The 57,671-nt window shown below is 52.1% G+C and carries 48 protein-coding genes and 1 pseudogene (2 of these 49 cut by a window edge); 29 read left to right on the forward strand and 20 right to left on the reverse strand.

What is annotated here, in order from left to right; translation table 11 throughout:
* From AB6731_RS08320 to AB6731_RS08380, 13 genes are all read left to right on the forward strand, one after another.
* Window positions 1-574, forward strand: partial view of a portal protein gene (locus tag AB6731_RS08320; RefSeq protein ID WP_371006159.1) — the 3' portion only. It extends 1,052 nt beyond the left edge of the window; only the last 574 of its 1,626 coding nucleotides appear in the window; the start codon falls outside the window, past its left edge; the stop codon is at window positions 572-574.
* Window positions 571-804, forward strand: coding sequence for a hypothetical protein (locus tag AB6731_RS08325; protein WP_001619031.1), 234 nt, complete (start codon window positions 571-573; stop codon window positions 802-804). Before AB6731_RS08320 ends, AB6731_RS08325 begins: the two co-directional genes overlap by 4 nt.
* Window positions 791-1,627 carry a hypothetical protein gene (locus tag AB6731_RS08330; RefSeq protein WP_371006160.1) on the forward strand — a complete coding sequence of 279 codons (837 nt, stop codon included), beginning with the start codon at window positions 791-793 and terminating at the stop codon, window positions 1,625-1,627. Before AB6731_RS08325 ends, AB6731_RS08330 begins: the two co-directional genes overlap by 14 nt.
* Window positions 1,628-1,884: 257 nt before the next feature.
* The gene (locus AB6731_RS08335; protein ID WP_371006161.1) at window positions 1,885-2,796 is read left to right on the forward strand and encodes a phage capsid protein; all 912 of its coding nucleotides are present in this window, start codon (window positions 1,885-1,887) and stop codon (window positions 2,794-2,796) included.
* A 56-nt stretch (window positions 2,797-2,852) separates the two neighbouring features.
* The gene (locus AB6731_RS08340) at window positions 2,853-3,416 is read left to right on the forward strand and encodes a hypothetical protein (RefSeq protein ID WP_015571346.1); all 564 of its coding nucleotides are present in this window, start codon (window positions 2,853-2,855) and stop codon (window positions 3,414-3,416) included.
* 1 nt (window position 3,417) lies between these two features.
* The gene (locus AB6731_RS08345; protein WP_371006162.1) at window positions 3,418-5,409 is read left to right on the forward strand and encodes a hypothetical protein; all 1,992 of its coding nucleotides are present in this window, start codon (window positions 3,418-3,420) and stop codon (window positions 5,407-5,409) included.
* A 1-nt stretch (window position 5,410) separates the two neighbouring features.
* Window positions 5,411-5,860, forward strand: coding sequence for an N-acetyltransferase family protein (locus AB6731_RS08350; protein ID WP_371006163.1), 450 nt, complete (start codon window positions 5,411-5,413; stop codon window positions 5,858-5,860).
* 2 nt (window positions 5,861-5,862) lie between these two features.
* Window positions 5,863-6,330: a hypothetical protein gene (locus AB6731_RS08355; protein WP_332951449.1), complete on the forward strand. Its 468-nt coding sequence runs from the start codon at window positions 5,863-5,865 to the stop codon at window positions 6,328-6,330.
* Window positions 6,331-6,332: 2 nt separating this feature from the next.
* Window positions 6,333-9,041, forward strand: coding sequence for a transglycosylase SLT domain-containing protein (locus AB6731_RS08360; protein WP_371006164.1), 2,709 nt, complete (start codon window positions 6,333-6,335; stop codon window positions 9,039-9,041).
* A complete protein-coding gene (locus AB6731_RS08365; protein ID WP_371006165.1) occupies window positions 9,041-11,932 on the forward strand; it encodes a hypothetical protein in 2,892 nt (963 codons plus the stop codon). The genes AB6731_RS08360 and AB6731_RS08365 overlap by 1 nt, the downstream gene beginning before the upstream one ends.
* Before the next feature lie 65 nt (window positions 11,933-11,997).
* Window positions 11,998-12,339 carry a hypothetical protein gene (locus AB6731_RS08370; RefSeq protein WP_371006166.1) on the forward strand — a complete coding sequence of 114 codons (342 nt, stop codon included), beginning with the start codon at window positions 11,998-12,000 and terminating at the stop codon, window positions 12,337-12,339.
* On the forward strand, window positions 12,336-13,946 hold the full coding sequence (terL, locus tag AB6731_RS08375) for a phage terminase large subunit (protein WP_371006167.1): 1,611 nt from the start codon (window positions 12,336-12,338) through the stop codon (window positions 13,944-13,946). Before AB6731_RS08370 ends, terL begins: the two co-directional genes overlap by 4 nt.
* A gap of 20 nt (window positions 13,947-13,966) precedes the next feature.
* A complete protein-coding gene (locus AB6731_RS08380; protein ID WP_371006168.1) occupies window positions 13,967-16,396 on the forward strand; it encodes a phage tail fiber protein in 2,430 nt (809 codons plus the stop codon).
* A 32-nt stretch (window positions 16,397-16,428) separates the two neighbouring features.
* Here AB6731_RS08380 and AB6731_RS08385 read toward each other — a convergent pair whose 3' ends face one another.
* Window positions 16,429-18,273 carry an acyltransferase family protein gene (locus AB6731_RS08385; protein WP_371006169.1) on the reverse strand — a complete coding sequence of 615 codons (1,845 nt, stop codon included), beginning with the start codon at window positions 18,271-18,273 and terminating at the stop codon, window positions 16,429-16,431.
* A gap of 134 nt (window positions 18,274-18,407) precedes the next feature.
* On the opposite strand from AB6731_RS08385, the gene AB6731_RS08390 reads away from it, so the two are divergent.
* From AB6731_RS08390 to AB6731_RS08405, 4 genes and pseudogenes are all read left to right on the forward strand, one after another.
* Complete coding sequence (locus AB6731_RS08390) at window positions 18,408-18,638, forward strand: phage holin (RefSeq protein WP_059312318.1); 231 nt, start codon at window positions 18,408-18,410, stop codon at window positions 18,636-18,638.
* Window positions 18,619-19,158: a lysozyme gene (locus AB6731_RS08395; RefSeq protein ID WP_371006170.1), complete on the forward strand. Its 540-nt coding sequence runs from the start codon at window positions 18,619-18,621 to the stop codon at window positions 19,156-19,158. The genes AB6731_RS08390 and AB6731_RS08395 overlap by 20 nt, the downstream gene beginning before the upstream one ends.
* On the forward strand, window positions 19,155-19,517 hold the full coding sequence (locus tag AB6731_RS08400) for a hypothetical protein (RefSeq protein ID WP_371006171.1): 363 nt from the start codon (window positions 19,155-19,157) through the stop codon (window positions 19,515-19,517). Before AB6731_RS08395 ends, AB6731_RS08400 begins: the two co-directional genes overlap by 4 nt.
* 470 nt (window positions 19,518-19,987) lie before the next feature.
* A pseudogene (locus AB6731_RS08405) lies at window positions 19,988-20,737 on the forward strand (DUF927 domain-containing protein); the annotation flags it as partial.
* Window positions 20,738-20,998: 261 nt separating this feature from the next.
* Here AB6731_RS08405 and AB6731_RS08410 read toward each other — a convergent pair.
* Entirely contained in the window at window positions 20,999-21,721 is a 723-nt protein-coding gene (locus tag AB6731_RS08410; RefSeq protein ID WP_126547853.1) for a hypothetical protein, read from the reverse strand.
* Between the two features lie 285 nt (window positions 21,722-22,006).
* Between AB6731_RS08410 and AB6731_RS08415 the strand changes: the two genes are divergently transcribed.
* Window positions 22,007-23,149, forward strand: coding sequence for a hypothetical protein (locus tag AB6731_RS08415; RefSeq protein WP_182268241.1), 1,143 nt, complete (start codon window positions 22,007-22,009; stop codon window positions 23,147-23,149).
* 203 nt (window positions 23,150-23,352) lie between these two features.
* Here AB6731_RS08415 and AB6731_RS08420 read toward each other — a convergent pair whose 3' ends face one another.
* Window positions 23,353-23,994, reverse strand: a complete 642-nt coding sequence (locus AB6731_RS08420) for a TetR/AcrR family transcriptional regulator (protein ID WP_371006172.1) — start codon at window positions 23,992-23,994, stop codon at window positions 23,353-23,355.
* Between the two features lie 108 nt (window positions 23,995-24,102).
* Between AB6731_RS08420 and AB6731_RS08425 the strand changes: the two genes are divergently transcribed.
* The gene (locus AB6731_RS08425; protein ID WP_020885264.1) at window positions 24,103-24,795 is read left to right on the forward strand and encodes a DAPG hydrolase family protein; all 693 of its coding nucleotides are present in this window, start codon (window positions 24,103-24,105) and stop codon (window positions 24,793-24,795) included.
* A 184-nt stretch (window positions 24,796-24,979) separates the two neighbouring features.
* On the opposite strand, the gene AB6731_RS08430 is transcribed toward AB6731_RS08425, so the two are convergent.
* Window positions 24,980-26,368, reverse strand: a complete 1,389-nt coding sequence (locus AB6731_RS08430; protein WP_371006173.1) for a carbohydrate binding domain-containing protein — start codon at window positions 26,366-26,368, stop codon at window positions 24,980-24,982.
* Between the two features lie 87 nt (window positions 26,369-26,455).
* Window positions 26,456-27,220, reverse strand: a complete 765-nt coding sequence (locus tag AB6731_RS08435; protein WP_063156359.1) for a LecA/PA-IL family lectin — start codon at window positions 27,218-27,220, stop codon at window positions 26,456-26,458.
* 785 nt (window positions 27,221-28,005) lie between these two features.
* Between AB6731_RS08435 and AB6731_RS08440 the strand changes: the two genes are divergently transcribed.
* Window positions 28,006-28,365, forward strand: coding sequence for a LecA/PA-IL family lectin (locus AB6731_RS08440; RefSeq protein ID WP_284942198.1), 360 nt, complete (start codon window positions 28,006-28,008; stop codon window positions 28,363-28,365).
* 404 nt (window positions 28,366-28,769) lie between these two features.
* Here the strand turns inward: AB6731_RS08440 and AB6731_RS08445 are convergent, their stop codons facing one another.
* Both AB6731_RS08445 and AB6731_RS08450 read right to left on the reverse strand, forming a co-directional pair.
* Window positions 28,770-29,984, reverse strand: a complete 1,215-nt coding sequence (locus AB6731_RS08445) for an L-dopachrome tautomerase-related protein (protein WP_371006174.1) — start codon at window positions 29,982-29,984, stop codon at window positions 28,770-28,772.
* A 68-nt stretch (window positions 29,985-30,052) separates the two neighbouring features.
* On the reverse strand, window positions 30,053-30,847 hold the full coding sequence (locus AB6731_RS08450) for an SDR family NAD(P)-dependent oxidoreductase (RefSeq protein ID WP_371006176.1): 795 nt from the start codon (window positions 30,845-30,847) through the stop codon (window positions 30,053-30,055).
* Between the two features lie 97 nt (window positions 30,848-30,944).
* Between AB6731_RS08450 and AB6731_RS08455 the strand changes: the two genes are divergently transcribed.
* Window positions 30,945-31,841 (forward strand): LysR family transcriptional regulator, encoded by an 897-nt coding sequence (locus tag AB6731_RS08455; RefSeq protein WP_047355621.1) that lies wholly within the window; start codon window positions 30,945-30,947, stop codon window positions 31,839-31,841.
* Window positions 31,842-31,946: 105 nt separating this feature from the next.
* Here AB6731_RS08455 and AB6731_RS08460 read toward each other — a convergent pair whose 3' ends face one another.
* Window positions 31,947-32,783, reverse strand: a complete 837-nt coding sequence (locus AB6731_RS08460) for an alpha/beta fold hydrolase (protein ID WP_371006177.1) — start codon at window positions 32,781-32,783, stop codon at window positions 31,947-31,949.
* A 262-nt stretch (window positions 32,784-33,045) separates the two neighbouring features.
* Between AB6731_RS08460 and AB6731_RS08465 the strand changes: the two genes are divergently transcribed.
* Window positions 33,046-33,666 (forward strand): LysE family translocator, encoded by a 621-nt coding sequence (locus tag AB6731_RS08465; RefSeq protein ID WP_371006179.1) that lies wholly within the window; start codon window positions 33,046-33,048, stop codon window positions 33,664-33,666.
* A 53-nt stretch (window positions 33,667-33,719) separates the two neighbouring features.
* Here the strand turns inward: AB6731_RS08465 and AB6731_RS08470 are convergent, their stop codons facing one another.
* The 10 genes from AB6731_RS08470 to AB6731_RS08515 form a co-directional block, all read right to left on the reverse strand.
* Window positions 33,720-34,394, reverse strand: a complete 675-nt coding sequence (locus tag AB6731_RS08470) for a Crp/Fnr family transcriptional regulator (protein WP_309217816.1) — start codon at window positions 34,392-34,394, stop codon at window positions 33,720-33,722.
* Window positions 34,395-34,424: 30 nt separating this feature from the next.
* The gene (locus AB6731_RS08475) at window positions 34,425-34,904 is read right to left on the reverse strand and encodes a hypothetical protein (RefSeq protein WP_044857551.1); all 480 of its coding nucleotides are present in this window, start codon (window positions 34,902-34,904) and stop codon (window positions 34,425-34,427) included.
* Window positions 34,901-35,680 (reverse strand): winged helix-turn-helix domain-containing protein, encoded by a 780-nt coding sequence (locus AB6731_RS08480; RefSeq protein WP_181240774.1) that lies wholly within the window; start codon window positions 35,678-35,680, stop codon window positions 34,901-34,903. Before AB6731_RS08480 ends, AB6731_RS08475 begins: the two co-directional genes overlap by 4 nt.
* A 17-nt stretch (window positions 35,681-35,697) precedes the next feature.
* Window positions 35,698-36,885: an HD domain-containing phosphohydrolase gene (locus AB6731_RS08485; protein WP_371006181.1), complete on the reverse strand. Its 1,188-nt coding sequence runs from the start codon at window positions 36,883-36,885 to the stop codon at window positions 35,698-35,700.
* Between the two features lie 28 nt (window positions 36,886-36,913).
* Window positions 36,914-38,086 carry a fimbrial protein gene (locus AB6731_RS08490; protein ID WP_371006183.1) on the reverse strand — a complete coding sequence of 391 codons (1,173 nt, stop codon included), beginning with the start codon at window positions 38,084-38,086 and terminating at the stop codon, window positions 36,914-36,916.
* A 24-nt stretch (window positions 38,087-38,110) separates the two neighbouring features.
* Window positions 38,111-40,615, reverse strand: a complete 2,505-nt coding sequence (locus tag AB6731_RS08495; protein ID WP_371006185.1) for a fimbria/pilus outer membrane usher protein — start codon at window positions 40,613-40,615, stop codon at window positions 38,111-38,113.
* A gap of 33 nt (window positions 40,616-40,648) precedes the next feature.
* Window positions 40,649-41,356, reverse strand: a complete 708-nt coding sequence (locus tag AB6731_RS08500; protein WP_047744190.1) for a molecular chaperone — start codon at window positions 41,354-41,356, stop codon at window positions 40,649-40,651.
* Window positions 41,357-41,393: 37 nt separating this feature from the next.
* On the reverse strand, window positions 41,394-41,954 hold the full coding sequence (locus tag AB6731_RS08505) for a fimbrial protein (protein ID WP_014168795.1): 561 nt from the start codon (window positions 41,952-41,954) through the stop codon (window positions 41,394-41,396).
* Window positions 41,955-42,403: 449 nt separating this feature from the next.
* Window positions 42,404-44,188, reverse strand: coding sequence for a diguanylate cyclase (locus AB6731_RS08510; RefSeq protein ID WP_371006186.1), 1,785 nt, complete (start codon window positions 44,186-44,188; stop codon window positions 42,404-42,406).
* Window positions 44,189-44,308: 120 nt separating this feature from the next.
* Complete coding sequence (locus AB6731_RS08515) at window positions 44,309-45,418, reverse strand: AI-2E family transporter (protein WP_020885256.1); 1,110 nt, start codon at window positions 45,416-45,418, stop codon at window positions 44,309-44,311.
* A 336-nt stretch (window positions 45,419-45,754) separates the two neighbouring features.
* On the opposite strand from AB6731_RS08515, the gene mmuP reads away from it, so the two are divergent.
* From mmuP to tauD, 6 genes are all read left to right on the forward strand, one after another.
* Entirely contained in the window at window positions 45,755-47,155 is a 1,401-nt protein-coding gene (mmuP, locus tag AB6731_RS08520; protein WP_025205021.1) for an S-methylmethionine permease, read from the forward strand.
* Window positions 47,142-48,074, forward strand: a complete 933-nt coding sequence (mmuM, locus tag AB6731_RS08525) for a homocysteine S-methyltransferase (protein WP_371006189.1) — start codon at window positions 47,142-47,144, stop codon at window positions 48,072-48,074. The genes mmuP and mmuM overlap by 14 nt, the downstream gene beginning before the upstream one ends.
* Before the next feature lie 196 nt (window positions 48,075-48,270).
* Window positions 48,271-49,233 carry a taurine ABC transporter substrate-binding protein gene (gene tauA, locus AB6731_RS08530; RefSeq protein WP_014168800.1) on the forward strand — a complete coding sequence of 321 codons (963 nt, stop codon included), beginning with the start codon at window positions 48,271-48,273 and terminating at the stop codon, window positions 49,231-49,233.
* 10 nt (window positions 49,234-49,243) lie between these two features.
* Window positions 49,244-50,011, forward strand: a complete 768-nt coding sequence (gene tauB / locus AB6731_RS08535; RefSeq protein ID WP_047355624.1) for a taurine ABC transporter ATP-binding subunit — start codon at window positions 49,244-49,246, stop codon at window positions 50,009-50,011.
* On the forward strand, window positions 50,008-50,835 hold the full coding sequence (gene tauC / locus AB6731_RS08540) for a taurine ABC transporter permease TauC (protein WP_014168802.1): 828 nt from the start codon (window positions 50,008-50,010) through the stop codon (window positions 50,833-50,835). The genes tauB and tauC overlap by 4 nt, the downstream gene beginning before the upstream one ends.
* Complete coding sequence (gene tauD, locus AB6731_RS08545; protein WP_014168804.1) at window positions 50,832-51,683, forward strand: taurine dioxygenase; 852 nt, start codon at window positions 50,832-50,834, stop codon at window positions 51,681-51,683. Before tauC ends, tauD begins: the two co-directional genes overlap by 4 nt.
* 44 nt (window positions 51,684-51,727) lie before the next feature.
* Here the strand turns inward: tauD and AB6731_RS08550 are convergent, their stop codons facing one another.
* Window positions 51,728-53,428, reverse strand: coding sequence for a lysophospholipid acyltransferase family protein (locus AB6731_RS08550; RefSeq protein ID WP_020885252.1), 1,701 nt, complete (start codon window positions 53,426-53,428; stop codon window positions 51,728-51,730).
* 132 nt (window positions 53,429-53,560) lie between these two features.
* A complete protein-coding gene (gene hemB, locus AB6731_RS08555) occupies window positions 53,561-54,535 on the reverse strand; it encodes a porphobilinogen synthase (RefSeq protein WP_047744181.1) in 975 nt (324 codons plus the stop codon).
* A 450-nt stretch (window positions 54,536-54,985) separates the two neighbouring features.
* Between hemB and AB6731_RS08560 the strand changes: the two genes are divergently transcribed.
* On the forward strand, window positions 54,986-57,671 hold the 5' portion of the coding sequence (locus AB6731_RS08560; protein WP_371006190.1) for an autotransporter outer membrane beta-barrel domain-containing protein. 89 nt of this gene lie beyond the right edge of the window; only the first 2,686 of its 2,775 coding nucleotides appear in the window; its start codon is at window positions 54,986-54,988; its stop codon lies off the right edge, out of view.

Raw genomic sequence — 57,671 nt, forward strand, 5'->3', positions numbered from 1 at the left:
GTCAATCCGCAAAATCATGATGGCGGACCAGCTGCAGCCGCAGGACGGTCCAGCCATGACCGCGACCGAAGTGCACGTGCGCGTCGCACTGATTCGCCAGCTGCTCGGCCCGGTGTATGGCCGGTTCCAGGCTGAATATCTTCAGCTGCTGGTGGTGCGCTGCTTCGGCATAGCTTTCCGCGCTGGCATCTTCTCCCCGCCGCCTGAGAGCCTTCAGAACGCCAATTTCAACGTGCGCTACATCTCACCGCTGGCACGCGCCCAGAAGCTGGAAGACGTGACGGCAATCGAACGCCTTGGCGCTAACGTGGCAAACCTCGCGGGCATCAGCCAGGACGTTGTTGATCTCATCGATACCGACGAGGCCACGCGCGTTGTGGCTGAGGCGCTTGGCGTCCCGGCGAAGGTTATTCGCTCCTCCGATGCTGTGGCAGATCTCCGCGACCAGCGCCAGAAAGCGCAGCAGCAGGCCGCACAGCAGCAACTCATGATGCAGGCGGGCACTGAGGCGGCCGGGGCTGCAGGGCAGACAGCTGGCGCGGCAATAGGGCAACGACTGGCAGGTAACCAATGAGAATAAAACAGGCTACACCTCAGGACTTTAAGCGCATTTTCGAGGAAATGCCTGGTGGTTCTCAGGTGCTGGAAGAATTAACGCGCCGCTTCGGGCGCGCTGCGTATGTCCCCGGCGGTACCGAGGGCGACCGTGAAACGTGTTACAGGGCAGGGCAGCGATCCGTACTGGATTACATCCTGCGCGAAATCAACAAGGCCGATGGAGTAGAAGACGATGTGGAAGCTTAAACACTTATTCATGAACGCCGAGCAGGGTGCAGAACAGCCGGGCGGCGGTAACGGAGGTGGTGAAGATGGCGGCAATAATCCGGGTGCTGGTGAACCTTCTGGCAATTCTCTGCTCAGCACCGGCGCGGGCGAGCAGGGTGCGAATGACTGGATACCTGAGAAATTCCGCGTTATGGGCGAAGACGGAAAACTCAGTATTGAAAGCTCTGCCCGCAAACTGGCGGAAAATTACACTCACCTTGAAAAACGCATGGGCAGCGGCGACGCACCGCCGAAAACGTCAGATGAGTATGCGCCTAAGGTAGAGGTCGAGGGGTTTAACTGGGAAGAGTTCAAAGCCGATCCGCGCATGCAGAGCTTTATGAAAACTGCGCACGCCAAAGGCATCACCAACGACCAGATGAGTTTCATCCTGGGTGAATACGCGCAGCGTGCTCCTGAGCTGGTAGGCGGTGCCGCTGAGCTGGATTCACAGTCTGCCACCACGCAGCTGCGCGAGGTTTGGAAGACTGACGCAGAGTTTAAGCAAAACATCGGTCTGGCTTTCCGCGCGTTTAATTCGCTGGCTGACGACGCCGACAAAGGCCGTATTGACGAGATCGGCAATAACCCGATGGTTATCCGCATGCTGGCTAAAGTCGGTGCCGAAATGCAGGAAGATGCGCCAGCGGGCGGCGATGTGAACCTCGAAGAGCAACAGACTATTCGCGACCTGATGAAATCCCCGGCGTACATGGACCCCAAAAACCCAGACCACGAACGCGTATCTGCACAGGTCAAAGCGTATTACCAGAAACGTTACGGCGATCAAACCGTAGCGTGACATGTCACGAAGATATCCTCGCTAAGGGATAATCAAATCGATATCCGCATTAGCGGATAAAAGAGCCTCGCTGATGCGGGGCTTTTTCATTTGGTCGGGATTCCGACCGCACACCTCGCTAACAATCTCTCCACTACCAGCCCGGCGGGGACGCCGGATAACTGAATTTTCCCGCAGTGCGTAAGCGCCACGCGCATTGTGTTAATCGGGCCGGGCAACCGACAACCCAGCAGGCGATATTTTCTGGAGTGATTGTTATGTCATTTGATGCCAATAAGAACATGATCACCGCTGCGTTTATCACGCAGTTTCATGATTCTTTCGAAATCGCCGCGCAGCAGAAGGATTCCCGCCTGCAGGCAGCGGTAAACGACCGTGGGATGATCACCGGCGAAGCTTTTACTATCAACGATATGGGCACCATCGAAATGACGCAGATCACCACGCGTTTCGGTGACACCGTATGGGACCTGCCAGAAGCCGGCACCCGTAACGCGTTGATGGCGGACTACGGTGTATTCGTTCCTGTTGAAAAACGTGACCTGCGTAAACTGCTTGCAGACCCGCAGGGGCCATATCTGCAGCTCACCCTGGCGGCCGCCAACCGCAAAAAAGACGACGTTGTATATCGTGCGCTGCTCGATACCGTGCTGCGTAAAACGTCCAGCGGCGGGGCATATGCGCCAGTGGCGCTGCCTGCGTCGCAAAAAATCGTTGCTGGTGGTACAGGGATGACCAAAGCCAAGCTGATCGCTGCAAAAGCGATGTTCCGCCGTAACGAGTGTGACGAGCAGAACGGGGAAGAGCTGTATATCACCTACAACGCCGACATGCTGACGCAGATCCTCAGCGATACCACGCTGACTTCTGCCGACTTTATGGCGGTGAAAATGCTGCAGGAAGGTGCTGTGTCTGGCAACTGGCTCGGCTTTAAGTGGCTGGCTTACGAAAAACTGGATTCTGTGACTGATGGCGATCCGGCCGTGACCACCAAAACAGCCGTCGCATGGTGTAAATCCGCTGTGCATTTCGGTACCGGCGCTGAGTACAACGTCGATATCGGTCCACGTCGCGATAAAAACAACACCATTCAGATCTCTGTTGATGCGTCTTATGGCGCTGGCCGTGCCAACGAGAAAAAAGTCGTCGCCATCGATTTTGTTGTTTAAGCCGCTGGTGTGTTTGCCGGGGACAACCCCGGCCTTTTTTCATCTGAGGTTCTGCCATGACTTCGAGTGTATCAATCTGCTCAAATGCACTTCTGGCGCTGGGTGCTCACCCGATAAATGATTTCGACGAAGACACGGATCATGCCCGTCTTTGCGCCAACCTTTACCCAACAGTCCGCAATAAATTACTTCGTGCTCACCCGTGGAACTGCGCAATTAAACGAGTTGTGCTTTCCCCTGTCAGCGCTGCGCCTGTCTTTGGCTACGGGTATCAGTTTTCCCTACCCGGTGACCTGATCCGCGTTCTGTCGGTCGGAGAACCACGGGACGATATTGATTACCGGATTGAGGGCACCCGGTTGCTGTCCAACGTCGATGTGATTCGCCTGCGTTATATCTACCGCAATGAGGACGAATCCACATGGGATGCCGCGCTGGTGGACGTTGCCGAAATGATGATGCAGTCCAAACTGGCATACGCGGTGACGGGATCCGCCAGTCTGCGCGATAGTCTGGCGCAGGAGGCCGCATTCCTCCTTAAACAGGCTAAAGCCGTTGATGGTCAGGAAGAACCGCCGGAAGAGCTTGGCGGCTATCCTACTTATGAGTCGAGGTTCTGACATGCGCGCGAACCTCATTAAAACCAATTTCACCGCGGGCGAAGTCTCCCCTCGTCTTATGGGGCGTGTTGATATTGCCCGCTACGCCAACGGCGCGAAGATTATTGAAAACGCGGTAGTGGTTGTGCAGGGTGGCGTTGTCCGCAGACCTGGTACCCGCTTTGCGGCGGCCACGAAATTCGGCAATAAAAAATCCCGCCTTATTCCCTACGTGTTCAACCGTTCTCAGGCCTACATGCTTGAATTCGGCGACGGCTACATGCGCATTTATCAGAACGGTAAGCAGCTGGTTCACGGCGACAATACGCCTTATGAAATCGCCAGCCCATACACCGCCGATATGTTAGCTGCCGTGAACTATGTGCAGGGTGCTGACACGATGTTCCTGGTGCATCAGTCCGTCAAACCTCACCGGCTCCAGCGCCGTGGTCAAACAGACTGGGTGCTTGAACCTGCACCGTTCATTGTTGAGCCATTCGACGAGGTGCGCGATACACCGCAAAAATGGTGTAAGCCATCCGTCAAAGAGTTCGTGGGCTCAGAAATTACGCTCACCCTGAGCGATGCGGATCCGGGTGATAATCCAAGCCCACCATTCACCGGCGTGGGCTGGGTTACTCAGGACATTGGTTCTTACGTCCGGATTAACAGTGGTCTGGTTCTCATCAAAAGCGTTACCAGTGCTCAGGTTGCAGTTGGCACAATTCGTACCAACTTAAGCGCTACACAGGCTGCATCACCTGGAGCATGGACTCGCGAAGATACTGTATGGACAGATGAATTTGGCTATCCGGGGGCAGTAACTCTTTATCAGCAACGACTTGTCCTGGCTGGTTCACCAAAATATCCGCAAACAATCTGGTGGAGTGAGGGGGAAGGTGCGTATTTGTCCTTTGAGCTCGGTACTGATGACGATAAAGCGATTAGCTTCACGCTATCTTCTGACCAGCTTAACCCAATTGTGCATCTGGCGCAGATGAATACCTTGATCGCGCTGACCTATGGCGGAGAGTTTACAATAACTGGTGGTAATGATATTGCCATTACACCAACCAGTATTTCGGTGAAAAACCCAAGTCCGTACGGCTGCAACGGGATCCGCCCTGTGCGCGTTGGTACCGAAATCATGTTTGTGCAGCGCGCTGGCCGCAAACTCTACGCGGTAGCGTACGACCCGGACAGCTTTGTTTCCTATTCCGCCAACGATATGACGGTGCTGGCCGAACACATCACCGCTGGCGGTGTGCTGGATATGGCGTATCAGCAACAGCCGGATGCGTTTATCTGGATGGTCCGGGCTGATGGCGCCGCGGTCACGATGGCTATCGACCGTGGTCAGGATGTAATTGCATGGTCACGTCAGGTCACAGATGGCGCGTTTGAGTCGGTGGCGACAATTCCATCGGACACCGACGATGTGGTTTATGTGATCGTCCGTCGTGAGGTAAACGGCCAGACCGTTCGTTATGTCGAGGTGTTCGACAGCAAACTTTATACCGATGCTGCAGTAACCGGCACCGCTAGCGAAGGTTCTGCTACGTGGTCGGGGCTTTCGCATCTTGAGGGGCAGACGGTTGATGTAGTGGCCGACGGTGCGGTTATGCCGCAGTACACCGTATCCTCTGGTCAAATCACCCTGTCACGCCCGGCGAAAAGCGTGGAGATCGGCCTGCACTTCGAAAGCACGATCGAAACGCTTTCGCCAGAGGTTCAGACAACTGAGGGTACTACGCAGAACGCGAAGAAGCGCACCAGCGAAGTGACAATGCGTTTTCTCGAAACCACTGGCGCAGAGTGCAACGGCCAGGTCATTCCGTTCCGCCGGTTCGGTCCAAAAATCCTTAACCAGCCAGCACCGCTTTTCACCGGTGATCACTACTGGGGAAAACTCGGCTGGGAGCGCGGGGAAGATACCCTGCTTATCCAGCAGCGCCAGCCGCTGCCATTCCACCTTCTCGCAATTATTTTCACGTTCACCAGTAACGGGGGCTGACATGGTACGTAACGCAAAAACCGGGGATATCCCGGCGCTGATCGAGCTGGGGGCGCGGATGTATATCGAGTCCCGCTATTCGCAGAATTCACCCTTTGATGAAGAAAAATGCGCAGAGCTCGCCCGCAACCTTATTTCGTCCCCCGCCGGTTGCCTGCTGGTGGCTGAAAAAGACGGTGCTGTAATCGGCTGGCTGGCCGGGGGGATTGCTGAGCAATGGTTCAGCCGTCAGCACATGGCCTTTGAATACGGGTTGTTTATTTCCCCTGAGCATCGCGGCGGTTCTGCGGGCCCACGCCTTGCGAAGGCATTTATCACCTGGGCGGAAGAGCACGGCGCCGCGATCATAAATATGGGTATCACCACGGGCGTACATGAAGAGCGCACCGGTGATTTGTATTCACGTCTCGGCCTGTCGCGTACCGGTCTGCTTTATTCAAAAGAGGTGTAACGATGTGTACCGGGTTAGAGGTGGCGGCAATTGGCGCATCCGTTCTTGCGGCGGGTGGTGCTGTCTATAGCGGTCAGCAGCAAAAGAAAATGTCCAACTACCAGGCGGCGCAGGCGGAAGCAGATGCAGAAGCTGCGCAGGCAGCTGCACGCGTAGAAGCTGATCGCATCCGTAAGGCGGGCAGGGCACAGGCAGCACAGGCAAATGCAGCGCTGGCAGCGTCAGGTGTAGACACCGGGGAAGGTACCGCATTGCGGATTCAGTCCGGCATCGTGGGCGATGCGGAGCAAGATGCGTACCAGACCATTCTGAACGGCGCGAACCAGAGCGCACGGCTCAACGCTCAGGCGTCTGCCGACCGTATCAGCGGCCGTAATGCGTCAACAGCTGGCTACATCAGCGCGGGCAGTTCACTGCTGAGTGCTGGCGGCACAGCTTATAACGGCTGGAAAAAAGCAGGGAGTAAATAACCGTGAGAATACCAACGGGTAATTTTGGCAATGTTACGCCTCAGGCTAACCCGACCCGGATCGGTGTCAGTAATGTTGGTCAGCCAGGTAATGCTGTAGCTGGGCTGGGAGCTGCTCTGGGGCAGACTGTGGATGATTTGCAGCGTACGCAGGATAAAGCAGACGTGGCTGCTACCCAGGCGATACTTACCGATCTCGATGCGAAATCCAGCAACCGCTGGGAAAACCCAGAGACGGGAGCGCTGGTAACCCGACAGGGGTTCAAATCTTCCGGTGTCGGTCTGGATATGGATAAGCAGGATTCTTCCGACTATGAAGAGGCCAGAAAACGCGTACCGCAGAGCCAACTGCAGTATTTTGACGCGCAATGGAAATCGGGCCAGATCCGCCGCGCCAGCACTTACAACAGCTTTGAACGTAGCCAGACTGAACAGGCACAGCGTCAGCAGCTCGATGCGACGGTAAAATCCTCCGTTGAGCAGGAAGCGGGGGCGTTTGACGATCCGCAGGCCGCTGCGCTGATTCGCGGTGCGCGTCAGCACTCCATTTCATTGTATGGCCAGGCGCAAGGCTGGTCGCAGGAGCAAATTGACCAGGCTGTTTCAGAGGCCAATTTGCGGGCTATGGACCAGCGAGCCCAGAATTATGCGGTAACCAATCCTCAGGGCTGGTTAAATGGCGACTTCCCGGTAAAAGATACCGGTGCGCTGGATATGCGAGCCATCGGGATTGTTGAATCCGGCGGTAAGCATTTTAACGCTGACGGCAGCATAATGACTTCGCCAGCCGGTGCGCAGGGTAAATACCAGCTTATGCCGGACACAGGCAAAGAGCTGGCGGCTAAGCGCGGTGTTGAATATAACCCGGCTGACGAAGAGCAAAACGCTCTGCTGGCGAGTGATTACGCAAATCAGCTGTACGGTAAATACGGCTCTGAAACGCTGGCTGGTGCTGCGTATAACTGGGGTATGGGTAACGTTGACAAGCTGATCGCGAAAGCTGGAGACCCACGTAAAGGCGAAATATCTGAGGCTGATTTTATTCGGCAGCTACCTGCTGAAACTCGCGGGTGGCTGGCCCGGTACCGTAAAAACAAAACCGGTCTCGATCCTGTGTCGGTTAACAAAATCGATAACATTGCCGAGTCGAAAATCCGTGAGCAGCGCACAGCCCTGCGCGAGCAAATCGATCCTATTTTGAATAATACGATGGCGCAGCTGTATAACGGCGAAGTTCCTGACGCCATGCCGGATAAAGCATCCATCATGTTTGCGTACGGCGAGCAGGGGGCAAAAGCCGTCAAGCAGCTCGACATCGCGATCAACAATGCCAAAACCTTCCAGGCAATACAGTACGTTTCCCCAGAACAGCAGCAGACGGAAATTGCGAAGTTAAAGCCGCAGGCAAACGACCCGGATTACGCGCTGAAACTCGATGCTTATGGCAAGCTTGGCGCGCTGGTGCAGAAAAGTAACGAGGCGATACAGGCGCAGCGTGATACCCGTCGTTTTAACGAAGCGCTGTCTATGGGCGAGAAACTAGACCCTACCAATAAATCCATGCAAAAAGCCGCCGACGCCACGCCAACAGCGCAAAACTTCCGGATTAACGACGCCACCACTCATGACGGGATCGTGCAGCAGGTGGCCCAGACCGGGATCATTCCTTCGCAGGTAACCACCCAGTTATCGGCTATTTCCCGCGCTCGCAGTCCTGAGGCGGTCCGTCAGGGGGCCGAGTTATTTAATCGTCTCTACGACACTGACCCCGCCTCTGTTGGCGATATGCCAAAGGATATGCAGGGATTCTATCTCACCGTTAAGCAGCTTACCGATTCTGGCATGGCGTCCGAAACCGCTATTGAGCAGGCGCAGAATCTGACCTACAACCAGACCGATGCGCTCAAAGCGCAGCTGGCATCAAACCAGAGCACTAAGGAGTACAAAAAAGATCGCGGCAAAGCGATGGATTCCGCTGTGAGCAGCATGTCGGGCTTCTTTAGCTGGGGTAATCCATCCGCCGATGACGAGACCCCGGAGGCCGCACGTTTCCGCAACGATTACCAGTCGCTGTACGACATCAACTACCGTACCACAGGCGGCAATGCTGATGCGGCGAAGAAAATGACCAACCAGCAGATCGCCCGCACCTGGAGTATCAGCGAGGTAAACGGCGACGCAAAACTTATGAAATACGCGCCAGAGGCGCTCTATAACTACGGTCCGTCAGGCTGGCAGGCGGCACAGTGGAAAGAAGAAAAAGAGAGCCTGATGTATGGCGAGCGCAAGGGTGATATCACCACCAGCCCGACGCAGCTGGGTATTACCTCCGGTAACGCTGCACCTGTAACCAGCAAAACGCCAGAATCGCGTATTGGTGGAGAGCTGGAGATAACTCCTGATGTGCTGACGGCCCGAAATGGCGATTACGCCATCATGGTGCGTACAAAAGATAAGGATGGTATCGAGGCGGTACAACCGTTCTACGATTCGTACGGCAGGCCGATGCGCTGGAAACCGTCACTGGAAGAGTGGGCGCCATACAAAAAAATGCAGGAAGAGCGCGAAGAACATGATCGCAATGAGCTGCAACGGGGCCAGGATATTCGCGGGTTCAAAGATAAACACCGTGCGCTCGATGAGCAGTACAAGCGCCTGCATAACGAGCGCATGGACAGGGTTAAAAATTACTTTTCGTGGAGCACTGAATAATGCCGGTATACGCCACTCCTGAAGAACTGAATAACGGATTCATTCCGGCGGGTAATGTCCTGGCTGCACCTACCGGATTTGATGTGCCTTTGCCTGAAGGTACCAACCCGGCACCTCAGCAGGATGAGCCGTCTGTGTGGGGCGCAGCATTTCGCCAGAATAACTTGCTGGGTCAGATGTTCCGCCCGGCAAAGCAGTTTGAGCCCGTAGACGGATACAATCCGTATGCTGATAAAAACGAGCTGCACGGTTATGAACAATGGGGATCCGCTTTTGCCGATGCCCGCTCGCCGGAAGAAACCGCCTGGCTGAAACAGCAGATTGACGATGAAAACGAGGACCGCAGGGTACTTTCCGAGGCTGGCGGCGAAGGTGTTCTCGCCAGCATTGCCGCAGGAGTTGTCGATCCTGTTACAGTCGCTTCGATGTTTATCCCCGGCGCGCAGGGCGGCGCGGTAGCTCGTATCGCGTCACAGGCTGCAATCGGTGCTGCAGCAACAGCAGCGAGCGAGGTTGCGCTGAATAGTCAGCAGATTACCCGTACATGGGGGGAAAGCGCTTCCCACGTCGCAGCCGGTGCGTTGATGAGCGGTGTATTTGCAGCTGCCGGTGCTGCGCTATCGCCATCTGTCCGCACTGCGGCCACGCGTGAAGTGGCTGACGCCCTCGATAATATGAGCATCACGTCAGCGACGGATACGGCTGCCGCCTCACTCCCGGAAGGGGGCAGCGTCGGCGCGGCGCGAATCAGTGAGGCCACGATCGAGGATCTCACCCCGGCAGCTGGTGGACCGGTCGGTAAACTGGCACGTAAGGCAGGGAGTTATCTGACCCCGTTTACCCGTCTGATGGAGTCGCCGTCGAAAACCTCCCGCCGCACCGCTCTGGAACTGGCAGAGAATAACTACACACTGCAGGGCAATGCCCGCGGCATTGAGACACCCATCGCGGCGGAAACCCGTGTTCGCGGGTGGCGTCGTGAAGAAGCCGCTGTTGTGGTGACGAACAAGCAGGCCTACAGTCAGTATAAAGCCGCTGGCGGTGACCTGAGTTTTTCTCAGTTCCGCGAAGAAGTGGGTAATGCCATGCGCAGCGGAGATGTGCATGCTAATCCGGTGGTGCAGGAGGCGGCGCAGGCAATGCGCACGGTAGTTAATCGGGTAAAAGTGGCGCAGCAAAAGCTTGGCCTGCTACCACCTGACGAGGAGCTAAAAGCCATCGGCCAGGAGAGTTATTTCCCGCGCGTCTACAAAGTCGGCAAGATCGTCAACGAGCGCGATAAATTCCGCGACATGCTGGTTGACTGGTGGTCGCGTGGCGAAAAAACCATGTCCCGCGAAGAGGCAGAAATTACCGCCGATGCCACGATCAATAAAATCGTAGGCGCAAAAATCCCGCAGGATTTCGCAAACGTCTTTATGGTGAAAGCGGCGGGCAGCACCCGGTCGCGTACGCTGAGCGTTCCCGATCGCCTGATGAAAGATTATCTGGAGAGCGACGCCAATTATGTGCTGCAGCGTCACATCCGCGAGGCGTCGGCAGAGGTTGAGCTGACGCGCGCATTCGGTAACAAATCGCTGGAGAAGCAACTCAAGGATATTCAGGACGAATACGATGCGCTGATGCGTCAGAATCCTAAAGACCAGGCAAAACTGGCGAAAGCCCGCGATAACGACATCCGGGATATCACAGCGTTGCGCGACCGCCTGGCGGGCACCTATGGCATGCCAGACGATCCATCATCATTTTTCGTACGCGCCGGGGCGTTCCTGCGTAGCGCTAACTTTGTTACCAAGCTGGGCGGCATGACCGTTTCCGCTATTCCCGATCTCGCGCGCGGTGTGATGGTTAACGGGTTTGGTAATACCATGCGCGGCTACTCTGCGCTAATCACCCGTTCTCCGGCATTCAAGGCCAGCCGCGCCGAACAGTTAAAAATGGCCGTCGGGCTGGAAACCATCCTGCATACACGTGCGCGCACAATGGGTGATCTGGTGGATGGCTCTGCCAGAACTACAGCGGTAGAAGCGGGCATGGAGCGTGTCACCGATGCATTCGGCAAGCTCACGCTAATGGGCCACTTCGATGATATGAACAAATCGGTAAATGGCATGATCACGTCCGACGGCATACTTTCCGGCGCGTTCGCTGGCCGCCGCCTGGCTAAGCTCGGCATCAATGACAACATGGCTGCACGTATCCGCAGTGAGTTCGAAAAACATGGTGAAGTCATAAACGGCTGGCATATCGGTAATTTTGAAAAATGGGACGATCAGCACGTTGCTGGCGTCTTCCAGTCGGCGGTGCTCAAAGACGTTAACAATACCGTTATCACGCCGGGGATCGGCGATACACCGCTGTGGGCCAGCACGCCACTGGGTAAAACTATCTTCCAGTTTAAATCCTTCGCTACCGCATCCTATAACCGTGCCACGCTGGGCGGCCTACAGGAGGGAACCGGTCAGTTTTACTACGGAACCGCTTTTCAGATTGGGCTTGGTGCACTGACATACGCGCTTAAACAGTCTGCAAACGGCAAGGAGGTGGACTGGTCCCCGAATAAGCTGGTTCTGGAAGGTGTTGACCGCTCCGGTATTCTCGGCCCGCTGATGGAATATAACAATATGGCGGAAAAGGCCTCCGGCGGTATGGTAGGGCTTGGGGCCTTGCTCGGTACCGGAACACAGTCACGTTATGCCAGTCGCGGCTTTATCGGCTCTGCGCTTGGCCCAACGTTCGGCCTGCTCGATACCATCACCGACGTGACCGCTGGTGTGCTCAATGGCGATGCCGGCGATCGGGTTCTGCATAACGTGCGTACGCTGCTGCCGGGGAATAACTTGTTCTGGATTGCGCCGCTGATAAATCAGGTTGACCCCGGCATGCGGTAATCGGTCGGGATTCCGACCTTAAACCCGAGCCATCATAGCCCCATGGAGAATCATGGGGCTTTTTTATGCATGCTGACTACAAAACACGCCTGACGGCGCTGACCGATAAACTCACCAATGCTGTACTCGAGGAAGCTGACCCTGAGAACTGGGCGGGAGGTAATAAGCGCGTAGACCAGCTTACCAAACAGGAGCGCGGCGATCGCTACTGGGATAAGAAGAATGCAGCCGCATCACTGACCCTGCTGATTAAGGTGCATTCTCTGGTAGGCATGCAAACACGCGGCGGCACCCCGTCAGGCAATACACCAGAGGATGATGAAGCGTTCGAACTGGGGCAGCAGGTTAGCAAAGCCGAACGGGAAGCGGCCGCCATTATCGAGCGTATTCAGAAAGGGAAAAAATGATCTCCTTTCTGGCCTTCTTCCTGATATGGGCAGAGCGGATGAACTGGGATGTTCCCGACTGCCACTACAAAGCCTGCCACTGGCTGGAGCATCGCGGTAACCTGGCGGTATTGCGATGTTTTCGCGGCTTCGGTAAATCTACCATTCTGGCCGTTTACAACGCCTGGCGGTACTACTGCGATCGGCAGTACCGCATTTTGCACCAGTCTGAATCCGACCCCACCGCGCGTAAAACCAGCCGCGATACGCAGAACGTATTACGCAACCACCCTTTGACAAAAGGCATGCTGCCGGATGGTATCGGCACCGTTGAACAGTGGTGGGTAAACGGCTCGCTGGATATGCGTAACGCTAGCATGTTCGCTAAAGGCATCCTGTCGAACGTTACGGGCTCCCGTGCAAACGAGTGCCAGAACGACGATGTAGAGGTACCTGGCAATATCCAGACGCCGGAGGCGCGCGAAAAACTGCGCTATCGGCTGAGCGAGCAGACACACATTCTGATCCCCGGCGGCCGTAAACTCTTCATCGGTACGCCGCACACGCATGACAGCCTTTATGACGAGCAGGAAGCCGCCGGGGCTGATTGCCTGACTATTAAGTTATTCGATAAAGAAAAGCGCATCGAGGCGAAAGATGCCACGCAGCTGCGCTACGTTCTGCCGTTTCGCCCGGAGTATGTTTTTGCGGGTATCCACAAAGCCGCGCGCCTGCTTGTTGAAGATGTCGACTATAAGCTGACTGCTGACGGGGTAGAGTTTGCTGCTGCGCCAGAGACGGTTATCGATTTCTATTCCGGCTGTGCCTGGCCGGAGCGATTCGACCGTGCAGAGCTGGAACTACGCCGTAAAGAATGCCGCACAGTCAACGAATGGGACAGCCAGTACCAGCTGCACAGTAAACCTGTCGGAGAAGTACGTCTCGATCCTGATCGCATCCGTGAGTATAACCTCCACCCGCAGATCCGCTATGCGAACCGTACGGCCTCGCTCTGGCTGGGTAATGTGCAAATTGTTGGCGCTGTCGCCTGGTGGGATGTGGCCACAGGTAAAGTTAAGGCCGATGCTTCGGCGTTCTCGCTGATGCTGACGGATGCAAGAGGGCATTTGTACTGGCACATTTGCCAGGAACTTACCGGGGAGCTGGCAGAGTTTGACGATAACGACAAGATCACCGGCGGCCAGGTGGCGCAGATCAAAGAGCTGGTGCTCAAATATCAGATCCCTGTGGTATGCGTTGAGGTTAACGGACCCGGCAGCTTCGCGGGCAAATTGCTGCGTCAGGCACTCAAAGGTACCGGGTGCGGCGTACGTGAAGAATTCAGCATTACCAACAAGCAAAAGCGCATCCTCGATGCGTTTGAAGCACCGCTGTCGTCGCGTTTCCTGTGGGCGCACACCGACGTGCTTGACGGCCCTGTCTATGACCAGATGCGCGACTTTAATCCGGCGCTGGCCAACCAGCCAGACGACTTCATTGATTCCGGCGCTGGTGCTATCAGTCAGACCCCGGTGCGTATAGGTAAAGTGGTCGGGATTCCGACCGGACATGCGCGCGAAGATTGGCAGTTAAGTGACGGAGATCATCTGGTCGACGTCGATTACTAACCCTGCCAGAGGTCCTCACCATGTCGGTACCGAATCAGACGCCCTATATTATTTATAATGCCAACGGCCTGACGACCGTCTTTCCTTTTGAGTTCTACATCATCAATGCTAATGACATCCAGGTGACAATAAACGGGGATGTCATTACGAGTGGTTATTCCGTATCAGGTGCGGGAAATGTAGGTGGTGGGGATGTGGTGTTTTTAACTCCACCAGCGAGCGGCTCAGTGGTTATGCTTGAGCGGGTAGTCCCAACCTACCGGCTAACCGACTACCAGGACAACGGCGATCTGCTGGCCGATACTGTGAATAAAGATTTTGACCGTTTATGGATGGCAATTCAAAGGTCATTTATTTATCTCGGTCTGGCTCTTCGTCGTCCGTTACTTGGCGGCCCGTATAATGCAGAGGGATATCGAATTTCTAATGGAGCAGATCCTGTTGAAAAGCAGGATTTCGCAACAAAAAATTATGTTGATACCGTTGCGGCAAATAGCGCTGACATCATTAACCAGAAAATAGATGCCAATTTTGCCAGAACGCTCCGGGTGCCTGAGTCAAGCGTGGATATGCTGGCCCCCGCGAACTACAGAGCGAATAAGGTTTTCGCCTGGGATAGCTTCGGTCGTCCGATTAACATCCCGGCTCCATCAGGCTCAGCTGCTGATGTGTTTATAGAGCTGGCAAAATCGACCGGTGCAGGTCTGATAGGCGCTGGCATGACAACTGTTGACAATCTGCTTGTGAAGTATAGCCCTCTGCGTTACGGGGCGAAGGCAGACGGCTCAAACGACACTGCGGCATTCACCTTATGCGTGGCTGCAATGCCGAGCGGTGCGACAATGGATCTACAGGGCCTGACGTACTCAGTCACTGATATCGAAGTCACCAAGCCGATGCGCATAATCAACGGTACGATCAACGTGCTTTACGGGTCGATGAAGGGTGGGATATATGCACATGACACCAGCAATGTGCATGTCCAAAACATAACCACCATCGTGGATTATGCAAATAAAACATCCTATACGTCTGCTAACGTATCAGGTATTCATTTCGAAAACTGCACCGATATATCCGCGGTAAACTGTACTGCAATCGGCTCAAAAAACGATAACTATTTGGCTACCGGTTCGTGGGGATGTCCTATCCATGCCTATCAATGCGCCCGCGTTTCCTTCCAAAACTGCGTCATTAAAAAGGGTGACAAAGAAGGGTTAATGACTCGCTTCTGCGATGAGGTCTGGATGGATAACTGTCGCGGCTATGAGTGCGGCCAATCTTGCATCGGAACTTCTGGCGGTAATAAAGCCATTATCAATGCCTGTTATTCCGATAAGGCTGGAAATACGGGCATTTCAATGAATAGCCAGAACTCAATCGTCACGAACTGTGTCGTTGAGGCGAATCTGCAATTCCATGGTATTTTAATAGGGCATAGTCATGAAACAGGAGCGTATGCAAGGGAGTGTCTTATTGCAAATAATGTTGTTATAAACGCTGCGTCTAATGGGATTGCGGTCACATATCCGTCAGTCTGTACAATATCCGGCAACTCAATTCGTGATTGTGGTGGCAATGGGATTTTCATAGATAGGCCAGTGGATGTAAACTCAGTAATTACTGTAATAGGTAATACAATATCATCATGTGCCGGATGTGGTATTTATCATTTTGGTTTTGATGATGACTCCGTCTATAGCAATGTAAATATTGCTGGCAATAATATTTACGGATCTACTCTTTATGGTATAAGAGCTTCAGATAATGGATATATTAAGATATCAGGGAACACGATACGTGGTGTCTCATCCGGCCCAGGCATTTTCTGTCAGAGAGGCACGTCCTCAACATCTTCAACGATAAGAGGAAAATACCTAGGTATCACTGATAATTCAATACTGAATGTTTCAGCGTCATCAATCAATAGTATGGGGTTTGAATACGTTGATATATCGAACAATAAAGGGTCGGCAATAAATAGTTCCTCAAGTGTTTTCGGAACATTCATCAAACATGATGCAAATGCAGTTTACTGGAAACTCCCTGGATTCATGAACATTAGCGGCAATGCTTTTAGTGGGATCGTTGGAGCATCTTCACCAGCTGCCATTGCAATAGGTGATGATACAGTCACAACAGGTGGCACTTTGATTATTCGGGGTAATCATATCGATGACACTACAAAGACTCCGTTATCTTATCCAACAACAAGGTTTGGACTGAAATTCGTTGGTAATACACGCGGAGCGGATCCAACTCTAATTGGTGGAATTGTTCTTCCTGCATCTGGTTCTGTAGTTGTTACAAACAGCAATATTACTCCGTTCTCTTTACCATTAGTAACGGCTCGGGGGAATTCTGGATTCTATGTGTCAACATTCGCATTGGGGACGATAACAATAAATAATACTGGAACAAACTCTATGCAGTTGAATGTTTCATTCTAAAAGAAAGGGCCGACTAACTCGGCCCTTTTATTTTAGTTGGATTTGATTTTAGAGAAGATATACTCACCAACTTTAATTGAGTATTTTTTTGTCAAGTGATTGGTGTCAGTGTATACGGGCTCGTTCCCATCAACAATAATGCATTTCCCATTGCTACATAAAGCAGGAGTAGGGTCAATAAAGTGTACGTTTTTATGAGTCTTGGTGTACTCAATGAAACGTTTATTAATTGGAATTACCCTTTCTTCTTGATGCGTTTCGCAACTATTTAATAATCTATTTATAGGCAGCTCCATACTCGCCAGGCATTCATACATAATTCGCTTGCTGCCCTGTGTATCACCTATTATATACAAGTCGCTCATTGAGCCATTTACATCATCAATGAAATAATCCATCTCGCTAATAATATCATTAGGTAGGTTGGTATTGCTTGTGGTTGGCTCGCCGATCTCCCCGTTACGCCATGTCATTGCCCATATAACCTTTTTGCCCGGATGCGCGTTGATAAATTCAACGGCTTTGATATATCTGTTTTTGCAAATTTCTCTAATTTTTTCTGACCAATTAAGGGGATTCATGAAGTGCTTTGTAATCTCACAACCATCAGTTGCAAGTGAGGCAACCTTCATACCACTTGATTTAAAGTATGCATAGTAGTGTCGGGCATGGCTATCACCTATCAAAATATAATCAAAATTCTTTTCATCTGCATTGAAATACTGAACATCTTCAACTGAATTTAACCCCAAATGCCCCTCGTTAAGGCTTCTGAACTGAGCCTTGGGAAGTTTGTATTGCTGATTTGATACTCTGCTGGCAACTCCGTCAAGACTGACATACCATGATGCAATGATCACTACCATGAAACAAGCGACAGCCCCATACCCGTAATTCCGTCTTTTCTCTATGCATTCATAAATAATGTATGAAATAAACAATACGAAAGCCAGATACCATTGGAATGCCACTTGAATATCTAATTTGTGGAGTATTACTAATACAGGCCAGTGAACGAGGTAAATAGAATAAGACCAAAGCCCTACTTTCCTTATAAGATAACCTGAAAAAACAGAATCTTTGTTATTGGCTAGGATGCATAAATATGCGCCGAAGACAGGTAATAATGCTATGTATCCTGGCCATGGTGTCGATTCACTTATTGTAAATAATGATAATAATATTATTGCCAGACCAGCGATTTCAATGTAATTCCTTTTTTTATCGCTGCACTTAATCGGGTATATGAATGCTATCCCTCCCAGCATCATTTCCCAAGCTCTTGAATATAGCATGAAGTACGATGACACAGGATCTCGCATAGTGATATAGGCGCACCAAGTAAATGATACCAAAGCAGATACAAGGATTACTAATTTCAGGCTTTTTAAGGAAATGATTCTACTAAGAGCATATATTACTATTGGGTATAGGATGTAGAACTGCCATTCAACGGATAATGACCACGTATGTAGTAATGCCTTTCCTTTGGACTCAGTGTCAAAATACCCTGCTTCTGATTGATATATATAATTCGAAACAAATGTCAAGCTACTTAATGCATGCTTACCTACTAATTGATACGAGCTTGCATCAAAGCAAAGATATCCAGCAATAAGCATTAAAGTAACTACAGCTGTTAAGGCTGGAACAATTCTTTTTGCGCGGGCCTTTAAGAATGACCAAATAGAGAAGGTGTTTGATTCTAGACCCCTAAAAATTATAGATGTCATCAAAAAGCCAGATATCACAAAGAAAACATCTACACCAGCGAATCCGCCAGTTATAGTCTGATCTGAATAGTGGAATGCTACAACTGATAAAACAGCCAGAGCCCTTAATCCATTAATATCTTCTCGGAAGCTTTTAACATTCATATTCTTAACTGATTTTGTTATTGGTATTTTAGATTATCATTTTTACGTAAGTTTCGATAGTCGGGATTCCGACCGCTAGTCAGCCTTACCCTCGCCGAACTAAACAAAATTCCCTCTGGGGGTAAGGTATGAGGATGAACAACCTTTCAGACGCAGCGGCGGGGCTGTCGTACGGCACATCTATTGGCAGCTTTGGTTACTGGCTGCTGCAACTCCTCGATAAAGTGAGTCCAAGCCAGTGGGCTGCTATTGGGGTACTCGGCAGTCTCTTGTTGGGTCTGCTCACCTACCTGACAAATCTCTATTTCAAAATCAAAGATGACCGTCGGAAAGAGGCTCGGGACAATGGCTACCAGCAAAACTAAGCTCAGCGCAGCTGTTTTGGGGTTGATTCTTGCTGGCGCTTCTGCCCCGCAAATCCTCGATCAGTTCCTGAATGAGAAAGAGGGCAACAGCCTCACGGCGTACAGAGACGGGGGCGGCATCTGGACAATTTGCCGTGGCGCCACGATGGTTGATGGTAAACCGGTGATGCAGGGCATGAAGCTGACGCAGGCGAAATGTGACCTGGTAAATGCCATCGAACGGGATAAGGCTCTCGCCTGGGTTGACCGGAATATAAAGGTGCCGCTGACTGAACCACAGAAAGCAGGTATCGCTTCGTTCTGCCCTTACAACATCGGCCCCGGTAAATGTTTCCCCTCAACGTTCTATAAGCGCATCAATGCCGGTGACCGTAAAGGTGCATGCGAGGCGATCCGCTGGTGGATTAAAGACGGTGGCCGCGACTGCCGCCTGACCAAAGGCCAGAAGAATGGCTGTTATGGTCAGGTTGAGCGCCGGGATCAAGAAAGCGCACTGACATGCTGGGGGATAGACCTGTGACCATTAAATCGAAGCTGTTATCGCTGGCCGTGCTGCTGGCGCTCTTTGTTGGTACGTATTATGCCGGTTACCTGAAAGGCTGGTATGCGCACAGCGACAAGGTAAACAGCGAGCATACAGAAAAGAACAAAAAAGCTGAGAAAGCCGTCGCCAGCGGGGAGCAGAAAGCGGCAGCGGCCAGCGCAGAGGGCAAGGTGATTTACCGGACCATTTACCGAGACGTGGTGAAATATGTTAACGACCCGAATCATATTAAGTGCGATTTTGACGATCATGCTGTGCAGCTGCGGCAGCGAGCCCTCGATGCGGCCAACTCCATCAGCGGATTTGATGCAGGAGCCGTGCAAGGGAGCGAGTAAAGCTGGAACAGACAGCGACGAAGATCTGCAGGCGGACATCGAAACAGCGGAATGCCTGCGCCAGTTACGGCTGGATAAATATCGCTGGCAGGCGTGGTACAGGGCTACTGAATAGCCCGTTTTGTTCCTCAATCGGGAGCGAAATCAAAAACGGGTATCAATTCGGGTATCTACCTTGTTTTTAAAAATAAAACACAGTAAATACATGTGGTTATTTTCTGTGTTTTACTCCTATTATCGGCACCACTCAAGCATCTCTCAAAGCCCACTCAAGTCCTCTGGAACCCTTTATACTCTAGCTTTAAGCCCTTTCTCATTATTTTGAGGTCTAGCGAAGTACTCCTTAATCTACAGCATTTTGGGGGTATATTCGGGGGTATATGCTGTTCGGTCTAAAGGAGATACTTCCAATGAAGCTAAACGCCCGACAGGTCGAGACCACTAAGCCAAAGGACAAGCCATACAAGATGGCTAACGGCTTTGGTCTGCATTTCTACGAACAGTCGAGTGCAGGTAAAACCACGACCGCGAACGTTGCCGCCAGCCTGTACGGAAAACCTGATCTGTTACGCCTGACGTAGTACGGGACGGCGTTGGGGCTGGCAAATGAAGCAGCGGCCCACAATGAGGCGCTGATGCCCCTGGATGAAATCGGTCAGGGGGTTTGACCCTGTGGAGATCTATAAGTCTGCCTACGCGCTGTTTAACGGCACGGGCAAGCTGCAGGGCGCGGAGGAGGGTGGCAACCGTGAGCTAAAACGCTAGCGAACGGGGGAGGTGATTACCGGATGGGATGCACAGACCTGCCGCGATGCCATACAGCACAGCTTTAATGCTTGGGTCCGCGAGTTCGGTACCGGAAACAAGGGATACCAGCAGGTCATTGAACAGTGCGAAGCCTTTCTCAACGCGTACGGTATGAGCCGCTTTGCGCCGCTGGATTATGTATGACCCGCGTGATTTGCCGATTCACGAACTGTACGGCTACAGGGATAAAGGGGCTGACTTCGACGAGCCGGTTCTGCTTTATGTCCTGCCTGATCCATTCAAGAATGAAGTGGCCAATGGCTTCAATAAGGACATAGTCGCAAGAATTCTCAGTGAGTCGGGGGATACTGAAAAAGCCTGCCCACGGGAAAGAGTGGCAAGTTAAAACGCCGCGGTTAAAGCATCTCAATAATGCTCAGCCATGGACTTATGTTTTGCTGTTTGCCCCTGAATTGGGTGAAGAAAAACGCAGTAACAACATGATTTTTAGTTGCCTCAGTTGCCTCAGAGCTTGTTTGTTTTACTATCTTATTAATATATCTGATTTTTATTGGTTTTTTTGAGGCAACCTGATTTCAGCGCCAGTTGCCTCAAATCACCCCTGAGTTGCCTCACATTTTGAAATTAAATCCTTTTAATACAGTTATTTGTGATTTTTGAGGCAATGAGGCAACTGAGACAACTGTTTTTTATATATCTAAACGTGTGTTTTTCTATTTCAGTAGTTGGGACAATAGTGTCTCTGCTGCCGCACCCAAAAGCGTGTTTACTACCGGGTTCTTCAGGAGGGCAGCAAGCTTTGATTTAGCCTCTGTGTCACCACTTCTGGCGACCTCATCCACAAGCTGTTGGATAGTCATATTGATAGTCTGGGACTGGGTATTGCCGTCACCGATCTGGACTGGGCTGTTGGGACCATTGAAATTAAAAACATTATTTGAACTGGGCTTATTTGCTTTCATCTTTTCTACATTCACCTCGCTAACAATAACTTCCTGCATAAATTGAATGTGACGGGATACGTCGGTTTTTGGAGGGAAAGTCATCCCATCCCCTCGCAGTATGCGGTCCGTTTCAGCCATTCTGTCATAAATCCTGATTACCATTCCGTAGAGCATATCGCCAATATCATTGAGGGCATCATCCGTTGGTAAATTGCACTCTTCTGCGAGCTCTCGAGTTTTCTTGATAAGCTCGAGGCTCCGTAGCTTGATGTAGGGGTCAATAAAATCCCCCCAGAATACATCCCTGACAGAGCCGGAAAATACCACTCCCTCGTAGCTGATATCTGTTTTGTTCGGGCGAGGAATTACCAGTTTATGACCCGACTTGAGAAAACGCCATTTGTCGATTAGCTGGAAGAGTTCGGCCTGTGTTTCTTGAATAAAGCGATTAAGGCGGGGATTGAGAGGCGAGACGCGTCTTTCTGAGTTCATTCTATAGGCTCCCAAAGTTTTTACAGAAACTAGCAAAAAGGACTCGAAATGCAACCTCATCCCCGACGTGGCAAAGATGCTGTATCGAATTTCTACAACGATACATCGGGAGCCATCAACCCTAGCACGGCTGGAGGTATGGATGCTGATAGACTGGTGAGGCGTATCGAACAGGAACAGTCGGAGGACATTCACCAAGCATTGAACATGACCAAGACTGACAAATTCTAATACGTCTAACTTCCTGATAGGATTAATCCGAATACTTTCAACTGGGATAGGGATATGAAGAAAACTTTGATTGCAACATTAGTGGGCATAACGATGTTAACCGGGTGTGGGCCACAAGAGTTAACCCCGGAACAAAAACAGGAAGTTGCGGCTCTTAAGGCTGAGCTATCACAGACTGAGGGCGAAATCTCAGCAGCAAAAGAAGTTGATCAACAATTTTCTGGTGGACTGATCAAGAATTTAACCACCGCAAGACTGGAAGTTTTGGGAACGAATAAGGCTCTTTTAGAGCAGCGTATAAATGCTATTGAGTCCGGTGCCAAAATTGATGTAGTAGTCTCTGGTACCAAGCCAGACCCTGAACTTGCGGCCTCTATTAAAACAGAGATCGATAATCTGACTGCAAAAATCAACGAAGCTAAAGCAGATGCCAGCCAGTACACTGGCGGTTTGATACAGGTACTTAAACTATCAGCCGTTGCCACTGAAGAACAAAGCATGGCTATGCTGCAGCAAAAATATCTAACCGCTAAGTATGGTCTCGCTGAAGTTAAGCTTGCACCAATTCAGGATAATGCAGCAACCGCCAGTGGCAAGAAGGAAGCAACGGCTAAAACTACACAAGAACAACCCCCACTGCTGCCGCCCGCTGAAGGCCCGTTCGGGCTTGAGGCTGGTCTAACCCAGAAAAATATCGAAGATATGATCGGGGCAAAGCTAAAGCCACTACCTGACAGCGTGAATCTGTATACTTCCGATAAACTACCGAAGCAAAACGCAGATTTTGAAATGTATGGTTTGTTGATCTCGCCTAAAGCTGGCTTATGTCAAATTAGGGCTGTCGGTAAAAACATTGATACCGATAGCTATGGGCTTGCTTTGAAATCAAGGTTTGAAGATTTGAGTAGCTCGTTAAGCTCACTTTATGGAAAGGCCGAAACCACAGACCTTTTACTGGCTGGTTCAATCTGGAAAGAGCCTCAGGACTGGATGATGGGGCTAAATAAAAAAGAGCGCTTCCTATCCGCCACTTGGAAGGGAACAAAAGAAACGCCGCTAAAAAATAATATTGCTGCTATTTCTATCGAAGCCAGAGCGAACAGTTCTGCACAGGGATATGTTTACCTACAGTATACATTTACAAATGATGATGTTTGTCAGGCGGAGATTGAGGGAGCGAAAAAGAGCTCTCTATAACTAATCATGCAAAAGCCTCATGAATTGGGGCTTTACTGATGTTGATATAAAAAATATTGTGTCTAACGGGAGAAATATGAATTCACGTCATTACCGCTATGGTTAACAGTTACTATCAGAGATGTAAGTACGTAGCGACCTGTAGTTGTATAGCTTGAACAGACACTAAGCGTGACACTCCACACGAATCGCCAGGTACTATGTCATTCATCATCTTGCCTGAATATAAGTAAAATAAAAGGCATACAAGAATCCAAATGTGCCTCAATATCGATTTTCTCAACGGGATCAATTAAACCAATCGCCGCCTGCCGAAGAGGTTCGGCGATACACATGGCGAGTATGACTTTGGCACTGGTATCTGCAGGTAACATCGGCAACCAGCTCTGTTTTTGCTGTCGTATAATCCACTCAGTGAGTAATTGTTGGCCACGCGCTATGCCATTTTCATTGTATTTCTTGAGGAGATTATCTTTACCAGGAAATTCAGTATTGAGAAGGCGAAACATTTTCACGGCGGTTACTGATAGCGCCTGACCACAAATCGCAGCCAGTAATTTTCTTAACGCCGGTAAAACGTCATTCTTATCTGTCGGATCGCTCTGCAGGAGTGGGGCGTAGTTATCCGTCCAGTTTCGAACCGAAAGGCCAAGCAATTCCTCCCTGTTTTTCGCAAAACGATAGACGGTCTTTTTGGCAACGCCTGCATGCGATGCAACCGCCTCAATTGTTGTGGCGTCATAGCCTTTGTCAAAGAGCAAGGCCATCGCGCTACCAATGATTTGTTTCTTCACCTCTTCCTCAGGGACTGAGGGGCGTCCGCGTGGTTTGGTTGGTTGGGTCATCCTTGAGATTCCTTTTCGCTTGTCATACGACCATTCTATCGGTAATGTTTAGGAAACGCACTTCGTTTCCTAAATAGTTCGAACTTCCCAATGCTAATGGAGAAAAAAATGCGACAACACGATATTGCCAGGCCCTGGCTGGATTATTCGGCATTGCTTGATCCTTCTCCCATGCCGCTGGAGACAGGTATTAAACGTCTGGATGACGGGAGTCTGCTGGTCGCCGTACGCACTGATTTACATGGCTGCAAAGGACGTATGATTAACTGGTGGTTTACCTTCTTTGAAACGACGCAGCATATAAAATGGTGGCATCCCGTTGATCATGTTGAACATCGTGGATGGGACGCCAACTGGAAGCGTGGGGAAAGTTTTTACGGCGCAAGCATCCATGCAGTTGAATCATTAGCTGAAATTCCTCCCATTCCCGCGCGCCTTAAATTCCATCACCCTGCATCGGTATTTGGCGAAATGGCTGTCGACAAGGCAATGGCGGATGGGAGTGTCTCGGCAATCATTGCCGCAAGGATAGGCTTCGGTGAAAAAACTGAACTGGATAGTCAGGGCGACCCGCTGGACGGACAAATGCTACATGTTGTCCGGGATACGCCTTTTGGGTGTGTGCTGCGTAGCCGGTTTATTCTGGGTATGAGTAATGACGACCACGCTGAACCTGCCGATGACGTCGGATTAGCGCTTATGCGACACTGTTATACAGAGTTCACGTTCTTGTCTCGTTTCCTGCCTTCTCTGTATTACGGCGAGAAAGCGAATGATGAGAAAATTGCGCTTCCCTGGTAACACGCAGGTTTAACTGCTCAGGTAAACCTGTCGACGAGGGTAATCATGCCCACCGTGTATTACCGGGCCAGACCAACGTTATCTCAAGCGTGACGCACACTGGCTAAGCAGTGATGCCTGGTTTAACCAACGCGTAGCCAAACCGGCATCACTTCATATCTGAAATGAAGTCAGCGTAACAAAATCAATCGACGGATTTTACTGTGATTCCAGTAATGCTGAAATCGTTACCATCGCCGCTGGCTTTATGGCTGAAAATTTCCAGCACATTATCGCCCTGCGCCGCCGTAAACTCTCCTGACAGCGTGACCCACTCGCCTTTCACGGCAAGTGCTGTAACCGAGGTAATATCCTGGCCTGCCACCCGCAGTGACAGTTCGGGTATCACCTTGTAGTCATTGTCCCTGCGAGCCTGAAGGCTGAAGCGATAGCGTTTCCCCGGCAGGAGTTCCGAATAATGTTTATAAAGCAGCACGCCATTGTGTGTCCGGCCTTTAACATTGGTGGTCGGAAAACGAATCATGGTCGCACCACCTTCTGAGTAAAACTCATGCTCAGGCGTTGCCGGTCCGAACTGCCAGTTATTCAGATGATTATTCGTAAACTTACTCTCATCCAGGAATGGTTTTGCTGGCGGCTCGGGACTGACAGGGGGAGTGTCCGGCGCAGCGGGGGGTGAGGAGGGGGTCACCGGTTTGTTGTGATGTTCCTGACACGGGCAAGGGGGCGTATTCTCTTTGCAACGGCAGTCGCTGGCGCAAGCGTCAATCAGGTTCTTAAGCACATCAGCAAGCGTATTCACCGCCCGGACAATCTCAGGGGCCTGTGCGCACAGATCGCTGCCATTATCAGGCGTCTTCGCTGGCGTTTTGCCTTCCAGCGCATCTGCTTCTTCTTTTTTGTTTGCCACGCTGTCGTGTTGCGTGGCCTTACTGGCGCAAATGGTGCTTTTTAAAACCGAGGCAAAATCGGCAATGCCGGAGGTGTAGATATAATGCTCACCACCCGTACGAAGCGCTAGGCGCTTGTATTCCCGAACCATGGCTTTCTCATCATCCGGGGTGGGATAAGGTAATGAGACATGAGGCGTGCCCAGATAGGAGTGGATTTTGACACCGTACTCCAGGGCGGTGGCAATGGCATCATCGCAGGCTTTGATGCGGCCCGCATCCAGGGTCATCTCCCCGCCTTTCAGACTTTCGTCTCCCAGCACAAAAACATTCTTTTCAGCGCCGTCACGCCAGTTGTAATGACGGATAACGTCCTCCGCAGCAGGCGCCACATCTTCCTGAGCGGGGTTCCCCTCTTTGACATACTCTCTGCCTTTCAGGGCGGACGGGTTAGCACCGGCCTCGCTCGTCAGGAACTGACGGACCGTTTTATTAAATTTGGTGCCGGCAAAAACGCCTTCAATACCCAGAAAATCAGTTCGTAAATCCGAAGGGCAGGCTTTTCTGGCCTCCTCAATGGCGCTCTCAAGTTTTGCACAGAGCGCTTCCGCTTCATCCTTCATTGAAAGACTGCTGTCGATGATGAAAACCAAATCAACTTTTTTATTGTCCATAATGCTCATATCAGGGGCTCCATTAACGTTCATTTTTGTTTTCCAGTGAACCGGCAGGGAAGGCAGTGGATGGCACGTTGCCTCCCTGCGGGCATTTCAACCGAGCACAACAAACCTGACGTCATAGCCTCCCGTATTATTGGCGTATTCAGACGCAACATTTGTATCGTTAAAAATGAATGAAATTTCGCCATCAGCAGGGACTTCCCAGTCGCTACCGCCGCTTCCGATACCGTAAATATGCTCACCCGCTTTGATCAGTAATTTCCCCGCCAGTGCTTCTGGCAGGACAAAAGTGGGATCCGGTTTTTGTGCTGACGGATGCTGGCTGTCGCCGTCAGGTCCAAAGCTGCGACCGCGGCTGTCGTACTGAGCGGTACCGGCAGCAATCAGCATCACCTTGTCCCCTTTGCTCACGGATACGCCGGTGTGGGTCCAGTCACTGCGCGTTGCGGGAACATGACCTTTCCAGTCCGCCTTTTGAGCCGCCGCTTTCTTTTCGTCTTCAGCGATATACACAACCGCGCTGAAAGCGCCGCTGTTGTCGCGATGTGAAGAGTCACTGACCACGAGAATCAGCTCGCCGTCTTCCGGTACCGACCACTGGTAAACACCACTGCCAATGTCATAGCTTTTTCCGGATGCACTGAATCGGGCTTTCAGCACCTTATCGTTCCGTAAGACAAAGCCCTCTTTTAGCCTGCCGTATGGCGATGCCAGGGCGTAGTCTTCCTTACCGTATTTAATCCATCCTTCCGCAATAATACTGATTTTTTGCCCGGTTTTTAGTTTAAGTCCGGTATTAATACCCGTGTCAGCAGTTGCATCAATATTGCCCGACCATGCAGGTGAAACAGTCATATAATTCTCCGTAATCGTGACAGCGTAGAGCGTCCAGCTTGTCAGTGGTATGAGGTAATAAATAGCCTACAGATAATGTTTTTGTTACTAAGGGGTACGGCATTCACAATCAGAATATAAACAGATATGCCGCTCAGCAAATAATATTATGGAAATGATGCTGATGATTTTCGTTCGTCTCCCGTCTGCTGCAGTTCTGCGAATTAAATATTAGGATTAATCTCATGCTGTATTTTGTTACTCCAGAGCGGTAATGCGTGTGAGTGAGAGGTATATGTTGAAACCAAAAAAGTAATAGGCATGGTAACTAAGTGGATACTTGTTAACCCATTCCTTTTCCGTCGTGGAGGTGAGAAATTAAGTTGAGAGGTAGAGGTTTTTTATTGGGCGGATATCACGGCAGGCGGTGCTGTAATGCGCCCTCTCACTGCTTTGTGTACCTATTATTACCGCCTGTCAGGTAAGATAATTAATTTACTAAAGGTATAATTACAGTCATGATTAAAAGTGCGATTACTCCTATAGTTAACATTAAAATCAATTATAAATCAGTATCTTAGTTGTTGGTTGTGTTGGTGGATTTATATAAATCGCAGCGTAAAAAAAGAAATCGAATTATTCTTTCGACATAAGCTTGGTAAAGATAAATATATTCATATGCATCCATGATGAAACGTTATGAATACTTAGTGTGATGTCTGTCACATGCAGGGGAGTTTTGTCTTTGATTGATGCAAAGCACGCATCAAATGTAATGTTAATGAAGTTTGATAAAGGAGAATAGCATGACGGCTAAGCCAGAGTGGTCCGGAGAAGTTCCTGCAAATATTCCTTCCGGTATTAATACAGGCCTGCAACTGAATGCCGGTGATGAGATAACGATAATGGCCTCTGGCTGGATTAAATACGGTAAAGAAGAATTTGCGCTGGCGGTGCCGGATGGCAGGGTGAAAGAAGGGCTCATTACCTGCAATGATAAGGTGCTCAAGGCGAGATTTGATACTTCTGGCAAAGGTTATGATATAGGCGGTGGAGTATATAAATGGGCGACTCCCCAGAGCGGTACCCTGCATCTGTATATTGCCGATACAGAGGTTGGATACTCTGATAATACCGGCAGTTTCAGCGTCAATGTATACCGATAAGAACGGGTCGTTTCGGATACAGCGATTTCAGCCCCATTGATATGGCGGCAGGGATTATGTCCGGCGTTCTCAAACCGATATCTTATTCATTCCAATATTATTCGCAGAACTCAGCAGATGATAAGAAGACTAATCAACAATATTCTCTGGTACTCTACCGGGTGGGTGTTTTTTGGCCTGATAGTGCTCAGTGGAATCGCAGGGGGACTGGCGGCTTCAGTCCTGCATTTTACTACAACGGATGCATTCCTGGCCGCATTTTGCCTTTTTCTGTTGCTGTCATTGCCCGTTTGCTTCTGGCTGCACCGGTTATCTCGCATACACCGGCGTCAGTAATGCACACGCCCACAAGGAGAGTCCCTGTGAGCGTGTAGTGTTTCCAGTGCTGAGCATGCGCAGTCGCGTTACTGGTGCTTATCCTGCAACGCCTTCAGGGGTAAACGCCATACGTCATAGCGCTCCTGGCCAGGTTTGACCGCGCCAGCAAAATGGTCGTTCAGGCTGCTGGAGGTAAAGATCAGATCCCCGTTCGGATTGATGGCCGGTGTGTCCGGCCAGTGTACGCCGTCGTTTGACGCCATCAGGGTCATTGAGCCGCTCTTCGGTTTATACCTGACAATACCGTTGTGTGTCACATCGGTGATATAGAGGTTGCCTTTGGCATCGGTCACGATACCGTCGGTATTGCCTCCCACCGAACCAAGATCCCGGATCTGCGCCGCAATCTGCGTATCGTCAGCACCAGGCTTTCGCAGAATGTCAGTCGGTACCGCAAACGCATGGGTCCCTGTCGTCACCGTCCAGTAGAGCGTGCCGGTATCCGGAGACAGCGCAATACCGTTGATGCCAATCAGTAATGGATGATCTGGCCAGACTTCAGCCCCGTGCGAGACGACTTTCACACCCGGCTCAATCTGCAGGTCTGGATGACGGTCGAGCACGCGTCGGGCAGTGCCGGTTGCGAAATCGGCGATGATAAGACCGACGCGGTTCTCAGGCGCACTGCGCGAGCCGCTGTCGGAGATGTAGGCGACACGGCGCGTCTCATCAACAACCACATCATTGAGGAAGCTCGCCTTGCGGTCTGCCACGCCATCCAGTGGAATGCGTTTGATCGTGCGTCCGGTATTCAGATCCAGCACCATCAGTTTCTGCGAACCCACGGGGGATTCCGCTTCTCCCGCGACGAACCCCATATCCAGGGCCCACAGCCAGCCATTCTTACGGTCAATATAGAAGCCAAGCACGTTACGCAGGTTCTGATCGGGAGCGGTTTCCACCGCATTACCCTCGCGGGACGGAAATGCCGTGAGGCGCGCCGGTCCGGTCTGCACGGTCGTATCAAGAATACTTAACGTCGCGGGTGCACCGGCTGAAACCAGTCGAGGGGTACTGACAAAGGCTCTTCCCCTTGCATCAAAGTGGATGCCTGCGATGGGCGCGTTAACCGAGCCGGAAAACGGCGTCGGCGTTTCCCCCTTTTCAGGCGTATTCCAGGTTACGCCGGTATAGCTGCGCCAGCGCTCAAGAGGGGCCTGGTTCGCTGCGCTGGCTACGCTCGCAAAAGAGAACAACATTGCCATCGCGATGGCGGACATACTACGGGTACGTTTGAACATTTCTATGCTCCGGTAAATAGGGGAAAGCAGGGGACACTGATTCCCCTCAGGTCATGACGGCTGCTGCATTAAAGAATGGAGCGGAAAGTGCCGCCTTCGACGCGCACCGCGGCACCGTTAGAGGCAGCGCCCAGCGGGCTTGCCAGCAGCGCGACCATCGCGGCTATCTCATCAGCATCGATCATTCGCGCGATAAGAGAGCTGGGACGGTAGGTCTGGAAGAAATTCGCTTCGATCTCCTGGTCGGTCATACCCGGTGCAGGTGCGGTCTGGCGCAGGTATTCGATAATGCCGTCGGAGCGTGTCGCTGAAGGCAGTACGCTGTTGACCGTAACGCCCGTCCCCTTCGTGAGTTCGGCCATACCGCGCGAAACGGCGAGTTGCGCCGACTTACTGACGCCGTAATGCACCATGTCTGGCGGCGTGAACGCGCCGACTTCGCTCGACATAAAAATCACCCGGCCCCAGTTGCGTTCCAGCATGCGCGGGAAGTAATGCCGTGACAGGCGAACGCCGGACATGACATTGATGTTGAACATGTTCAGCCACTCATCATCGGTGATGTCGGCGAAGTCTCGGGCTTCGTAAAAGCCCAGGTTGTTGATGAGAATATCGGTGTCAGGGCAGGCCGCGAGCAGGGCTTTTGCCCCCTCAGCGTTTCCCAGGTCGGCAACGATGGCGGTGACCTGCGCCTGAGGCTGAGCGGCGGTAATGTCTGCCACGGCGTTTTGCAATTTCGCGTGGTAACGACCAGTAATGGTGACGGCCACGCCTTCGCGCGCCAGCGTGCGGGCGATGGCCAGACCAATCCCCGCGGTTGCGCCAGTAACGAGTGCTGTCTTACCGGTGAGTTGAAGATCCATGATTTTACCCTCTGGTGATGAATGCGCACACTTTACTCATCGCCCAACAGGAGATAAATTAGCGGAATTGAAAAACATTTGTTCCTGAAAGAGCATAATGAGCAGAAAATTCGATTATCTTGGCGATGTTGAGGTCTTCATCGCTGTCGTTGAACACGGCTCATTTACTGCTGCTGCCGTCGCCCTGTCCACCACGCCCTCGGTGTTGAGTCGTGCGGTTTCCCGCCTTGAGACGCGTCTGGGACGACAGCTTTTACAGCGAACCACCCGTCGGGTAGGCCTGACCGAGGCAGGGCGAGTTTATCTGGAGCAGGCGCGCTCTGCTTTTTCCCTGCTGGATGAAGCTGAACGTGATGGGCAGGGCCAGGAAGGCGACCTGACCGGACGCGTGCGCATGAGTGTACCGACTACCTACGGGCACTATCGTCTGCCGCCCTTGCTGGCGCGATTCTCCCAACACTACCCGCGCGTTCAGGTGGATCTGAACATCACCAACCGCAACGTCGACCTGATTGCTGAAGGGTTCGATCTGGCGATTCGTTTGGGTCAGATGCCCGACAGTGGTTTAGTCGCGCGTAAACTGGAGGATGCCGCTTTGCTGCTGGTCGCATCACCCGCGTACCTTCACAGGATGGGGACTCCGCAAACGCTGGATGATTTGCACCGACACATGTGTCTGCCGTTTATTTTGCCGCGCACCGGTCGCATCGCTCCGTGGGTGTTTCGGGAAGACGAACGCGATGTGGACTGGCTACCCGCTTCAACTATCGAAACATCGGATGATGTGCTGGGTGTCGTCTCCCTGGCTGAACACGGTATGGGGATTTGCCAGAGCTATGAATTTATCGTCCAGGACAGGATACAGCGCGGTCAACTGGTGGAGGTGCTTCCTCACCTTCGCGGGCGCTCGCGGCCGTTCTCGGTGATCTTCGCGCCACACCGGCGCCAGTCCGCTGCCACCCGCGCGATGATTGATCTCCTGACCACGCAATAACGACATGTTGGGGCGCTGATAGGGGGTTTAATGCGGTGGAGGGATGAAATTAAAACGTAATTCAGGATAGCTGAATAGCTACCCTGAATAATGCTGTTAATGATTTTATTTCTTAATGAATGCCAGTATATCTGAGTTTATAACATCAGCATGGGTGGTGTGCATTCCGTGAGGGAAACCAGGATAAATAATTAACTGACTATTTTTCAGGAGTTTGTCCTGCATAATCGCTGCATTCTTATAGGGGACGACCTGATCGTCATCGCCCTGCATGACCAGAACAGGTACAGAAATCTGTTTCAGATCTTCAGTTTGGTCTGTCTCTGAGAATGCCTTAATACACTCATAATGAGCAATCGCACCGCCGTTCATACCCTGGCGCCACCAGTTTTGAATTGTGCCCTGAGAGATTGCTGCACCGGATCGGTTAAAACCGTAGAAAGGACCTGAGGCGACATCCAGATAGAACTGGGCGCGGTTAGCGGCAAGTGCCTTTCTGAAATCATTGAAGACCTCAATCGGCGTTCCATCTGGGTTGGCGTCAGTTTTTACCATGAGGGGAGGGACGGAGCTGATGAGAACCGCTTTTGATACGCGTCCCTGAGGTTGTCCGAATCTTGAAACATAGCGAGCAACCTGTCCTCCACCGGTGGAGTGGCCTACATGGATAACATTCTTCAGATCCAGATGCTCAACGACGGCGTTAACATCAGATGCATAATGGTCCATATCATGCCCGTGGCTCACCTGGTCTGAGCGGCCATGACCGCGGCGGTCCGTAGCAATAACGCGATAACCGTGGGCGAGGAAAAATAGCATCTGATTATCCCAGTCATCTGCGCTCAGCGGCCACCCATGGTGAAACATGATGGGTTGCGCTGATTTATCGCCCCAGTCTTTAAAATAAATACTTACCCCGTCCTGTGTGGTTACATATGGCATAGTTGTTACTCCTGTATTGATATCCTGTGGCATATAGCCTTGAACTAGCGGTATTAAAACTACGCCTTGTTACCCGTAACGTATAATCGAGTTCACCGATGAATAAAATCAGTTACGCCTTACCTGAAGTTACCTCTGCATAACCCGTAAGCCGGATAAAACACGACGCAGATTCTGGGAAGAAGAGTACCTGTACCCCCCTCTTTTTGATGTTGCAGCAATGTTAACTTTCCAATACGCTCTGTGTTTTCGGAGTAGCACCATGACTGTCACCGATGCCCTTCTTGCTTACACTCTCGCTGCCACGCTGTTGACCCTGACTCCCGGGCTGGATACCGCGTTAATTCTCCGCACTGCCGCTGCGGATGGCAGTAAAAAAGCAATTCACGTCGCGCTGGGTATTGATACGGGTTGCTTTATCTGGGGCGCGCTGGTCGCCTTCGGCCTGGGAGCACTACTGGCTGTCTCCGAATTCGCGTATTCCTTTTTAAAGTCGTGTGGTGCCTTCTATCTCTGCTGGCTGGGCCTCCAGTTATTGTTACGCCCGCGTCAGCAGTTCTCGCTTTCCTCTGACGGTAATGCCCGCAGCAGCAACGGTTTTTTACGTGGCATGTTGGGTAACGTGCTAAACCCTAAAATGGGTATCTTCTACGTTTCTTTCCTGCCGCAGTTTATTCCAGCAGGTCATTCACCGTTTGTGTGGACATTTTTGCTCGTGAGTATTCATGTGCTTATTGGCACGCTCTGGTCGTTAACGTTAATTATCGCAACCGGCTATGCGGCAGAAGTATTGAAAAAGCCCGCGGTCGTTAAATGGATGGACAGAACGACCGGCGTAGTGTTTCTGCTGTTTGCTGCCAGGCTGGCCATGAGTAAGCGCTAATTAAGCGCCACCCGTAATATCGGGTGGCTTCTGACAACACGCCATGGAAACGCTCAGTGGTGTAATAAGGTAATTTCTTTTTTATTCATTAAGACCCTCTGCTGCTCAACCAGCGCCGCCAGCGCACGCGCCAGTGTCGACTGGGAAATACCCAGTAATTGCGCCAGTTCTTTTTTAGTGAGCGGCAGTTCAATCGCGCGGTGCTCAAAGCCATACTCTTTTCGGATATCCGCGATAAGCTGGATAAAATCACTGACCTTCTGTAAACCGTCGCTCTTCACCAGCACGTTAATAAACAACTGTTTTTCTCTGGCTGAACGGGAGAGTATACGAATGATAAAGTGGGTGAACGTGCTGGTTAGCTGGCTTATCTCATAAAAATGCGTTTTTTTTAGCTCACAGATTTCCACGTCTGTAGCAGCCTGCACGCTATATTGATGCTGGCTGGTGAAGAGTTCTTCTGCACCAAAAATTTGCCCCGGCAGCAGGATCCCCTGAAGAATCTGCTGCGTATCGTAAATTTTAGCCACGCCGCTTCTCAGGGCATAGAGCGCAGTTACCGGGGTGCCGCTTTGATAAATAAAGGCATTTTTCGATATACGTTTACCGCGCGCCAGATCGTGGATAAACAGGGGGTCCTGGCGGTCAAAAAGATAGGCCTGACACACGTCAGCAAAACCGCATTCTGAGCAACTGACACACCGGGATGTTTTCTTTTTTGTCGACACAATATCCTCCATGCGATCATCAAACTATCTTTATGACTGGATAACACAATTCATCACGGGCGACAGCGTATTACCGATAGTGATAAAACTGTCGCCATGTTTTTTCATATACATGGAATGCTCGCCGCTTAAAAAGAATACTTTAATAGCCAGAGAGGACAGATTTTCGGGCGTGTTATCATGTGCCAGCTTTTCCTGCTTGAGGATCTTCACCGTATACGCATTGCTGGAGGTATTAAGGTACTTAAACTTTACGTAGCGGGAAAAGGTGTAATTTTTGCCCTGGTAATCTATGTCGCCGTATAAATTAGATTGACCTGTTTTATCCTCGGAAAATTCAAAGGCAACATTGCCTGAAAATGTAAACGGTTGGTCATTTGAACCATCTTTATAGGAGAAATTCGCAAAGCAGCGATCGTTTATATACGTTGATGGACGTACAATAATACCCCAGAGAAGCGTGCCTGTAAGTACAGTTATTATCGTCGCGAATACCAGTGCGTTTCTCATTTCATTTCCCAGTTAAATGCATAATGATTTTCGCAATAGATCAACGTGTTGTTTTCTGAGTCCAGGGGACAAAAAGCGTAAAAAATTCTCCCGCGGCTACCATAAAACACGTTCGGCTGTATATTCACCATCAGTTGAGCTGCATGCAACGCACATTTCTCTTTGAGACTGGGCTGAGCAGAAAGCAACACGTCAATCAAATGCTTTCGCATATCACCAGAAAGATGTTCAAAAGTGTTGACGCTACACTTCCCGAGATGGCCAATCATCGTGAGTTCGTCATATCGCTGATTTGGCTGTTCCTTGTTCCAGACCCAGATATTGGCTATTAGCAGCACAACAATACCGACTGTTGCCCATATATATCGCTGTGGGAATCTTTTCTTTCTGACCCGGCGAGGGCTAATATTCTCGAGTTTAGTGACACCTTCAGTGGTGTCTATAATCTGCACATCAATATCAGAAGAAAAGAAAAAGCCCACTTTGGGGACAACAATAATCGTTTCTTCAATATCTGTCAGGGAGGTCAGGGTCTTACGTAAAATACTCACATACTGATTAAGTGAGGAGCTGGAACTGGTATGTCCGGCGGACTCCCACACCTGTTCCAGCAGATACTGACGTTCAAGAACGGCTCCCGGCGTTGCAATCAGCAACGAGAGAATACGATTCGCCGTGTTTGTCAGTTTTTTGCCTTCAGGTGCCTCAGCGCCTGGAATAGTGAGTTCACCACTTTCCGTATCGTAGACAACTGTATGGGCAATCAAATATTTCATTATTTATTCTTAGGGCGTTAACACTTCGCAACGAGCGGTTTAACAGAATTAATATTATGGCCCAGCAATGTCACTATGTCCCAGTCCAGACGATAATTTGCGGCCTCTTCACGAAGAATACACATGGCTTTATCGCTGTCCATTCCCCGTCGGTAGGGACGGTTCTCTGTCATTGCGGTAAAAACATCCGCTACGGCCAGAATTCGTGACGGAATATCCAGCGACGCGGCGCCTAGCCGGAAAAGATAACCGCTGCCATCCAGACGTTCATGATGGTTGGCTGCCCAATCCACGATGCTGCCGAGTTCGGTAATAGGGTGTAGCATGACCAGCGTTTTGTAGCTGTGCTGCTTCATACGGGCGTATTCATGATCTTCAAGCTTGCCGTGTTTTTCGAGAATAGCGAGCGGCGTAAAGAGCTTGCCGATGTCATGTAAATAACCTGCAATGCAGATTTTTTCCTGCATATCGCGGTCATAGCCATAAAGTGCAGCCAGACGGGCCGCCACATGGGCCACGCTGGCGCTGTGAGTGCGGGTGAAGCTGCTGTATTTATCGACAATTTTTGAAATCAGCTGGCACACTTCAAGAAAGTCATGATGATCGAGCATGTCGTGTTGCAGAGGGCTAATGGCATTAAGCACCTGGTCTTGTGCCGGGTTACAGAGCCTGAACCAGAAGCCATCCTGGCGACTCGATTCATACAGGGCATTCGAAAGCACATCAGGCCACTGCTCAGGCCGTGCAAAGAAGCGGGCCAGGATATCCTCGCGCTGTGCGACAAAATCGCCTTTAACCTCGCGCAGGAACAGTTCGAACGTATCGGCCATATGCACCAGATGATGTACCAGAGGGAGCGTATTGTTGTCTGATATTGACCATTCGCTGTGATGATTTTCCAGAATGGCGGTCACCGGCTGCAGAAAACGAATACCCGCCGTCATTGACCCACCCAACTGTTCATGGCCATCCTGAAAGCCATCACCTCCCGGCATGATGTGTGCGCGATCTTTACTGAGTGCACCAATATCATGAAGCATGCCGGCCAGAAAGGCCGTCTTGATTCCGGAGTGATCAAGTCCTGCCTGATGGCTTAAATACCAGGTGATGATTGCCGTGCGTTGCAAATGATTTACCAGGTCAGCAGAGACCGGATAAATAATTCGATGTAATAAGTTAAGCACGGTTTGAACAGATATATTCATGGAAACCCTGAGCTAAATACTAAAATAATTAATCGTAACCAAACATAATTTGTGCGGTTGCTACCACCGTTCCGGTCGAGAGCGCTGATGCGTTGTAGACTTTGTAATAGGCATGCAAATAAATATATTGTATATCCTGGATGTTATCATCTTTTGCAATGTCTAATATTTGTGTTGCATGTTCCATATTATTGCTGCTGGAGATTTTTATCTCCTCATGTTCGCCAAGGAAATAACGACTGCGAAGCGCAATGCCCACGCCGCCAGCGGTGGTCTCATCATTAACCATGACCTGGTAAGTGCTGTCGGTAGTGACCAGATCATTACTGGATATCCAGGCCTTGATATTACGGGTGGCAGTTTTGACTCCCGCCAGATTCCCGCACTTAAACGGTATGGTAAAATCGGCACCGTTAGCTTTACCATTTATTTTTAATGTTCTCAGCGAGGCGGGGGGGAGCTTAACCGTCATGTCATGGGTCATGTTGCAGGTGGTTTCTTTCGGTTCAAACTGAATAGTAACTTTCTCGTAAGCGAGAAAATAATCGGTATTCCAGCTTTTGCGCGAGGTGTCGGTCATCATGTTGTCCCACGCGCGGTAGGCATAGGTTTTACTGGATAACAAGGGTGAATCCGCTCCGCTCCCCGTACCGCTCATTACCGCCGGTATAACGCTGAGTGCACCATTAGTGGTCGTCTTGGTGTAGGCTGCGACCCCGGTGGGCGGCGTGTTTAAAAGCTCTGCGCGCAATGTATATTGTGTTGGATAGGCGAGGGAGTGGATGCCCACAATCCCGCTGACAGTCACTTTTGTTGTGCCGGTAATTTGTGCCGTCACTTTAATCCAGTAGCTGTTTTCGCCATCGGCGCTGTTAAAATTGAGGTACACGGGGTTATTATTAAACCCGGTGAAATAATAAAGATGATCCTGTAATACACCACCAATCCCGACATTGCCATAGGTACAGGTCATGCTGCCAGACCAGCTTGTCGTATAGGTTCTTTCTACGACATTGGATGTCAGAAACTCCGATGAGAGATTCAGCGATTTATCCGCTTCTGCCACGTTTTTAAATAAAATGCCGCTATTTCTGCACGTATCGCCAGTAAGGCCTCTGGACTGGGGTTGAGCCAGTGCGGAAAATTCTGGTATAAATATCAGGGCGAATACGGCTATGATGAGATAAAAAGACTTACTCATGATCGTATTAATACTCGTTTTAAATTACCGGCAGATATTGACGGCATGTTCATTGGGCTGTGCAATGACACAGGTTTTTTTTACCTTGCCTTTGCTGATATCGATATGCAGAGAATCAGGCATCGTATCGGATTTAATAAAAATCTGGCTTCCCTGTGCTACATATCCCAACTCGTTATGACCGCTATCTGAAACAAATGCGCCAAACGGTAACTGTTCACCTTTCGTATCCTGAACTTCCAGGGTGAATAATTTCCGCGTATCCGTTTTGTATTTCAGATACGTAATGCTGCCTTCATACGGGGCGATATTCAGCAAATTACCCTGTAAATCAACGTCGCTGCTTTTTGTCCCATCCTGCTCGAGATGAAAATTATTCTGCCGGTAAGGCGTTGCGCTAGTCACCAGTGCGATACCATGCTGGTTTGTACGGGTCGATGAATCGCCGTTGACCACGGCATTTTCCACGCCGGGTGCCTCAAGGATCACAAAGTTCCGCCCATTATTCGGGGAGGCAATGACCCCTCCACGCCACGCAAGCAGATTGCCGCTCGCACCAAGGCTGGTCTGGCGATATTCACGGGCGACGGTCAGGCCGGTGTTAAGGCTGGTCACACTGTTTTTCCAGTTGGTATAGAGATCCGCCGAACGGGAATCCCCCTCGTTATCATGGGCCAGCATCAGGCTGTAATCGACATCGTGGGAATTACCGCTCAGGCTGACGTCTGAAGACGCATATCGACCTTTCTGCATGCTGGCGTGGGTTGCGATGCTCCCACCGCTGCCGAAGAGGGACATCGGAACGGTGACGGAAAAATAGAGATTGTTCTCAGTGTTTCCACGCGTACGCAACGAAGTGACGACATCACCCTCATAATTTGTTTCATAGTCGTAGTAGGACTGCGTCACTTCGGAACGGCGCAGCGATACGGCGTAATTTACGCTGTGCCAGGCATTGCTCCACGTCAGGTTATACTGGCGGCTGGTTTTTTGCCCGCGCCAGTAGTCACGCCAGTATGCTGAAAGCGAAAGACGGCCGAAATCATCTGACAGGGGTTGAATGATATTGGCGCTGAATGCCTGTTTGCTGTTAACCGTCGAGGAGCCTGTTCCGCCATAATCCTGAATATTGGATCGGGTCAGGACAAAATCGCTGAAGGAGGCATAGTTCTGCGTTCGGTAATAATACGATGCGAGCGTCAGGTTGGTTCGTGTTGGAAAATACTTACTCCATGAAAGGGCGTATTTTTCTCCGCGGCGCCGCTCCTCTCCCGGCAGGCGATACTGTGACTCTTCAAGAGATCCAGACAACGAGCCCGCGTAGGGTAAAGATATGGCACCCCCAAGCAATACAGATTGATAGTCAGCATTCCAGATGCTCCCGGCAGTCGCGGTAACGTAATTATTAATACCGCGTGAATAGCTAAACTGGGCAAAGCGGCTATGGTCGTTAATACCACGCATGTCCACTTCACCGATATTGAACTGATAATCACTGGTGCCCGGTCGGAGCATGTCTGGTAAAGAGGAAAATGGAACGGCAAAGCGCTCGGTACTTCCGCCATTATTTTTTACTTCCACGGTCAGATCGCCACGTGAACCGGTCGGCATTAAATCCCGAATTGCAAAGGGGCCGGCGGGCACGGATAACTGATGAATAATATGGCCGTCCTGAAACACGCTCACGACCGCGGAACTGGTGGCGATCCCGGTGATGACAGGCATATAAACACGTTCGCTGTCGGGCAACATCTGCCGGCTCTTCGTGAGCGTCAGGCCGCGGAATCTCACGGTATCAAAGTAATCAGAGGCGGTATACGCCCGCCCGACACGCATGAGCGATTCGATAGCCACAATCGGTTTTTCGACATAGCGTGTGGTATTGACCCAATAACTTTTTCCCGGATTGCTGTAACGCATCCAGGTGGAATTATCGAGTAAATGCCAGCCTGAAAAATTCAGCCCGCTGTTCAGTGAAAGATAAAAATTATCGCTGTTGGTATACCCTTCACTCAGTCCATGGAAGTTGTAATAGTTAACGTTGTAATTGGTATAAAGACCGTTAATCCCCTGATCCCATTTCTGCGGTGCCACCCAGTTTTGGCTGTCAGTTTTCACAAAGGCTTGCGGAACTTCCAGGTCCAGACGCATCTCTCCCGGTACCAGCTTGCTTTTACCTCCGTGGAGTAACGTATTAATGTCAATCATGTCGGAGTGAGCGTTCGCGATAGCATCATCCAGTTCCTGAATAGACAGTTGCGTGGCATCTTCTTTATGAATATGTACGGTGCCCCGATCGTCATTGGCGACCGTTAAGGTGAACTTTCCACGCCAGACGTTATTGACGTAAACGTCGAGATCGTAAGTCCCTGGCGTCATGACCAACTGATTGTTACTCCAGTCCATATCCGCTGAATTACCGACCAGCAGGCTACTGTTGAATGTCTCACCGTATGCACTAAACGAGCACAAGGCGAGGCTGATGGAATGAACCAGCAGGCTTTTTCGAAACAGCGATCTGTTCTTCATCAAAATTGAACCTGGCATGAGTACTGTCTGCGATCAGTGGAGGATGCTGAATCTCTTGGCGCCGAAATCATCAAGCCAGGTGATTCGGTACTGATTACCCGCATGGATTTTGTCGGGAACCAGCGCACAACCAAACGGAGGAATAAAGGCGGTATCGTTCAGTAAATTATCTTTTCTGGCCTGTTTTAACTGCCCACCTTGCCAGGTCACGATTTGCGGAATGGTCAGGTAATAAGGGGAGTTGTTTTTAAGGCACACACGATCGCCAGAGGTGGAAAGGGTGACTTTTTCAATAACCGAGCTGTCCAGTTCTTCCAGAGACATTGGACGATAAAAAACTTTGATGCGGTTGCGAATAGCGACCTGGAGGTAATTATCAGCTCCACCTTCCGGTACCGGAGGCACGTCCAGAACGTTCAGCCAGAATACGCTTTCCCGATCCGTTGGCAGTGACTGGGTATTCATTGCGGCGACCTTCAGGGTTTGCCCACTGTGCGCCTCCATTTTTACGACAGGCGGCATAAGGGAGAAGGGCACTTTGACCTTTTCAGGCGCAGCGGAAGCATCGCCCTCATCCAGCCAGGATTGCACCAGATGCGTTTTATCACTGTCATTAACCAGCTGTACGGAAACGAATTTCGCCGCTGCCGGATAAATGACGCGAGTCTGATTAATCACGACACTGGCAAAAGCCATCTGCGAGGCGACAGCCCCGATGAGAAAGATTATTAATTTTTTCATGATGTTTAAAACCGGGGATTGCTCCCCGGTGGAGGTATTAATCGTAGCTAAAAGAGTAAGTTGCGTCGGTAACGACTTTACCGGTGGTGACAGAAGCACCGCCAAAGTTGTAGTAGTTCGCATGCATGGTCAGCGTAATACCGTCGGTGCTGGAAACATCATCCGACGTGAGGCCGGTATTGAAGGCGGTATCAAACGGTACGGCAGTCTTGCCATCGGATGTCAGGGTGATACCCACACCTTCTGCGCCGCCTTCGCTGTAGTTTTTCAGGTATTTACCGTCGTCAGACAGGTTGCTGCTGGTGAAGGTGATTTTGAGGGTTTTGGTGCCTTCGTCTGCCGCGGTGCAGTTTTTCAGGCTCATGGTGAAGTCTTTTTCGTTAGCCGTCACGATGCCCGCGGTTTTCCCCATATCGGTAAGGGTAATCGGAGACAGATTGACGGTGAAATCAGAACCATTGTTGGTCGTCACATCACAGGTTGTATCTGATACTGAACCGTTAAAGGTAATTGTGCCACCTGCGACACCCGTGCTTTCTGCCGCCATTGCTGCACCAGAAAACATGATAGCCGCTGCGATTAATGTCTTATTGAACATGTTTTATATCCCGTTTTTTCATTTTCGATGTACCTGGTACTTCCAGGGTGGGGAAACAGCATTTCGGAACACTGTTTTACCCACTCTTTTGGTCGGGATATAAAACCATTTAATTCGCATTTTGGTAAACGCAAATATCGTTTAAATTGATTTTTTTAAATTTAAATGACTGCTTTTTAATTTTTATATAGATTTATGTTCTTTTGGTTGAGGGGCTGGAGGGGAGGTAGAGAAACGATTTCCTGTTTAAAGACGTGCTCAAAATCGTCATATGACGATCTTTGCAAGGATCCTGGACAGGCATAAAAACATTACTCTGCACAGTGAATTACAATAATGAAACGAAATTAACATTACCAAAACAAGTACGGCAATGAAGCACGCTGTTTCAGGGAAGACAAAGAAGGGGAAAAGACACTGCCAGGAGGGATAACAGTCTCTTTTTTTAACTATTCAACTTCGAGCGTACTAAAACTGACGATACGAGAACGCCCTAATTCCTTCGCACGGTATAAGGCAACATCTGCCGCGCGTAACAGGTTATCGCTTTCGGCATGCTGAGGGTAGCTGGCGATTCCGATAGAGACATCAACTGGACCGATTTCGGTCAGTCCACTGCGCACCGTTAACGCGCGAACGGCGTCAAAAATCTCGTTTGCGAAGGTAAAGGCAGCCTCTTCATTTACCCCTGGCAGGAGTATTAAAAACTCCTCTCCGCCAAAGCGAAACGCCAGGCCATTCTCACGGACCGCCCGTTTCACAATACTGGATACGCTTTTAATAACCTGATCACCCGCTTCATGGCCAAACCGGTCATTAATACTCTTGAAGTGATCGATATCGATCATCATGCAACTCAGTGGTTCGCCGTTACGAATGGCCTGTGTCATTTGGGTATGAAGCGTATCTTCCAGATGATGGCGATTGCGCAAGCCGGTCAGCGGGTCGAACAATGCTTTTTCCAGCAACGCATCGCGTAGCCGCTGGTTTGCCAGCGCCAGACCGAGCGCTTCGGCCATCAGTTCGAGATAAGCACGGGCAGGGGCATTTTCCGCGGTGATATTCTGGAATGAGAGCAGACCAATGGCCTCGCCCTGGGCAATGAGCGGCACGCACAGCGAACGATCCGCCAGTGATTCCGGCAGATGATAGCAGGCGATATCCGGCTTACCGCTGAACGGGGGATGGCTCTGACCACGCCTTACTGCCCAGCATTCGTCAGGATGAAACGTCATCTCCTCTCCCGTGGGGGAGAGCCACTGGGCAACGCAGCGCATCTGCCAGGGATCGCGGTCAAGGACATAGAGCCAGCCAGGGACCCCCGGGGCGATATTGGGGGCAAACAGCTCCGCCACGTTGATAACATCGGTAAAGTTCTCACACCCTTGCAGCCGCTGCGTCATGCGGGCCAGCAGTTCGCGGACAGCCCAGTCGGCGTCGCGCTCTTTTTCCAGCCGTTGCCGGGCAAGGCCGTTTTCACGAAAAATACGGATCGCCTGCGCCATATCGCCAATCTCATCAATCTGATTAAAATTCGGCGTTTCGACGGCGTAATCCTGCGACGCCAGACGGTGTACCACGTCGCTCAGACGCACCACGGGGCGCAGCACGCGGCGTTTCAGGATAAAGCCCAGGACAAACAGAAATAGCAGGGCGGTCAGGCCAACCATCAGTTCAGAGGCCGTACGCAGCGCTTTCGATTTTTTGGTGGCATCCTGCACGGACGCAATCACCCGCTTGTCGAGGATCTGGCGAAAGTGATCAATCTGGTTTTGCGCGCGTTCCAGTGCCTGCTCATAGGGGGCACCATAAAGCAGGGCAATGGCCTGAGCATCTTCTCCCCGCTCTGTACTGCTCAGGGCCGTCTGCTGTTCATCCTGTAGCGCATCGATAATCTTGAGACCTTCCCGCAGCAGGGACAGCTCCTCATCGGACGCGCCGTTATCGCGCAGTTTATCCAGCCTCAGCTCGACATTTTTCAGGTTGTTCTCTGACTGGCTGTATTGTCTGAGGGTTTGCGGATCTTTTTTTATTACGTACAGGCGGGCTAAATCGGACTGCGCCCAGGCGTCGGTTTCAATATCCTCCGTCAGCTCATCAAAGCGCTGCCGCTGTTCAACGGCGTGACGTTCCACGGTGTCGGCATTGGATGCCATCAGCATGATGATGCCTGAGACAAGGGTCAGGCAGACCGTGGCACCATAGGCCCAGTTAGTTATCGTTGCGATTCGCACCTGTGGATCCTTTTACGACATGAGAAGGATGGCGTTCTTTCAAATTATAGAAAACGTTTGATTTAAGGCGAAAAAAAAGGCGGCACAGTGCCGCCTGGTGTGGTCTTTATCGTCATATCATCACAAATCTGGAGGGTTTTTTCCTTCCTCGATGAAATCCGCATCCAGCTCTTCGGCGTTACCCGCGTGATCGCGACCGGAGAACAGGTTCCAGCAGGCGATGAACAGCGCAGCGATCAGCGGCCCAATCACAAAGCCATTAATGCCGTACAGCTCCATCCCGCCAAGGGTTGAGATGAGGATCAGGTAGTCCGGCATTTTGGTGTCTTTCCCCACCAGCAATGGACGCAGGATATTGTCCACCAGCCCGACAATGATGACGAAGAAGCCAACGATAAAGAGACCCTGCCAGAGCTGATGCGTGGCGAACAGGAAGATGGCGGCCGGCACCCAGACAATGGCCGAGCCGACGGCCGGAACCAGCGAAAGGAACGCCATCAGCGCGCCCCAGAGTACGCTACCGTCAATGCCAGCGATGGCAAATGCAATCCCGCCGAGCGTGCCCTGAACCACCGCCACTACCGCCGTACCTTTTACCGTTGCCCGCGAGACGCCGACGAATTTGGCGAACAGATGCTGTTTGGCAAAATCAGACAGAGGCAGCGAATCAAGGATCTGGCGTACCAGATACGGACCATCTTTCAGCAGGAAGAACAGCAGATAAAGCATGATGCCAAAGCTGATCGCAAAGCCAAACGTCCCTTTACCAATCAGAAACGCGCTGCCGGCCAGATACTGTCCGCCCTGCAGGGCCACATCGGAGAGTTTTTTCTGGATTTGCGCCGCGTTCGTCAGATTGTGGTCCGCAAGGAAGCCGCTGGCCCAGCCTGGCAGGTGGTTAAAGATGCTCGCCACCACTTCCGGGAATTGGGTGTTGTTCGCTTGCAGCTTGGTGTACACCACATTCAGTTCAATGGCGAGCGATGAAAAGATCACCATCAACGGGATAAAGACGATGAGGCAGATAATGCCGATAGTTAACAGCGAAGCCAGTCCGTTGCGATCGCCCATCGCCGCGCGCAGCTTGTTTTTTACCGGGTTAAAGATAACGGTAAGAATGGCTGCCCATAAAATCGCGGAGAAGTAGGGGGAGAGCACGTCGAAGAAAGCCCAGGTGACAAGGGCGAGTATGAAGATAAAGAAACCTTTGGTCAGTCCGTTAAAGCGCATCAGTTGATCCTGTAACGATGAAACTGTGTCGACTATAGAACTGATTGAGGGATTTACCAAGAATTGCGCCGCTGTAAAATCCCGCGTATGAACCCGCTCCTTACGGATACCACTTTCGACTGACCGAAGAACGCCAGGGTCCGCGCCATGCTGTAAGTATCTGCTTGCGGAGGTGCTTATGGCCTGGCGTCCGTTCCTGTATGTGATCCTCACAACCCACCCCAGACTCAGCGCGCGGCGCGCCCGATTACGTCTGGTCGTCTAGCTTTTTCTTAACAATCGCGGTATAACACACCTTCTTTGGATGTTTAGATGTCCATACGTATAGAAGGTAATATGCAAACACAACAAGAAAATGGGCAGCTTAAGCGCACCATGAAAACACGCCACCTGATTATGCTCTCGCTGGGTGGGGTCATTGGGACAGGGCTATTCTTCAATACTGGTTATATCATTTCAACGACCGGGGCCGCGGGAACGCTGCTGGCGTACCTGATTGGCGCGCTGGTGGTCTGGCTGGTGATGCAGTGTCTGGGCGAACTTTCCGTTGCGATGCCGGAAACCGGCGCGTTTCACGTCTATGCCGCCCGCTATCTTGGCCCGGCTACAGGCTATACCGTGGCGTGGCTTTACTGGCTTACCTGGACGGTGGCGCTCGGGTCGAGCTTTACCGCCGCCGGGTTCTGTATGCAGTACTGGTTCCCGCAGGTCCCCGTCTGGACGTGGTGCGTGGTGTTCTGCGTGGTGATCTTCGGCCTTAACGTCATCTCCACGCGCTTCTTTGCCGAAGGCGAGTTCTGGTTCTCGCTGGTGAAAGTCATCACCATTATTGCCTTTATTATTCTTGGCGGCGCTGCGGTGTTTGGCTTTATCCCGATGCAGGACGGTTCTCCCGCGCCGGGCTTAACCAACCTTACCGCCGAAGGCTGGTTCCCGCACGGCGGCCTGCCCATCCTGATGACCATGGTCGCGGTGAACTTCGCCTTCTCCGGGACAGAGCTTATCGGTATCGCGGCGGGTGAGACGGAAAACCCGCACAAGGTGATTCCGGTTGCCATTCGTACCACCATTGCCCGGCTGATCATCTTCTTTATTGGTACCGTGTTTGTGCTGGCCGCGCTGATCCCGATGCATCAGGCGGGCGTGGAAAAAAGTCCGTTTGTACTGGTGTTCGAAAAGGTCGGTATTCCGTACGCGGCTGATATTTTTAACTTCGTGATCCTGACGGCCATCCTGTCGGCGGCGAACTCGGGCCTGTACGCTTCTGGCCGCATGTTATGGTCGCTCTCGAATGAAAAAACGCTGCCGCGTTGCTTTGCGCGCGTTAATAAAAACGGCGTACCCATGACGGCGATTTCTGTTTCAATGCTTGGCGGCGTACTGGCGCTGTTCTCAAGCGTGGTGGCACCGGACACGGTGTTTGTCGCACTGTCCGCCATCTCAGGCTTTGCTGTGGTGGCGGTCTGGATCAGCATCTGCGCGTCGCATTTTGTCTTCCGTCGTCGCCATCTTCAGTCTGGTCAGCCGCTTTCCGCTCTGCAGTATCGCGCGCCGTGGTATCCGCTGGTGCCGGTGCTCGGCTTTATCCTCTGCGTGGTGGCCTGTGTTGGTCTGGCGTTTGACCCGAGTCAGCGTATTGCCCTTTATTGCGGGCTTCCGTTTGTTGCCCTGTGTTATGGTGCCTACTACCTGACCCGAAACATGACATCGCAGGAGCCTGAACATGTCGCAGAATAATCCGCTTACCGCCATCCTTGAAAAACAGCCATTTGTGGTGCTGGATGGCGCGATGGCGACGGAACTGGAAGCGCGCGGTTGTAATCTTGCAGACAGCCTGTGGTCTGCCAAAGTGCTGGTTGAAAACCCGGATCTTATCCGCGACGTTCATCTGGACTACTACCGGGCGGGGGCGCAGGTGGCGATCACCGCCAGCTATCAGGCCACGCCTGCGGGGTTTGCCGCACGAGGCCTGGATGAGGCGCAATCCCGTGCGCTGATTGGCAAAAGCGTGGAGCTGGCGCGTAAGGCGCGCGAAGCGTATCTCGCGGAAAACCCTCATGCAGGCACGCTGCTGGTCGCGGGATCGGTTGGGCCGTATGGTGCATACCTGGCGGATGGTTCTGAGTATCGCGGTGACTACGTGCGAAGCGCAGAAGCGTTTACCGATTTCCATCGCCCGCGCGTGGAAGCGCTGCTGGATGCCGGGGCAGATCTGCTGGCCTGCGAAACGCTGCCATCCTTTGCTGAAATCAAGGCGCTGGCGGCGCTTCTGGCCGAGTATCCCCGGGCCCGGGGATGGTTCTCGTTTACCCTGCGTGACAGCGAGCACCTCAGCGACGGCACGCCGCTGCGCGATGTGATTTCTGTGCTGGAACGCTATCCGCAAATTGTGGCGCTGGGGATCAACTGTATCGCGCTGGAAAATACCACTGCGGCACTGAAACATCTTCACAGCCTCACCGCACTGCCGCTGGTGGTCTACCCGAATTCGGGGGAGCATTATGACGCCGTGACCAAAACCTGGCATCACCATGGCGAAGCCTGCGAAACGCTGGCGGGCTATTTACCCCAGTGGCTGGCGGCCGGGGCGAAGTTGATTGGAGGATGTTGCCGGACCACGCCCAAAGACATTGCAGAGCTAAAGGCGCAGCGCTGATGCTGTGTGTCGTCTGATGCATTCACTTCATCCCTCTCCCGTCGGGAGAGGGAGCCAGAATAAACCCCACAAAATTCACTATCCTTTGCCACTTTTTTTCTAAAAACGAATCGGAATTAACGATTCTTTTTTATTCCTTTATCAAAATTCCTGCGCCGGAAATACTGCCCTCATAACAACAAGGGGAGCAGTCACAATGGCAATTTCATCGCGAATTACACTTCTCGGCGCGCTAGCGCTGTGGGCATTTCAGGCACAGGCGGTAGACGTTACCGTCGCGTATCAAACCTCTGCGGAACCGGCAAAAGTTGCGCAGGCGGATAACACCTTCGCCAAAGAAAGCGGCGCAAAGGTGGACTGGCGTAAATTCGACAGCGGGGCGGCCGTCGTGCGCGCATTAGCGTCCGGCGATGTGCAGATTGGCAATATCGGTTCCAGCCCGCTGGCGGTGGCTGCCAGCCAGCAGGTGCCTGTTGAGGTTTTCCTGCTGGCGTCACAGCTCGGGAATTCTGAAGCCCTGGTCGTGAAGAAAAACATCACCCGGCCGGAAGATCTGATTGGCAAGCGCATCGCCGTGCCGTTTATCTCCACCACCCATTACAGCCTGCTGGCGGCGCTCAAACACTGGGGCATCAAGCCGGGCCAGGTGCAGATCATCAACCTGCAGCCACCCGCAATTATTGCCGCCTGGCAGCGTGGGGATATCGACGGCGCTTACGTCTGGGCACCTGCCGTGAATGAGCTGGAAAAAGACGGCACCGTGCTGACCGATTCCGAACAGGTGGGGCAGTGGGGCGCGCCGACGCTTGACGTGTGGGTCGTGCGTAAAGACTTCGCGGAGAAACACCCTGACGTGGTGAAGGCGTTTGCTAAAAGCGCCATTGACGCCCAACAGCCTTATCTCAGCAACCCCGATGCGTGGCTGAAAGAGACGGGCAATCTGGAAAAACTGTCGCGCCTGAGCGGCGTTCCGGAAGCGGACGTGCCGGGGCTGGTGAAAGGCAATACCTATCTCACGCCTGCACAACAGGTCCAGCAGCTCAATGGGCCGGTCAATAAAGCGATTGTCGATACCGCTACGTTTCTGAAAGAGCAGGGCAAAGTGCCTGCGGTGGCGACAGATTACAGCCAGTACGTGACCGATCGCTTTGTGAAATAAGGGGGAAGCGATGCTGAATATTACAAATCTGTCTGCTGATTACGGCGGTAAACCTGTGCTGGAGGAGATCAACCTGACGCTGGACAGCGGTGAATTGCTGGTCGTGCTGGGTCCGTCCGGGTGCGGCAAAACCACGCTGCTGAATCTGATCGCCGGGTTTGTACCGTATCAGCAGGGTTCCATCCAGCTGGAAGGGAAACGGGTCGAGGGTCCGGGTGCAGAGCGCGGCGTGGTCTTTCAGAGTGAAGGGCTGCTTCCGTGGCGCAACGTGCAGGAAAACGTCGCCTTCGGCCTGCAGCTTGCGGGGATTCACCGTGAACAACGGCTGGCGACCGCGCGTGAGATGCTAAAAAAGGTGGGGCTGGAGGGCGCTGAAAAACGTTTTATCTGGCAGCTTTCCGGTGGCCAGCGTCAGCGGGTCGGGATTGCCCGCGCGCTGGCGGCAAACCCACAGCTGTTGCTGCTGGATGAGCCGTTTGGTGCGCTGGACGCCTTCACCCGTGAGCAGATGCAAACGCTGCTTTTGCGCCTGTGGCACGAAACGGGCAAGCAGGTACTGCTGATCACCCACGATATCGAAGAGGCGGTGTTTATGGCGACCGAACTGGTGTTGCTTTCGCCGGGGCCGGGTCGTGTGCTGGAGCGGTTGCCGCTCAGCTTTGCCCGTCGCTATGTGGCCGGTGAACCGGTCCGCAGTATCAAATCCGATCCGTTGTTTATTGAACAGCGCGAATATGTTTTAAGCCGCGTATTTGAACAACGGGAGGCATTCTCATGAGCATTGTCTTCAGTGAGAAAACGCGCCGCCCTCGTCTCGCGTTACGCTGGCCGTTCTCTCGCCAGATCACGCTGAGTGCGGGCACGTTGCTGGTATTGCTCGCAGTCTGGTGGGCGGTGGCAGCGCAACAGTGGGTAAGCCCGTTGTTCCTTCCGCCACCGGGACAGGTGCTGGCGAAACTCATCACCATCGCCGGGCCGCAGGGTTTTATGGATGCTACGCTCTGGCAGCATTTAGGTGCCAGTCTGGCGCGTATTCTGGTGGCGCTGCTGGCGGCGGTAGTGATTGGCATCCCGGTGGGCATCGCGATGGGGCTGAGCCCGACGGTGCGCGGCATTCTCGACCCGCTGATTGAGCTTTACCGTCCGGTCCCACCGCTGGCCTATCTGCCGCTGATGGTTATCTGGTTTGGCATCGGGGAAACCTCGAAAATTTTGCTGATTTATCTGGCGATTTTTGCCCCGGTTGCTATGTCGGCACTGGCTGGGGTGAAGAGTGCGCAGCAGGTGCGGATCCGCGCGGCGCAGTCGCTGGGTGCCAGCCGTCTTCAGGTGCTGCTGTTTGTGATTTTACCGGGCGCGCTGCCGGAGATTTTAACCGGGTTGCGCATTGGTCTCGGGGTGGGCTGGTCAACGCTGGTGGCGGCTGAGCTGATCGCCGCCACGCGCGGATTAGGGTTTATGGTGCAGTCGGCGGGAGAGTTTCTGGCGACTGACGTCGTGCTGGCAGGGATCGCGGTGATCGCCGTGATCGCCTTTGGATTAGAACTGGGGCTGCGCGCGCTACAGCGACGTCTGACGCCCTGGCATGGAGAAATACAATGAGTGAACGTCTGACCATCACCCCGCTGGGGCCATATATTGGTGCGCAGGTCTCCGGCCTGGACGTGACCCGTCCACTGAGCGATAACCAGTTCGAGCAGTTGTACCACGCGGTGCTGCGCCATCAGGTGGTGTTCCTGCGCGAACAGGCGATCACCCCGCAGCAGCAGCGTGCGCTGGCCCTGCGCTTCGGCGATCTGCATATTCACCCGGTCTATCCCCATGCGGAAGGCGTGGAGGAGATCATCGTGCTGGATACCCATAACGATAATCCGCCGGACAACGACAACTGGCATACCGACGTGACGTTTATCGAAACGCCACCTGCCGGGGCGATACTGGCGGCGAAGCTGTTGCCGGACACCGGTGGAGATACGCTGTGGGCCAGCGGTATCGCCGCCTTCGAGGCGCTGTCCGTGCCGTTCCGGACGCTGCTGAGCGGGTTGCGGGCCGAACATGACTTCAAAAAATCCTTCCAGGAGTACAAGTACCGGAAAAGCGAAGAGGAACATCTGCGCTGGCAGGATGCGGTCGCGAAACATCCGCCGCTGCTGCATCCGGTAGTGCGTACGCACCCGGTAACCGGTAAGCAGGCGTTATTTGTGAACGAAGGCTTTACGACGCGGATCGTAGACGTGACGGAAAAAGAGAGCGATGCGCTGTTAAGCTTCCTGTTTGCCCATATCACCAGGCCGGAATTTCAGGTGCGCTGGCGATGGCAGGAGAACGATCTGGCGATCTGGGACAATCGCGTGACGCAACACTATGCGAACGCAGATTATCTGCCGCAGCGTCGGATTATGCAGCGGGCGACGATTTTAGGGGATAAACCGTTTTACCGTGCGGGCTGATGCCTTCACCTGACCCTCTCCCGACGGGAGAGGGGAAAGCAGGGTTACAAATGCGCCTCAATATAGCGCTGATAGCGGTTCGCCTTCAGATAACACAAATCCACCAGCACCAGGCCATCAACGCAGTTGTTGAATGCCGGGTCGCTCCCGAAATCAATAAACTGTACGCCACCCGGTTCGCACAGCTCGGAATACTGCTTGTAGAGCGGCGGAATGCCGCAGCCCAGATTGCCGAGCAGGGATTTCAGCTTCGTCAGATCGTCGACATAATCCACGCCGCCAAACTGCGCCAGCACATCCGGAAGCGATGCCGGGTAGGGCTGGCGTGACGCCGCGAGCGGATGGCTTGCCGGGAACCAGAGGCGGTAAAACGCCACCAGCAGATCCCGCGCGGCAGGCGGTAAGCCGCCGGATATCGAGACCGGACCAAACAGATAGCGGTAGTGGGGATAACGCGCCAGATAGGCACCAATGCCTGACCACAGATAGTCCAGACCTCGGCGTCCCCAGTAGCGCGGCTGAATAAAGCTGCGCCCGAGCTCAATGCCGTGCTCCAGCACATCCTGCATTTTGTCGTCGTAGTGGAACAGGCTGTAGCTGTACAGTCCTTCCGGCCCCCGACGCTCCACTTGTCTGGCGGTGGGCATAAAGCGATACGCACCGACAATCTCCAGATCCTCATCGTCCCATAAGATCAGATGCAGATAGTCATCATCGTAGCTGTCAGTGTCCCGGCGCTTACCGCTTCCTTCTTCCACCGCGCGAAACGCAATCTCACGCAGGCGGCCCAGTTCGCGTAGCAGTGGCGCCTCTTCCTGGCCGTTACGCTGCCAGAGATAGATGGATTTTCCATCGCCGGTTTTGCCCAGACATTCAGCCTGCGCCAGCTCGCGTTTTAGCGTAGCCCGGTCTTCCGGACGGGCAATGGCGCACTGGGTTTTAAAGACGCCAGGCACTCCCTTGCCAAGACGTATCACGTGCTGACGGCACTTTTCGGCCATCTCACGCGACGAAAGGGTGGCGCTATACCAGTCACTCCAGGCAATCTGCTGACCGATTGTAATCGGCAGCTGGCTATGGCGACGGCGGAACATCTGCTGCATCAGCAGCAGCATGGATAACGTCGGCGATACCAGCGTGCTGGCATAAAAGAGGAGGCTGTTGTGCGCCTGAATATGTACCGGCAGCAGCGGGGCGCGCAGTTTGGTGGCGAGTTTGATAAATCCCGAGTGCCATTTTTTATCGCGAATGCCTTTTCGCGTCGGCCGGGAAACTTCACCCGCCGGGAAGAAGATCAGCACGCCCGCGTTTTGCAGATGTTGTTCCATCTGTACCAGCGACGTTTTTGCCGTCCTGCCGCCCATATTATCGACCGGGATAAACAGCGAGCTTAGCGGCTCCAGGTGGGTCAGCATCCGGTTGGTCACGACTTTGACATCGCGTCGCACGCGCGAGACGGCGTACATCAGCGCCAGCCCGTCCAGAGTACCTGTCGGGTGGTTGGCAATGATAACCAGAGGGCCATGTTCGGGGATTTGTTCGAGATCGCGGGCGGAAACGGTGCAGAGAATATCAAGGTGCTCCAGAACTTGCTCCACCATATCCAGTCCTTTCAGGTGGCGGTGTGCTGCGGCAAATTGCTGGAATTCTTCTTCGTAAAACAGCCTTTTTAACAGACTTTTTTGCCAGGGTGCCGGCCTCGCCTGAGGCCAAAGGTCATCGAGAACGCTATCGAGACTAAACATGATCACTCCTCCTGCCGTCTTGCGATGACAGTAGAAGGGGGAGATGTCGGTTGTATTGCAGTTTGGTGAAGTTTCGTGAGGCAGGGAGAGCAGGCCGGGTCAGGCGAAACCGCCCCCCGGCACCGTTGCGCCTTAGCGCAGAATTTTCTTCTCAGCCAGATCCAGCGCAAAGTAGCTGAAGATCAGATCCGCACCCGCGCGTTTGATCGCACCCAGGCTTTCCAGGATCACTTTCTCTTCATCGATCGCACCCGCTATGGCGGCGAATTTGATCATCGCGTACTCGCCGCTGACCTGGTACGCGCCCAGCGGCAGCGAGGTGCGTTCGCGAATATCACGCAGGATGTCGAGATAGGCTCCCGCCGGTTTCACCATCAGGGCGTCTGCGCCCTGGGCTTCATCGAGCAGGGATTCACGGATAGCTTCCCGACGGTTGAGCGGGTTCATCTGATACGTTTTACGATCGCCTTTCAGCGCCGTACCGGCTGCTTCACGGAACGGGCCGTAGAAAGAGGAGGCAAATTTGGTGGAGTAGGACATGATGGCCGTGTCGGTAAAACCGGCAGCATCCAGCGCCTGGCGGATAGCCTGCACCTGCCCGTCCATCGCAGCCGATGGCGCGATGAAATCAGCACCCGCAGCGGCAGCAACCACCGCCTGCTTACCAAGATTCAGCAGGGTAGCATCGTTATCCACACCGTGATCGCACAGCACGCCGCAGTGGCCGTGAGAGGTGTATTCGCAGAAACAGGTGTCGGACATCACGACCATTTCCGGCACGGTCTCTTTGCAAATGCGCGACATACGGGCGACCAGACCGTCCTCTTTCCAGGCATCGCTGCCGGTGGCGTCGGTATGATGGGAGATGCCGAAGGTCATCACCGAGCGGATCCCTGCATTGGCGATACGTTCAATTTCACGCGCCAGATGTTTTTCAGGAATGCGCATCACGCCAGGCATGGCTTCGATGGCCTTGTAGTCGTCAATCTCTTCTTCGACAAAAATCGGCAACACCAGATCGTTTAAGGTCAGTGTTGTCTCTTCAAACATAGCGCGTAGTGCGGGTGACTTGCGCAGGCGACGGGGACGAGCAATTAAATCGGTCATGGTATGCCTGAGGTTTGTGGAACAAAGAGGGTTAGTGTACCTCAAAGTGAAAGAAGGTGTTTTACCAAAGTGGGCATTTTGTCGAGGGGGAAATCCCGATGCCAACGCGTCACGCGATCAATAATATATGCCTTTCCACTGGCGTTAATTGTTCACGAAATATTGGTTTTATTTCTATGATGAAGTAAATATATCATTGAAAATGATCTATTTATTTTTATTATATTTTTTATCTTTATAAGAGGGTGTTTTAACTGCCTGTTTTATAATGATTATTGATGGCATTGTATCGCCGCTACATTATTTTCATGTTGTTTGTCTGAATGCGGACTTAATGGAATGATTCATTGAACCTTTTCAGATTGAAAATGCATAATTCCCTCCGCAATTAAGTATTGCAAAATCGTTAGATGGACAAACTTGCTTACGTCCCTGAGGAGGGATGACCCAATGCAAACATGGAAAAAGAAACTGGTTGTATCACAACTTGCATTAGCCTGCACCCTGGCTATCGCTTCTCAGGCCAATGCGAAGGATATTTCTGGTACGACATATAATACCTTCGGATATGATAATACGGCAGCTGCACCCTGGTATTATGGTTACGCTGACTGGGATTACTCTGATGCGACGCACGATGGTGATATTTATCCGGTGATTAATAAATCCACCGTGAATGGTGTTATATCAACCTATTATTTAGATGATGGTATCAATGGTCGGGCGAATGCGCTGAGCATTTCCAACAGCACCATTAATGGCATGATCACTTCAGAATGCATGACCGCGTCATGTGCTGATGGCGTGGATACGGACGGCACAACCCATTCTCAATACGACCGTTTTAGCCTGACCGTCGATAACTCCACGATCAACGATACTTACGAGCATTATGCGTATGACATTGTGAACGGGGAAAATACGGAAACGCATTATCTGGACACCTATGCGCTGGGCAATGCAATTACCCTGGATGTGGAATCGGATATTGTTGTTCAGAATAACTCTCACATCGCCGGCATTACCCTGACTCAGGGATATCAGGAACAGGATAATACCCCGTATGACGGTGTGGAAGGTGTGGCGAACAGCAGCAATGTCTTTACCGACACGCTGCTGGTGAAAGACTCGGTGCTGACCTCTGGCGCATACAGTGACCTGGGCACCAGCGGGTTCTATGGTCAAACCGCGAAGCCGAGTGATTACGGTGAAACCAATGCCACTGCGGCTGACGACGCGGCGCTGATTGTTGCTGCCAGTGCGTCTGACAACGCGATGCAGACCACCGCCACGTTCGATCACTCCACGATCACCGGCGATATCCTGTTCTCCAGTACCTTCGATAACAACTTCTACCCGAACGGCGATCCGGCAACCGATACGACGGCTGACGGTATATACAACCCAACCACCAACGGCTGGGATGACACCGATAAGCTGGACGTCACACTGACCAATGGCAGCAAATGGGTCGGCGCAGCGCAGTCCAGCGTTGAGGCCATCGGCACCGCGCAGATGTATGGCCTGGGCTACAGTGACGTTGACTGGCGCACCCTTTCTCCAGATAGCATCTGGCCGGATTCCACGTTCGACAATAATGGACATGTCGCGGGTGAAGCGGTCTATCAGAGCGGTCTGTTCAACGTCACGCTGGATAACGGCTCTGAGTGGGATACCCGTAAGCTCTCTAACATCGACACGCTGACGGTGAATAATCATTCGCAGGTCAATGTTGAAAACTCGGGCCTGCTGGCTGATTCCATCACCCTGTCCAACGCTTCATCTCTGAACATCGGTGACAATGGTGCCGTGGCAACCGACAGCCTCTATCTGGACAGCGACAGCCGTGCGGCCCTGACAGAGGAAACCGCGGAGCTGTATGCCAATACCATTACCGTGGACAACGGTGCGGAGCTGTCTCTCGGCCTCGGCCAGGTGGATACGCACAATATGGTGTTAACGGATGGCGGCGTGCTGAACGTGGCCAGCCGTGATTACGTGTTGAACAGCGATCTGAACAACGCCCGCTATATCACCAACGATATGAGCAAAGCCGATTACGACTACGGCGTTGTGGCACTCAACGCTGACGGCCATCTGGCCGTGAATGGTGACGTGGCAGGGAATTACGCCGTGCGTATCGACAACGCCACCGGCGCCGGCTCTGTTGCTGACTATAAAGGCCAGGAGATTATCCGTGTTTATGACAACAACACGGAGACCCGCGCCAGCTTCACTGCGGCAAATAAAGCCGATTTAGGGGCATATACTTATCAGGCGCAGCAGAAAGGCGACACTGTTGTTCTGCAACAGCAAGCGCTGACCGATTATGCCAACATGGCGCTGAGCATCCCGTCTGCCAACACCAACATCTGGAATCTGCAGCAGGATGCAGTTAGTGCGCGTCTGACCAACAGCCGTCATGGCCTGGCGGATAACGGCGGGGCATGGGTAAGCTACGTTGGCGGCAACTTCGACGGCGATAATGGCGTTATCAGCTACGATCAGGACGTGAGCGGTATCATGGTTGGTCTGGATACCCTGATTGACGGTAATAATGCGAAGTGGATCGTCGGGGGTGCGGCAGGTTTCGCCAAAGGCGATATCAGCGATCGCACCGGTCAGGTGGATCAGGACAGCCAGACGGCAATGATGTACGCGTCCGCGAAGTTTGCGAACGATCTGTTCATCGACAGTTCCCTGAGCTACACCCGGTTCAACAACGATCTCTCCGCGACCATGAGCAATGGTCAGTATGTTGACGGTAACACTACCACCGACGCCGTTGGTTTTGGGTTGAAACTGGGCTATGACTGGAAACCAAACCTCTCTGGTTATGTGACGCCATACGCAGCCGTGTCGGGTCTGTTCCAGTCCGGTGATGACTATCGCCTCAGCAACGACATGCGCATGGATAGTCAATCCTATGACAGCCTGCGTTACGAAGCGGGTGTGGATGCCGGTTACACCTTTAACTACGGCGGTGACCAGGCACTTACGCCTTACTTCAAACTCGCTTATGTCTATGACGACGCTGGTAACGATGCCGATGTTAACGGTGACAGCATTGATAATGGCGTGAAAGGCTCCGCAGTGCGGGTTGGTCTGGGTACCCAGTTTAGTTTTACGAAGAACT

Origin of the sequence: Enterobacter sp. RCC_40, from assembly GCF_041360735.1 — a bacterium.
GTDB lineage: Bacteria > Pseudomonadota > Gammaproteobacteria > Enterobacterales > Enterobacteriaceae > Enterobacter > Enterobacter ludwigii.

What these genes read in the sequence shown, in the direction of transcription:
- AB6731_RS08355 (WP_332951449.1), top strand. Translation starts at nt 5,863, where the DNA reads ATGTGTACCGGGTTAGAGGTGGCGGCAATTGGCGCATCCGTTCTTGCG.
- AB6731_RS08350 (WP_371006163.1), top strand. Translation starts at nt 5,411, where the DNA reads ATGGTACGTAACGCAAAAACCGGGGATATCCCGGCGCTGATCGAGCTG.
- AB6731_RS08505 (WP_014168795.1), bottom strand. Translation starts at nt 41,954, where the DNA reads ATGTTCAATAAGACATTAATCGCAGCGGCTATCATGTTTTCTGGTGCA.
- AB6731_RS08370 (WP_371006166.1), top strand. Translation starts at nt 11,998, where the DNA reads ATGCATGCTGACTACAAAACACGCCTGACGGCGCTGACCGATAAACTC.
- terL (WP_371006167.1), top strand. Translation starts at nt 12,336, where the DNA reads ATGATCTCCTTTCTGGCCTTCTTCCTGATATGGGCAGAGCGGATGAAC.
- AB6731_RS08430 (WP_371006173.1), bottom strand. Translation starts at nt 26,368, where the DNA reads ATGAGCATTATGGACAATAAAAAAGTTGATTTGGTTTTCATCATCGAC.
- AB6731_RS08340 (WP_015571346.1), top strand. Translation starts at nt 2,853, where the DNA reads ATGACTTCGAGTGTATCAATCTGCTCAAATGCACTTCTGGCGCTGGGT.
- tauC (WP_014168802.1), top strand. Translation starts at nt 50,008, where the DNA reads ATGAGCATTGTCTTCAGTGAGAAAACGCGCCGCCCTCGTCTCGCGTTA.
- AB6731_RS08425 (WP_020885264.1), top strand. Translation starts at nt 24,103, where the DNA reads ATGCGACAACACGATATTGCCAGGCCCTGGCTGGATTATTCGGCATTG.
- AB6731_RS08445 (WP_371006174.1), bottom strand. Translation starts at nt 29,984, where the DNA reads ATGTTCAAACGTACCCGTAGTATGTCCGCCATCGCGATGGCAATGTTG.
- AB6731_RS08325 (WP_001619031.1), top strand. Translation starts at nt 571, where the DNA reads ATGAGAATAAAACAGGCTACACCTCAGGACTTTAAGCGCATTTTCGAG.
- AB6731_RS08440 (WP_284942198.1), top strand. Translation starts at nt 28,006, where the DNA reads ATGACGGCTAAGCCAGAGTGGTCCGGAGAAGTTCCTGCAAATATTCCT.
- AB6731_RS08495 (WP_371006185.1), bottom strand. Translation starts at nt 40,615, where the DNA reads ATGAAGAACAGATCGCTGTTTCGAAAAAGCCTGCTGGTTCATTCCATC.
- tauA (WP_014168800.1), top strand. Translation starts at nt 48,271, where the DNA reads ATGGCAATTTCATCGCGAATTACACTTCTCGGCGCGCTAGCGCTGTGG.
- AB6731_RS08490 (WP_371006183.1), bottom strand. Translation starts at nt 38,086, where the DNA reads ATGAGTAAGTCTTTTTATCTCATCATAGCCGTATTCGCCCTGATATTT.
- tauD (WP_014168804.1), top strand. Translation starts at nt 50,832, where the DNA reads ATGAGTGAACGTCTGACCATCACCCCGCTGGGGCCATATATTGGTGCG.
- AB6731_RS08455 (WP_047355621.1), top strand. Translation starts at nt 30,945, where the DNA reads ATGAGCAGAAAATTCGATTATCTTGGCGATGTTGAGGTCTTCATCGCT.
- AB6731_RS08450 (WP_371006176.1), bottom strand. Translation starts at nt 30,847, where the DNA reads ATGGATCTTCAACTCACCGGTAAGACAGCACTCGTTACTGGCGCAACC.
- AB6731_RS08415 (WP_182268241.1), top strand. Translation starts at nt 22,007, where the DNA reads ATGAAGAAAACTTTGATTGCAACATTAGTGGGCATAACGATGTTAACC.
- AB6731_RS08515 (WP_020885256.1), bottom strand. Translation starts at nt 45,418, where the DNA reads ATGCGCTTTAACGGACTGACCAAAGGTTTCTTTATCTTCATACTCGCC.
- tauB (WP_047355624.1), top strand. Translation starts at nt 49,244, where the DNA reads ATGCTGAATATTACAAATCTGTCTGCTGATTACGGCGGTAAACCTGTG.
- AB6731_RS08335 (WP_371006161.1), top strand. Translation starts at nt 1,885, where the DNA reads ATGTCATTTGATGCCAATAAGAACATGATCACCGCTGCGTTTATCACG.
- AB6731_RS08385 (WP_371006169.1), bottom strand. Translation starts at nt 18,273, where the DNA reads ATGAATGTTAAAAGCTTCCGAGAAGATATTAATGGATTAAGGGCTCTG.
- AB6731_RS08380 (WP_371006168.1), top strand. Translation starts at nt 13,967, where the DNA reads ATGTCGGTACCGAATCAGACGCCCTATATTATTTATAATGCCAACGGC.
- AB6731_RS08345 (WP_371006162.1), top strand. Translation starts at nt 3,418, where the DNA reads ATGCGCGCGAACCTCATTAAAACCAATTTCACCGCGGGCGAAGTCTCC.
- hemB (WP_047744181.1), bottom strand. Translation starts at nt 54,535, where the DNA reads ATGACCGATTTAATTGCTCGTCCCCGTCGCCTGCGCAAGTCACCCGCA.
- AB6731_RS08480 (WP_181240774.1), bottom strand. Translation starts at nt 35,680, where the DNA reads ATGAAATATTTGATTGCCCATACAGTTGTCTACGATACGGAAAGTGGT.
- AB6731_RS08550 (WP_020885252.1), bottom strand. Translation starts at nt 53,428, where the DNA reads ATGTTTAGTCTCGATAGCGTTCTCGATGACCTTTGGCCTCAGGCGAGG.
- AB6731_RS08330 (WP_371006160.1), top strand. Translation starts at nt 791, where the DNA reads ATGTGGAAGCTTAAACACTTATTCATGAACGCCGAGCAGGGTGCAGAA.
- AB6731_RS08460 (WP_371006177.1), bottom strand. Translation starts at nt 32,783, where the DNA reads ATGCCATATGTAACCACACAGGACGGGGTAAGTATTTATTTTAAAGAC.
- mmuP (WP_025205021.1), top strand. Translation starts at nt 45,755, where the DNA reads ATGCAAACACAACAAGAAAATGGGCAGCTTAAGCGCACCATGAAAACA.
- AB6731_RS08395 (WP_371006170.1), top strand. Translation starts at nt 18,619, where the DNA reads ATGGCTACCAGCAAAACTAAGCTCAGCGCAGCTGTTTTGGGGTTGATT.
- AB6731_RS08500 (WP_047744190.1), bottom strand. Translation starts at nt 41,356, where the DNA reads ATGAAAAAATTAATAATCTTTCTCATCGGGGCTGTCGCCTCGCAGATG.
- mmuM (WP_371006189.1), top strand. Translation starts at nt 47,142, where the DNA reads ATGTCGCAGAATAATCCGCTTACCGCCATCCTTGAAAAACAGCCATTT.
- AB6731_RS08390 (WP_059312318.1), top strand. Translation starts at nt 18,408, where the DNA reads ATGAACAACCTTTCAGACGCAGCGGCGGGGCTGTCGTACGGCACATCT.
- AB6731_RS08485 (WP_371006181.1), bottom strand. Translation starts at nt 36,885, where the DNA reads ATGAATATATCTGTTCAAACCGTGCTTAACTTATTACATCGAATTATT.
- AB6731_RS08435 (WP_063156359.1), bottom strand. Translation starts at nt 27,220, where the DNA reads ATGACTGTTTCACCTGCATGGTCGGGCAATATTGATGCAACTGCTGAC.
- AB6731_RS08420 (WP_371006172.1), bottom strand. Translation starts at nt 23,994, where the DNA reads ATGACCCAACCAACCAAACCACGCGGACGCCCCTCAGTCCCTGAGGAA.
- AB6731_RS08365 (WP_371006165.1), top strand. Translation starts at nt 9,041, where the DNA reads ATGCCGGTATACGCCACTCCTGAAGAACTGAATAACGGATTCATTCCG.
- AB6731_RS08475 (WP_044857551.1), bottom strand. Translation starts at nt 34,904, where the DNA reads ATGAGAAACGCACTGGTATTCGCGACGATAATAACTGTACTTACAGGC.
- AB6731_RS08465 (WP_371006179.1), top strand. Translation starts at nt 33,046, where the DNA reads ATGACTGTCACCGATGCCCTTCTTGCTTACACTCTCGCTGCCACGCTG.
- AB6731_RS08410 (WP_126547853.1), bottom strand. Translation starts at nt 21,721, where the DNA reads ATGAACTCAGAAAGACGCGTCTCGCCTCTCAATCCCCGCCTTAATCGC.